37 protein-coding genes and 1 pseudogene (1 of these 38 running past the window's edge) are annotated in these 57,671 nt (G+C 43.6%); 7 read left to right on the top strand and 31 right to left on the bottom strand.

Annotated elements, in window-relative coordinates; all coding sequences use genetic code 11:
* From AC4II3_RS01570 to AC4II3_RS01550, 5 genes are all read right to left on the bottom strand, one after another.
* A protein-coding gene (locus AC4II3_RS01570; RefSeq protein ID WP_488006564.1) for a methyl-accepting chemotaxis protein crosses the window boundary here: on the bottom strand, positions 1 to 1,594 show its 5' portion. The gene continues 1,469 nt to the left of window position 1, outside the view; only the first 1,594 of its 3,063 coding nucleotides appear in the window; its start codon is at positions 1,592 to 1,594; its stop codon lies beyond the left edge, outside the window.
* Between the two features lie 130 nt (positions 1,595 to 1,724).
* The gene (locus tag AC4II3_RS01565; protein ID WP_488006566.1) at positions 1,725 to 2,255 is read right to left on the bottom strand and encodes a chemotaxis protein CheW; all 531 of its coding nucleotides are present in this window, start codon (positions 2,253 to 2,255) and stop codon (positions 1,725 to 1,727) included.
* Between the two features lie 21 nt (positions 2,256 to 2,276).
* Positions 2,277 to 2,642, bottom strand: a complete 366-nt coding sequence (locus AC4II3_RS01560) for a response regulator transcription factor (RefSeq protein ID WP_488006568.1) — start codon at positions 2,640 to 2,642, stop codon at positions 2,277 to 2,279.
* Between the two features lie 168 nt (positions 2,643 to 2,810).
* Positions 2,811 to 2,945: a hypothetical protein gene (locus AC4II3_RS01555; protein WP_488006570.1), complete on the bottom strand. Its 135-nt coding sequence runs from the start codon at positions 2,943 to 2,945 to the stop codon at positions 2,811 to 2,813.
* On the bottom strand, positions 2,942 to 4,150 hold the full coding sequence (locus AC4II3_RS01550) for a response regulator (protein WP_488006572.1): 1,209 nt from the start codon (positions 4,148 to 4,150) through the stop codon (positions 2,942 to 2,944). The genes AC4II3_RS01555 and AC4II3_RS01550 overlap by 4 nt, the downstream gene beginning before the upstream one ends.
* 776 nt (positions 4,151 to 4,926) lie before the next feature.
* On the opposite strand from AC4II3_RS01550, the gene hmpF reads away from it, so the two are divergent.
* Positions 4,927 to 6,690 carry a pilus motility taxis protein HmpF gene (gene hmpF / locus AC4II3_RS01545; RefSeq protein ID WP_488006574.1) on the top strand — a complete coding sequence of 588 codons (1,764 nt, stop codon included), beginning with the start codon at positions 4,927 to 4,929 and terminating at the stop codon, positions 6,688 to 6,690.
* 17 nt (positions 6,691 to 6,707) lie between these two features.
* Here the strand turns inward: hmpF and tilS are convergent, their stop codons facing one another.
* From tilS to AC4II3_RS01520, 5 genes are all read right to left on the bottom strand, one after another.
* Positions 6,708 to 7,721, bottom strand: coding sequence for a tRNA lysidine(34) synthetase TilS (gene tilS / locus AC4II3_RS01540; RefSeq protein WP_488006576.1), 1,014 nt, complete (start codon positions 7,719 to 7,721; stop codon positions 6,708 to 6,710).
* 183 nt (positions 7,722 to 7,904) lie between these two features.
* The gene (locus AC4II3_RS01535) at positions 7,905 to 9,050 is read right to left on the bottom strand and encodes a KGK domain-containing protein (RefSeq protein ID WP_488006578.1); all 1,146 of its coding nucleotides are present in this window, start codon (positions 9,048 to 9,050) and stop codon (positions 7,905 to 7,907) included.
* 394 nt (positions 9,051 to 9,444) lie between these two features.
* Positions 9,445 to 10,527: a c-type cytochrome biogenesis protein CcsB gene (gene ccsB / locus AC4II3_RS01530; protein ID WP_488006580.1), complete on the bottom strand. Its 1,083-nt coding sequence runs from the start codon at positions 10,525 to 10,527 to the stop codon at positions 9,445 to 9,447.
* A 140-nt stretch (positions 10,528 to 10,667) separates the two neighbouring features.
* Positions 10,668 to 12,206 (bottom strand): MBOAT family O-acyltransferase, encoded by a 1,539-nt coding sequence (locus tag AC4II3_RS01525; RefSeq protein WP_488006582.1) that lies wholly within the window; start codon positions 12,204 to 12,206, stop codon positions 10,668 to 10,670.
* Positions 12,207 to 12,547: 341 nt separating this feature from the next.
* Entirely contained in the window at positions 12,548 to 15,652 is a 3,105-nt protein-coding gene (locus tag AC4II3_RS01520; protein ID WP_488006584.1) for a DUF1574 family protein, read from the bottom strand.
* 281 nt (positions 15,653 to 15,933) lie between these two features.
* On the opposite strand from AC4II3_RS01520, the gene AC4II3_RS01515 reads away from it, so the two are divergent.
* Positions 15,934 to 16,176: a hypothetical protein gene (locus AC4II3_RS01515; protein ID WP_488006586.1), complete on the top strand. Its 243-nt coding sequence runs from the start codon at positions 15,934 to 15,936 to the stop codon at positions 16,174 to 16,176.
* Between the two features lie 24 nt (positions 16,177 to 16,200).
* Here the strand turns inward: AC4II3_RS01515 and AC4II3_RS01510 are convergent, their stop codons facing one another.
* From AC4II3_RS01510 to AC4II3_RS01500, 3 genes are all read right to left on the bottom strand, one after another.
* The gene (locus AC4II3_RS01510) at positions 16,201 to 17,253 is read right to left on the bottom strand and encodes a pentapeptide repeat-containing protein (protein ID WP_490722759.1); all 1,053 of its coding nucleotides are present in this window, start codon (positions 17,251 to 17,253) and stop codon (positions 16,201 to 16,203) included.
* 324 nt (positions 17,254 to 17,577) lie between these two features.
* Entirely contained in the window at positions 17,578 to 18,600 is a 1,023-nt protein-coding gene (gene hemB / locus AC4II3_RS01505) for a porphobilinogen synthase (protein WP_287266181.1), read from the bottom strand.
* Positions 18,601 to 18,912: 312 nt separating this feature from the next.
* Entirely contained in the window at positions 18,913 to 20,076 is a 1,164-nt protein-coding gene (locus AC4II3_RS01500) for an RRXRR domain-containing protein (RefSeq protein WP_488006592.1), read from the bottom strand.
* On the opposite strand from AC4II3_RS01500, the gene AC4II3_RS01495 reads away from it, so the two are divergent.
* A complete protein-coding gene (locus tag AC4II3_RS01495; RefSeq protein ID WP_490722758.1) occupies positions 20,075 to 20,386 on the top strand; it encodes a hypothetical protein in 312 nt (103 codons plus the stop codon). The two genes, AC4II3_RS01500 and AC4II3_RS01495, sit on opposite strands and share 2 nt — an antisense overlap.
* A 39-nt stretch (positions 20,387 to 20,425) precedes the next feature.
* Here the strand turns inward: AC4II3_RS01495 and AC4II3_RS01490 are convergent, their stop codons facing one another.
* Together AC4II3_RS01490 and AC4II3_RS01485 are read right to left on the bottom strand one after the other, a co-directional pair.
* On the bottom strand, positions 20,426 to 21,052 hold the full coding sequence (locus AC4II3_RS01490; protein WP_488006594.1) for a class I SAM-dependent DNA methyltransferase: 627 nt from the start codon (positions 21,050 to 21,052) through the stop codon (positions 20,426 to 20,428).
* A 185-nt stretch (positions 21,053 to 21,237) separates the two neighbouring features.
* On the bottom strand, positions 21,238 to 30,702 hold the full coding sequence (locus AC4II3_RS01485) for an amino acid adenylation domain-containing protein (protein ID WP_488006595.1): 9,465 nt from the start codon (positions 30,700 to 30,702) through the stop codon (positions 21,238 to 21,240).
* A gap of 981 nt (positions 30,703 to 31,683) precedes the next feature.
* Here AC4II3_RS01485 and AC4II3_RS01480 point away from each other — a divergent pair.
* Both AC4II3_RS01480 and AC4II3_RS01475 read left to right on the top strand, forming a co-directional pair.
* A complete protein-coding gene (locus AC4II3_RS01480) occupies positions 31,684 to 32,022 on the top strand; it encodes a CU044_2847 family protein (RefSeq protein ID WP_075896425.1) in 339 nt (112 codons plus the stop codon).
* 19 nt (positions 32,023 to 32,041) lie between these two features.
* Positions 32,042 to 32,935 (top strand): S1 family peptidase, encoded by an 894-nt coding sequence (locus tag AC4II3_RS01475; protein WP_488009280.1) that lies wholly within the window; start codon positions 32,042 to 32,044, stop codon positions 32,933 to 32,935.
* A 21-nt stretch (positions 32,936 to 32,956) separates the two neighbouring features.
* Here AC4II3_RS01475 and AC4II3_RS01470 read toward each other — a convergent pair whose 3' ends face one another.
* The 12 genes from AC4II3_RS01470 to AC4II3_RS01415 form a co-directional block, all read right to left on the bottom strand.
* Complete coding sequence (locus AC4II3_RS01470; protein WP_488009282.1) at positions 32,957 to 33,694, bottom strand: hypothetical protein; 738 nt, start codon at positions 33,692 to 33,694, stop codon at positions 32,957 to 32,959.
* Positions 33,695 to 33,766: 72 nt separating this feature from the next.
* Positions 33,767 to 35,407 (bottom strand): formylglycine-generating enzyme family protein, encoded by a 1,641-nt coding sequence (locus AC4II3_RS01465; RefSeq protein WP_488009284.1) that lies wholly within the window; start codon positions 35,405 to 35,407, stop codon positions 33,767 to 33,769.
* Complete coding sequence (locus AC4II3_RS01460; RefSeq protein WP_488009286.1) at positions 35,379 to 37,166, bottom strand: Calx-beta domain-containing protein; 1,788 nt, start codon at positions 37,164 to 37,166, stop codon at positions 35,379 to 35,381. The genes AC4II3_RS01465 and AC4II3_RS01460 overlap by 29 nt, the downstream gene beginning before the upstream one ends.
* Positions 37,163 to 38,116 carry an AAA family ATPase gene (locus AC4II3_RS01455; RefSeq protein WP_488009288.1) on the bottom strand — a complete coding sequence of 318 codons (954 nt, stop codon included), beginning with the start codon at positions 38,114 to 38,116 and terminating at the stop codon, positions 37,163 to 37,165. The genes AC4II3_RS01460 and AC4II3_RS01455 overlap by 4 nt, the downstream gene beginning before the upstream one ends.
* A complete protein-coding gene (locus tag AC4II3_RS01450) occupies positions 38,101 to 39,129 on the bottom strand; it encodes a hypothetical protein (RefSeq protein WP_488009290.1) in 1,029 nt (342 codons plus the stop codon). Before AC4II3_RS01450 ends, AC4II3_RS01455 begins: the two co-directional genes overlap by 16 nt.
* A gap of 275 nt (positions 39,130 to 39,404) precedes the next feature.
* A complete protein-coding gene (locus AC4II3_RS01445; protein ID WP_488009292.1) occupies positions 39,405 to 39,812 on the bottom strand; it encodes a type II toxin-antitoxin system VapC family toxin in 408 nt (135 codons plus the stop codon).
* Positions 39,809 to 40,060: a hypothetical protein gene (locus AC4II3_RS01440; RefSeq protein ID WP_488009294.1), complete on the bottom strand. Its 252-nt coding sequence runs from the start codon at positions 40,058 to 40,060 to the stop codon at positions 39,809 to 39,811. Before AC4II3_RS01440 ends, AC4II3_RS01445 begins: the two co-directional genes overlap by 4 nt.
* A 52-nt stretch (positions 40,061 to 40,112) precedes the next feature.
* A complete protein-coding gene (locus tag AC4II3_RS01435; RefSeq protein ID WP_488009296.1) occupies positions 40,113 to 43,121 on the bottom strand; it encodes a tetratricopeptide repeat protein in 3,009 nt (1,002 codons plus the stop codon).
* A 96-nt stretch (positions 43,122 to 43,217) separates the two neighbouring features.
* Positions 43,218 to 43,988, bottom strand: a complete 771-nt coding sequence (locus tag AC4II3_RS01430; RefSeq protein ID WP_488009298.1) for a hypothetical protein — start codon at positions 43,986 to 43,988, stop codon at positions 43,218 to 43,220.
* 158 nt (positions 43,989 to 44,146) lie between these two features.
* On the bottom strand, positions 44,147 to 45,949 hold the full coding sequence (locus tag AC4II3_RS01425) for a putative bifunctional diguanylate cyclase/phosphodiesterase (protein ID WP_488009300.1): 1,803 nt from the start codon (positions 45,947 to 45,949) through the stop codon (positions 44,147 to 44,149).
* Positions 45,950 to 47,070: 1,121 nt separating this feature from the next.
* Positions 47,071 to 48,273 (bottom strand): sensor histidine kinase, encoded by a 1,203-nt coding sequence (locus AC4II3_RS01420; RefSeq protein WP_488029394.1) that lies wholly within the window; start codon positions 48,271 to 48,273, stop codon positions 47,071 to 47,073.
* Between the two features lie 895 nt (positions 48,274 to 49,168).
* A complete protein-coding gene (locus AC4II3_RS01415; protein WP_488009312.1) occupies positions 49,169 to 51,049 on the bottom strand; it encodes an NAD+ synthase in 1,881 nt (626 codons plus the stop codon).
* A 458-nt stretch (positions 51,050 to 51,507) separates the two neighbouring features.
* Here AC4II3_RS01415 and AC4II3_RS01410 point away from each other — a divergent pair, with 458 nt between their 5' ends.
* Positions 51,508 to 51,690 (top strand): hypothetical protein, encoded by a 183-nt coding sequence (locus tag AC4II3_RS01410; protein ID WP_488009304.1) that lies wholly within the window; start codon positions 51,508 to 51,510, stop codon positions 51,688 to 51,690.
* Positions 51,691 to 51,944: 254 nt separating this feature from the next.
* On the opposite strand, the gene AC4II3_RS01405 is transcribed toward AC4II3_RS01410, so the two are convergent.
* From AC4II3_RS01405 to AC4II3_RS01395, 3 genes and pseudogenes are all read right to left on the bottom strand, one after another.
* A complete protein-coding gene (locus tag AC4II3_RS01405) occupies positions 51,945 to 52,310 on the bottom strand; it encodes a response regulator (RefSeq protein WP_488009306.1) in 366 nt (121 codons plus the stop codon).
* Positions 52,311 to 52,332: 22 nt separating this feature from the next.
* Positions 52,333 to 52,908: pseudogene (locus AC4II3_RS01400) on the bottom strand (NUDIX hydrolase).
* A gap of 269 nt (positions 52,909 to 53,177) precedes the next feature.
* Positions 53,178 to 53,744 (bottom strand): nicotinate-nucleotide adenylyltransferase, encoded by a 567-nt coding sequence (locus tag AC4II3_RS01395; RefSeq protein ID WP_488009314.1) that lies wholly within the window; start codon positions 53,742 to 53,744, stop codon positions 53,178 to 53,180.
* Positions 53,745 to 54,092: 348 nt separating this feature from the next.
* Between AC4II3_RS01395 and AC4II3_RS01390 the strand changes: the two genes are divergently transcribed.
* A complete protein-coding gene (locus AC4II3_RS01390) occupies positions 54,093 to 55,304 on the top strand; it encodes an RNA-guided endonuclease InsQ/TnpB family protein (RefSeq protein WP_488009308.1) in 1,212 nt (403 codons plus the stop codon).
* 194 nt (positions 55,305 to 55,498) lie between these two features.
* Here AC4II3_RS01390 and AC4II3_RS01385 read toward each other — a convergent pair whose 3' ends face one another.
* Positions 55,499 to 57,076: a mechanosensitive ion channel family protein gene (locus AC4II3_RS01385; protein WP_488009310.1), complete on the bottom strand. Its 1,578-nt coding sequence runs from the start codon at positions 57,074 to 57,076 to the stop codon at positions 55,499 to 55,501.
* Between the last annotated feature and the right edge of the window lie 595 nt (positions 57,077 to 57,671).

Genomic DNA, 57,671 nt, shown 5'->3' with positions numbered 1-57,671 from the left:
CAATGTCTTTAGTAGGATTATAAATAGGGATTGGCTCGGTGGCACTACTAAGGCTAAATAGCTCCTCATTCCCAGTGGCTGACGGATAATCATGATTGGCTACAGCACTAACACCACTGGTATTCATATCCATTGATCCAGTACTTCCCAGTGTTGAGCCAGTACTACTTAAGACATCAAAATCACTATTGTCATCACTCTCATTGGACAGTGGTTGCTGATCATCAACAGAGAAATCAGGGATTGAATCTAAATCATCATCAAATAGGTCAAACTCATCTAAAAAGCCCTCTTTTACCCCTTGATGTGCTTCAATGCCTGACAAGATTTCTTCTTCTGATTCCGTTACATCATCCATTGTCCAAGAATCATCATCAAAGGATTCCAAATTAATTTGGTCTGGGCTTGTAGAGTTGAACCCATTTTTTTCGTAAGCTGAGTCCAAAAGTTGCTCATCCGAGTCATAGTTTTCCGATAAATAGGGTTCAGTAGAGTCAGCCGCCTCATCATTGAGATATTCTAAGTCCTCTTGATTGTCAGCATAGGCTTGAGTATCCCCAGAAGTTGGTTGCTCAGTTTCCAAAGACTGCTCGGTGCTCGAAGAATTTTCATGGGGTTTCGGGGTAAGCTCAGAACTTGGACTCGGGTAAAAATTCCCCTCAAGCTCTGCTGAATTCATTAACAGGGTTGCGGCTTCAACAAAGGAATTCTTTGAGTGCTCCTCGAGATCGCTAAACTCGTAATCTGCCAGAGACTCTAATTCTTCTTCAGCCAGGACGTTAAACTCAACTGTGCTAGATTCACTAGTTAACTGTTCTGAACCATAAGAGAGATCTTCGTCTAAATTCACCTCAGGAGACACCATAAATGTTTGTAGACCCTCCTCTTGAGAGAGTTCAGGAAAGTGTCCTTCTGTGCCATTGTAAGAAGTCTGACTACTGACAGCGTTAACATCGAGTTCTAAATCCTCAGAGGCAATTTCCCAACTCTCTAAATCATCACTGTCTTCTTCTAGGTCACTGACCATACTAAAGGGGTCTAGATTAGAAGCCGACTGTAACTCTATGCTTGCTTCATCACTCGTGGAATCTTGAAAAGAATCGTTAAAGGGTGAGGTGGATTCTGAAGCAAAATCATCAACCCCTGTGTTTTCAAAACTTAAGCTTTCCGGGTCAAATTCACTGATATCATTAAAATCAGCGAAGTCTTGCCAATTTCCTTCTGTGGGTTCTGCACTCAACTCCTCAGTCTCATCTAGTTTTAGCTGTGATGTATTGACATCATCATCAGGTGATAACCCAGCAGCATCATGACCATTTGTGGATCGCTGGGCATACTCTAGACCGTTGTTGGCATAATTAACAAAATCCGGTTCAGAGGTCAGATTGAGTACTGATTCATACTGTTGGCGAGCCACATCGTACTGCTGTAGACCATAGCAGTAAATATGACCCCGCAGTAGCAGCGCACTGGGTTCATTAGGGAAATCCTCAATCAAACGATCAACAATTGTTGCCGCTTCTTGGTATTTTCCCTGCATATAGGCTTTTTCGGCTTCCCCATACTGCTGGGGGTAATTTATACTGGATGCCATTTACCTCCTCCCGAAGCATTAAAAATTAATATTTAATAATAATTAATCCAACTAATTTTTAATGTTCAATTTTTAATAATTAGTTTTAGGCTGCCCACCTTGCTGAATGTTCAATTTTTAATAATTAGTTTTAGGCTGCCCACCTTGCTGAACGTATAATCGCCACATGATCAAGTAGTCGCAGAACCTGATTAGACTCAATATCTAGCAACCACTCACCGCGTAAGAAAGGAGCCATACTATCGGCAACATTGGTAGGCATATGTAACTTTTCCACATCCAGCCAGTCTGTACAGACAATTTTTTGAACTGCCAACCCCAGCATAGTGTCTTGATCTTCAATAGCAATAACGGGGATTTCCATACGGTCTGTATTTAAAACCGTTTTATCCCCCAGAAACTGACCCAGATCTGAGACCCAAATTACCCGTCCACGTCGATTGAACGTCCCCAACAATAAAGAGGAAGCATTAGGAATAGGAGTAATTTGTTCAGGGGAGGGGTCAATTACCTCTTTGATACCAGTAGCGGGCAGAGCAAATTCATCACCAGATGGCAGATAAAACCGCAGGTATAGTTCGCCTTCAGGACTTTCCAATTCCTGCAATTCTGGGGCTTGTTCAAGAGCCGAGTCAGTTACAAAGTCCGGATTAGCAACCATTACCGTCAAATACCAATATATTTATCTTCTGAGTAGCTGTCTAACTGTTCCTATCAACTCCGTTGGCTGAAAAGGCTTCGCAATGTATGCATCTGCACCTTGCCTCATGCCCCAATAGCGGTCAAATTCTTCACCTTTTGAAGAACACATCACCACTGGCACATTCTGAGTTTTGGGGTCAGCCTTAAGACGCCGACAGACCTCATAGCCATTCATGCGTGGCATCACTATATCCAAGACAACTACATCTGGACAAGACTTTAAAATATGTTCTAAAGCCTCAACACCATCACTGGCAACATCCACCTTCAAACCACTACCTTTGAGGAGGTCTGAGATCATCTGCCGTTGAGCAAGGCTGTCTTCTACAACTAAAACTTTACTCATAACTCCTAGCTCGACCCTCGGGAAAGGTCGTGAAATTAAACCATAGCCCGATTTGGGTCTATAAACTGAATCATGATTACAGTATCGCTCATCTATTGGTGGTGATACCAAGAAAGACTAGATTTTTCTTGAATTTTTGGACGCTCCTAGCTTGACCAGTGGGTTTAATTAGGATAGAGTCGGTTTATTAACTGATGGGTTAGACGCCTGTATTAATAACTCAAAGGCTGACACAGCAATAGTCTCCCCTTGATCTAATTCTTTGGTCAGGGCATTACTATCTTGGCATTGTTCGTTGGTCACCTCGACCAAATGTATTTCTCCAAAAGCATCAATAACTCATGATCTCCGAAGGGCTTGGTTAAGTAGTCAGTTGCGCCTACCATCCGGGCTCTGACGCGATCGATAAAGCCATCTTTGCCTGTGAGCATGATGATGGGGGTTTGCCGAAATGCTCTGGATTGGCGTAACATGCCACAAAGCTCATAACCATCTAGGTCAGGCATTACTAGGTCACAGAGGATGAGATCCGGTTGGAGTTGAAAAACCTGACTCAGAGCCTTTAGGGGCTTCTGAATTGCTGTAACTTTATAACCTTTGGCTTCTAGGGTATATTCCACAGCTTTTCCAACTGCGAGATCATCATCAACACAGACAACAGATCGTGTAAGTTTCTTCAACTCCCATTGATCGTCAATAGCTGGCGTATCTGCTTCTTTGGGGGTCACCATTTGGATTGACCCCTGTTGTACATAGGGATAAATAGCCCGGGCTACGGTGATCAGGTCGCGATGGAGATAACGGGACAACTGGCGTAGAGAAGTTTTGCCATCTACCCAACTGCTTATGAGTCTAAAAGATTTTTCGGGCAGTGTAGCTTGTAACTGGTCATGGGCAGTAATCATTGGACACTGATGGGGAGATTGAATATGAGGGCACAATTGCTTCCACTCCTGCACCTGCTTCATAATCTCTCTGAGCAATGGTCCTATTTCTAAGGTAGTAAGTTGCGGTGCTAATGCCGGACCAATTTCAAATACAAAATAGCCATGGTGAAGGCTCAGCAAATCAAAAAGGGTTTCATGAACCATGCTTTGAATAATGCTTCGCCCTTGGTTTGGCGTGATAACATGATTTTCTAACAAAGCCCAAAGGTAACCATACTCTAGAGCATTGGTAGCCGCAATGGATAGACTTTCCAATTCCTCGAGAGCATCATTGGCTTTATAGCGGCGCAGATAATCATGCAGGCGCGACAAGCTCCCATCGCTGTCGGCAGCATAGGCAATCTGCCCATTGAAGAAGAAGACAAACCAATAAGGACGCGGACTTGGTAGTTTTGGCTGCTGGTAAAGTCTACCTGAGGTAAAACGATTGCTGCCACTATTGCTAGCCTTGCTACTAGGGTGAGGGCTATATGCCTCGACTAAGAGTTCCCCGGTTCGCTGACCTAGCTCGATCAGTTGCAGGATGCTACGGATATCAATTTCACTCAAAGTTCCCTGCATTTAAAGACAATGTGCTCCTAACAACCTGTTGATGTATCTGAGATTATGACCTGTCATTGAGTTAAAGGATGCCCATAAACTGGTACTGATCTATCTTTGCTCAAGAAATGGCTTAACTGTACAATGAAAATATCCCCAAAAATTGGGTGAGGCTAGGAGAGTTGGTAAGGAATCACTTCTGTAAGCCAACTGGTGGAAGCTTAGCATGACTGCAGACAGCTAACCAAAGCGCGAAGTAACTGATTAGCGGTAAGACTGGGATTTTGACGGTTAGTGGAAAATTAAGCTAAGATGTCCAAGGTTCTAGGTTAGGACTTTAAACACCATTGGATAACATATAAGCATATAAATTCAGTATATTTATTTGAATAGGGATTAGGCACAAGGGACGAAAGTGATGGGGTAAGATGTTATGTTAAATCTAGAAAATTCGACCCTCTGGGTGGATAAAATCTATGGTTGGGGAAACTAGACGGGTTGGGGAAACTAGACCCCCTCTGTGGGAAGATTCCTAAGACTATCCTCATCAATCTATTTCTATTCTGCTCACTTTTATCGACTGGCAGATCAAGTCGGGGAAATACCTTAAAATATCTTAAATGTCTAAATATACTGACTGCCGTCATCCTTTAAAGGACTTATAGCCAAAAGGATTAAACCTAGGTCGGTTGACCAATAATCTCCGAAAATTACCACCCTGCAACCCCAAAGGGGTTAAGCGTTCAAATGTGTTAATCAAGAATTGGGCACAATATAATTAAAAGAGGACGATCAGTGTGCTGTATCTCGCAGAGGTAAGAAAGCAGAAAACTGGGTTTATGGGTAGAGCTCAGGCCGAACTGAAACTGCTGGCTTTTCAGCGGACTGACCAGAGTTGGAATAAGGTGTCTGGGGAGGAAGTGCTTCCGACAGAACAAGCCAATAACTTTGGTGATGGTGCGTTGGTGATTGTTAACCTGAGTGGGAATCGACAAATACAGGGGACAATCGAGGCAGCGGGGGGAAGGTTAGTCAATCTATTGCAAAATTTTTCTCGCTTGCTAGAAAAGTCAAAAAACCAGGAAGAAGAAATTGAGCAGTGGAAGCAATCTTTGACCTATCAAAGTCAAGAACTCAACCGTCGCGAGATGGAAATGGAAGCACGGCTTGAGCAGATGCAAACGATGGAGGAGGATTTTTCTAGAATAGAGCAACAACGCCAAGAACTGGAAAGTACTCAGGCAGAAACTGCTAAACTCAGCCAAGAATTGGAGCGTAAAAGTAAGGAACTTGAAGGTGCTTGGGAACAACTCCGGGGACAGCAGTTACGCTTAGAAGAGCAAGTTTCAGAGGGTCAATACTCTGCTGGTTTAGATGCTCAGCAGGCTGGTGTGATTCAGCAATTACTCAATCGCTTATCAGGAGGAGCAGAATCAACACAATCTGTCTGGGAACCACTGAATCAAGCCTTGGAAGTAGTGAAGGATCAGCATTCGGTGTTGGATACTCACTGGCAACAGTTAAATGAACAGCGTCTATTAGCTCAAAAATTGGACGCAGATGTTAAGGGTCAAGGGCAGGAAGTCCAACATCAAACCCAACAGTTACAACAATTACAAGCATCCTGTGAACAGGCAAACCGGGAAAGGCAACTGCAGCAAACTAATCTAGAGATCAAGCTCGAATCAGCTAGGATGGTGAGTCTGCAACTCCAAACTCAGGAAGAATTATACCAACAACTGGCTCGAATGGCAGCAACATCAGGGGATGTCAAGCTTAGCCAAATGCTGGATATTGCAGCACTAGAAAAAATGCCCTTGGGTGAGTTACAGGATATAGTTCAGAATTTGCAGCAGGATTTGGAAAAAGTTGTACGCTTCGTCAATGACCAAGAAGAAGAACTAACACTCCAACACCAAGGGATTGAAGAACTACAAGAACAGATTAGGGTCGCTAGTGAGTACGATCGTATTAGTCTAGAAACCCAGTTAGCAGATGAGCAAGACCGTTACCAGATGCTGGATAGAACCTTGGTGGGTCAACGCCGGACTCTATGGGAACGAGAAGAAATTCTAAATCAGCATCTACGAGTGTTGCGACTGCGGCAAGGAATTGTGGATAGTAATGGTCAACAAAACCAGAAAATTGACTTAGGACCAATTTTGATCGAACTAGAAGCACAGTGCAAACAACAGTCAGATCAAGTGCAACAACTAGAACGAGAAATTGAACAGATGCGCCTTAGGGTTAGCCAAGCTGAAGAATTGATGAATCAACAAACCGAAGAAAAGGATGCTAAGCTGGCTCAGGTAAAAAATTTGGAGGAAAGTTGGCTCTCCAATCAGGTTAAGGTAGCTCAACTTTGGGGCAAAGTTCATCTCTATGAAGAAACCCTACAGCCATTGCAAGATGGTCTCAATAAAATTCGACAGAACCTCGAAGCGATCGCAAATGCTCTCAATCACATCCAGAAAACAGGTGATTCTCAACAACAAGCGATCGCTCAAATATCCCAAATCATCAGTAGCTTAAGCCAATCTCCAGAGTTGGCAGCTTCTTAGGTTTAAGGTTTAATGTTTCATACTTGATACTTCAGTATAATCCATTCCTCTTCTACCAAGGCTGTTACTCCACCAGGAAAGGATGACGTTCGAGAACGGTTGGGAGCAGCAATTAAACCAGTCACCGCTTCGATTTGTTCAAAGTTGAGACCTTTGATTTGGTTTTCCTGAAGGAACTTCCGAATCACACGACGTTGCAGAGCTAGGGGAGCTTGCTGTAATACCAGACGATTCAATCGTGGAGGGCTATTGCTACCAGGATCTTCCTCGACCGTAGGTGCTGCCATGGCTTGCTTTTGGATTTGCTCAGCAGTGTTTTCGAGATATTCCACGTCTGCTCGCAAGATTTCAGCAATTTGGGACAAGGCTGTCTCAACTTGTGGGTTGAAATGGGTTTTTATATAGGGTATAAGCTCTTGGCGGATGCGGTTACGGGCATAGTTAAGGTCTTGATTGTAAGCATCTACCCAAATGGACAGTTGCTGCTGCTCGCAAAACTGGAGAGTTTCGCTACGGGATGTGTCAAGTAGGGGACGCACCAGACTTACTCCAGGAGCGAGATGTCGTTCCCAGGTCAGAGCTTGCAAGCCATCAGTCCCTGAACCTCTGATCAGGTTATAGAGGACTGTTTCAGCGCGATCACTTTTTGTGTGACCTGTGACAACAGTGGGATAACCTTGAGTTTGGGCAATGTCAATCAGCGCTTGATAACGCCACTGCCGCGCTGCTGATTCGCTCTTTTTCACTTCAGGGGCGCTTCGTAGATGAAATGGAAGCCCCCAACTCTGAGCAATTTGCTGTACATGAAGGGAAATTCCCTCATCATAGGGCCAACGGTGGTCACAGTGGGCGATTCCTAGCTGCCATTTCCACTTGGGCTGTAAATCTAGCAGTAGTTTGCTTAGGCAAAGGGAATCTTGCCCACCGGATACGGCTACTAAAACCTGCTGATTCTTTGGTAGTAGCTTCTTTTGCCGCAGGGTTCTATGTAGCCGTGCATGAAGAGGTGTCCAACTCGGTATCTCAGACATTAGAGTTGCTATGAATAGTTATCCAAAACTTTGACATTTTGAATTTTGTAGGTCATGGATACCCTAGAATCCTATAAATTCTAAACGCTCAAGGTTCTTAAAAGCCTTGAAATCGGCCTGTTCACTACGATGCTCCCATGTCAACATTTACCACAACATTTACCAATAGACTATTATTTACCCTTATTTAAGTTCATTCATTTCCTGCCAGACATCATCCATTAGGGAATTATCATCACCGTTTTCTGATTCCTCATCAAAGGAAATATCGTCCAGTTTAAACATGTCTTCATCACTATCATCAGACATATCACCCAGATCAAAATCATTACTACTGTCTGTTGATACTGCTGACAAATCCAGCAAATCTTCTTCCTCTGCTGTCGGTGATTCTACGAACTCTATATCTTCCTCACTATTGGAAAAGTCTCCTAAATCAAACTCATCTTCAGTACTGGTTGGGGTTTGTTCAAAACCAATATCTTCCTCAGTATCGGAAAAGTCTCCTAAATCAAACTCATCTTCAGTATTGGTTGTGGTTTGTTCAAAACCAATATCTTCCTCACTTTCCGACTCAGTATCGGAAAAGTCTCCTAAATCAAACTCATCTTCAGTACTGGTTGGGGTTTGTTCAAAACCAATATCTTCCTCACTTTCCGAATCACTATCGGAAAAGTCTCCTAAATCAAACTCATCTTCACTACTAGTTGGGGTTTCTTCGATAGAAATATCTTCCTCGCTATCGGAAAAGTCTCCTAAATCAAACTCATCTTCACTACTAGTTGGGGTTTGTTCGATAGCAATGTCTTCATCTGCATCAAGTGTTGGTTGAAGTGTCATCTCATCAGAGATAGCAGTTGAGGCATCTTCCTCCAGTTCTTCAGCTAGTGATATTTCAGGATCACTTACAGCAACTGCGGCTGCTCCAACTCCAAGCTCCAATCCAGAATCATTACTAGTTTCTGGCTCTGTGAAGTCTAGCTTTTCTGCTACCTGGGTTGATGTGCTTTGTAATGTTTCACCACCAATAGCTGATATACTATCAACTTTATTCTCAGCCTCGACAAGGCAAAATTCTAGATTAAGTCTTACCTTGCCTTGCTGCCAGTTATTTGCAGAAAATTGCAACACTTCACAGGGAATACCCGATTCGCTAAACCAACTTTCCTGTTCTGCACTCCATTCATCCCCTAAAACTTCTACCAATTTCTTTTTGATAGCAACTAAGAATTCACCGACCCTAAAGGTACGGTTTCCAATAAAGATTTGAGCAGATTCATCTACTGATAGTACTTCACCAACCGCGAGTGGCTTGAACTGATTATCCACAACTATTTTCCCCGATCAAACTTTTCGATAAGCTTCCATGCCTAGAGGGCAGGAGTTTCATTATCTTGATGCAAAGCGCGAGTGGGGGTTTCCAAGGGGCTTACAGCGATGCAGCGCGGTCTTGGGGGTTTCCCCCATGAGCGACTGCATCAAGACAGGTGCGGAAGCAAGTTCCGCACACAGCCCCTCCCCAAGACCGTAATGGTGCGTTTGACCCGTAATTAAATTCGCCACAGGTCGCACCTCTGCATCGCTTCCCAACCATAGACCCAACTATTCCCTTGAGTCAAAGGTAGTTTTCCTAGGGTTAATTCTCCGATGCCTCTAGGCATTAAAGCAGGTTTTCAGTAGAAGCAATTTAGGGCATGCACTCAATCACGGAAATATAGAGTTCTTAGAAGAACCAGCCGTAGGAATGTAAGCCTTTACCCAATAGATTGACTCCTAGATAGCAAACCCAGACAACTAGAAGTCCTGTCCCTGCCAAAATTGCTGGTCGGCGTCCTTGCCAGCCACGGGTAATGCGGGCATGGAGATAGGCAGCAAACACTAGCCAGGTAATTAATGCCCAGGTTTCTTTTGGGTCCCAACTCCAGTATGAACCCCAAGCCTCATTTGCCCAAACGGCACCGGCAATAATCCCAATGGTGAGCAGAGGAAACCCCAGCCCAATAATACGATAGCTGATATTATCGAGAGTGTCGGCAATATTAAGCCTCTGGGGTGAGAGGGTGGGTGCTGTGGATACTGATGCTACGGGTGAGTCGGGGGTAGTTACTAAATCCAGCACTGCTGTAGTACTAGCTGCATTACTCTGTCCCAGTTCAGCTAAAGGAGATGAGGTATCAGAGGTAACTAGAGGCTGAGAAATTGGTTCATTACCGTTGCGCTGTATTTTAAAATTGGAATTTCCTGGTAAGTTAGTCTTGCTGCGATAGCCACCAGTGCCGACAGAACTTCCTCGCAGTTCCACGTTCTGACCACGGGTAATTACTAAAAATGCGATCGCTACCACGGAACCGACCATCAGGGTGGCGTAACTGAGCATCATGATGCTAACATGCATCATTAACCAATTGGATTTCAGAGCAGGTACCAATGGAGCACTTTCCTGCATATCTGGTGGTAGGGATAGAGCCGCAAACGCGGTAATTCCCATGGCAACTGGTGCAGTAGCCACCCCTACCAATCGGCTGCGACTCATGTTTTCAGCAATTAGGTGAACTGTGGTAATTCCCCAGGTCAGGAAAAACAGGGATTCATAAAGATTACTGATCGGGAAGTAGCCCGCCTCTAGCCATCTTGCTCCGAGTAGGGTAGCAGTGCAAAGGTTGGCGGTTGCCATCCCTGATGTTCCTAAGGGTGACAAATAAGGAATTTTAGGAAAAGCGGCTCCTACCCAGTAAATTAACATCGTCACAAACAGGACGAAAAAGGCAATATTATCTAATTTGTTCTGGAGTGTAACCAGATCCATAAAGCGTTCTCTCTTAAGTCTTGTATAAAGCTTATATTATTGCAGCATTACTACTATCCTATCCGTTCGATGTGCCCCTTTTGATAGAGTGCTAGTGGGTTAGTGTGTGAGTTCGTCCTTAGGGGAAAAATAGTTTAAGTTCAAAAATCGAAATAAATGTAAGGCAGACCACTCTGAGGAGCAAACAACCAAACTACGTAGAGACCTACTGGCACCAACAACAACTTCACCGGCCAGTTGAGTTGTAATTTCAGACCCCTTCGGATACTGTAAACCCCAGCCATTGAGGCTGCTAAGCTAACTAACAGGATAAGCACCCAGAAGCGTTCCATACCAATAGCGGTTAAGTAGACTTTTTGACCAAATTGGATGTCAGCTGGGTGACCCCAGAGATTCTGGATGACTAAACTGGCTTCTTTGAGATTGGGGATGCGGAAAAAAATCCAGGCAGTAAACACCATAAATTGGGTCAAAAACCAGCTTACCAAGACCCCTGGCCAACTTTGCCACCAACGTTTTATCCCATTTCTATTTTCACAGAAAGCTTCGGTCAAGCGATGAAGGACTAACGCTAGACCATGCAAGCCACCCCAAGCTACAAATCCCCAAGCTGCTCCATGCCAGATACCAATAATGACCATTACAATGAATAGATTAACGCAGGTACGAGCAACCCCTTTACGGGAACCGCCCAAGGGAAAGTAGAGATAGTTACGGATCCAATCCCCTAGAGTGATGTGCCAGCGACGCCAGAAATCGGCAATGCTGATACTGAAATAGGGAAAATCAAAGTTTTCTGGAAGATTAATGCCCAGTAACACTGCACTACCACGGGCAATGTCTACATAGCCGCTGAAATCGAAATAGAGTTGTAAACCGTAGGCAAAGATAGCTAACCATAAATCTCCACTACCAGCCCGTTCTATATTGCCAAAACACAAATCAACAAAAATCCCAATGTGGTCCGCTAACAGTGCCTTTTTAATCCCACCAGATGTAATCAACCAAAGTCCTTCTGTTGCTTGGTCAAGATTTGGAAATTGTAGGGTTTTAAGTTCAATGGCAAACGGATGATAACGAGTAATTGGGCCAGAAATAAGTTTAGGAAAAAACAACTTATAAGCAGCAAACTGGAGTAGATTACGAGTGGCAGGAGCCCCACGATAGACATCAATGAGATAAGCAATACCCTCAAAGATAAAAAACGATATTCCTAGAGGCACAATTAAGTTATCCCTAATCCAATTAGCCCCATCTTGGGCAATGGTAAAGTTAGGAATTACTGCTAAGTTGGACAAGAGGAAAGGAAGATACTTGAAGCCTAGCAAAAATATAATATTTAGGAAAATACCTAGGCACAGTAGTCTTGACCGTCGGTTATTCCAAAAACTATCAGCCAATAGCCATTCTTCATTGGAGAGATGATAATTAGTAGCATGGGAACCAGCAACTGTATTCGTCCCAAGTGCTTGTCCAAAGTAAAAATTAATTAGGGTAATCAATACCAACAGGGGAATGTATTGGATTTGTAATGAAGCATAAAAGATTAGACTGCTAATTACTAAAACCAAAAGTTTTAGTTTGGGAGAACCTGTGGCAGCTGTAGAACGTTGCACCAACCAGTAGATTCCCAAAACTGCTAGCAAGAAACAGCTGTAGGTAATCGAAATAAATGACATAAAGATAAAAGATGAAGGATGTTCCTCTGATACCGTTACCGTAGGGTAGGCTGAAGGGTTAATATCGTTTTCGTTTGAATACTTATAGCGGTTTGCGTAATGGTTGCGTATAATTACAAATCTTGACGATTGACGACTGACTACTTGTGGTTAGGGCATCGAACCCTCATAACTTGTCTGGGGGAGTCCATGTATCCCGCCACTAAAGCTTTGCCTATAGTGGGGGACTTATAGCTCCCCCAGACCCCCTCACTAGTTAATAAAGTTGGCAAACCGCTATATACTTATTGGGTTTTCGTCAATTTAAAACTGATTAATCATTAATTATTAATCACTAATCACTAATCACTAATCACTAATGACCAAGGCATCATTGGATCTTTAGCCAACTGGTTAGAAACTTGGTAAGCACCATAGCGGTTGAGATGGCTGGGGTCGGAAAAGTAGTCATGTTTAGTTAGCAACATTTTATTGAAATCTCGGAAAATCAATCCCCCTTCTAAATCAAAATTGTACATGTATAGCTGAAATTGTTTCTCATATTTTGTCCGAACTGGATCTAAATATTCTTTAGTCAAGGGTAGGTTGACCATAACGATACTAAGGTCATGCTTTTGGGCAAATACCATCAAATTTCTTAGGGCTTTGTCTTGCTGACCTCCTAGCTGAAAATACCGGTAATCACCATCATAAATACCGGGAACTTTAGGATGTTTTTGGTAGTAGGTAGCGGTGTTAAAACGAGTTGACAGGGGCAGGAAGCCATCAAAGTCAATTTTCCAGGTTGGGGATAATGTATTTTGAGGCTTTTTGGCAGTCTCGGTTGTGTCTGGTTGCAGGAACTTTTCTAGGTCAACCAACTTTTCCTGTAACAAAGATTTGAGCTGGCTTCGGTGAGGATAAGTTAACGAAATTTTGGCTATTGATTGATTTAGCCAGCCACTAATGAACTGATAACTATCATTCAAAACCTCTAGAGGTTGGTCTGTGGCATCTGTCGGTAATGGCGGTTCTTTAGTGCGGTTCGGAAAAACTCCTGCCATTAGAGCTTGGTAGCCTGGTGATGCGATAATCGAGTTGTAGGTAGCATCAACTCGACCATTGTTAAAGGCTCTGACCCCATCAGCCCAAATTATCAATTTAGGCAGTTGCTCCGGAGTTAAGACGCGCCGAACCATGAAGTCTACTACCTGAGCTGTGGCACCATTAACCCCAAAGTTAAAGACGTCAATGTCAGGATAGCCCTGTTCTTCTAAGGCATCTTGGAGGGCAATGGGATCGATTCCCCGCATGGCCCTGGAACTCCCCATAATCAGTACATCAGGGATACCACTCTGAAGCAGGCGTTGTTGGTACAGAGCTAGCTTTTCATCTAACATCTGGTTATTGAATGAAGGATTGGGCGATCGCGCTGCGGCCAGCATGGCTGCCATGGTGGCATTGCCGTTTTCATTCATAATCACCATGGTATCTCCAGGAGCAGTAAACCCAGAGGTGTTGAAGTTTTCAGTCCCGAGACCCGCCCCTTTTTGCAAAGATAGTTGGGGCAAAGCAATGGGTTTGGGTGATGAGTTAGTGACTGCCTTTACTTCTGCTGATGGTGAGGCTTGAGACTGTAGGAGCTCACTAAAACGCCAATCTGTGATCAGTGTTAGTAGTAATCCTGCTACGCCCCATACCATGGCTACTGCTACGCCTTGGATAGATAATTTCCCCTTTGCCTGTCTCTTGTCTGAGAAGGCTGCCATGTCTTGGTTTTCTACAGTGGGTACAAATAGCTGAGAGTAGCATAGTAAACGCTGGAGTATGTAAGCTACACCATCAACTGCTCCTTTTAAACCCTGGTTGAGATCGTCGTGGGTTAAATCACGACGCAGTACTGGTTCCCCAGTGGGAGTTACCAAATCACTCAGGTAGGCATCTGAGGCAGCAAACTCTGGGGTAGCTTCTGGGACTAGACGCTGTCGATGAACAAAATCAACTCCATAGTTCCAGGAGGGGGAGGTAGCACCAGCCCGACGTCCATAGAGCCGCAACCCAGTAATTTCCGACATAGCCAGCTGCTCTAGGAAGCGGGTAATTTTTCGAGTGACCTGAGATTTTCGAGGACAGACCGTTGCCTCGCTCATGATGTGCAACAAGTCTTGTTTACGGCGAATTTTAACCCTTACTCCACCTGTTACCAATCGTTGGTCAATGTCGGGATTAAGTAAGCGCTCCAACAAAAAGGTCAAGGCATGGTGATGGCATGTTTGGGCTAAGGAATAGGTGGATTCTCCTAAACTCTGGTGGTCTGCTGCTGGTAAGTTTAGCCAGTGAATCCAGGCTGGGGATTCGGTTTCTGGCAGTAAGGAATTGTTGGCAGGTTGACCCTTGTTTCCAAAGGGGGGTTGGAGAGAGTCAGCTTCCTGAGACAGTAATGTTTGACTAGGAAACTGACTTGACTCTACACCATAAATAGTTGCACCATGGATTCCTTGAGGAGCGATTAAATCCAGTACTGAGGCAATGGCACTGACTACAGTTTCTTTTTCTGGGGCAATAGTTTTCCGGCGGTGAATGAAGCTACAAAATACATGTAGGGTGCTTTCTTTAAGAATGGCTCGAACGGTTATTCCCACCGCTGCCAACCCCTGATTTAATAACCGCTGGATTGCTTCCACATCTCCCCAACGAGCCCATTCCTTCAGGACTTGTTCTGGAGGGGTCAAATCCACTCGCTGCTTCCAATCAGGAGTGGCTTCACCACTTACCTGAAAGCAAATGACGGCATCTCGAAACCCTTGGAGTTGCAAGGAATGTAACCGGTCGATGATGGGCTCAGATAGTAAGGACGGATCTGGGCTGTAGTTAGAATTACAAATTATCCAGAGCCGTCGGTTAGGGGGTGAAGGGTGAAGGTTAGAAGTTGCCCCGGAAAATCTTCTAGCTTTGGAATCTTGATTTTGGATCCGGACTTTAACACTGACACCTAGGTAACTGAGGGATTCACTGAGATAACGAGCGATCGCATCTGGAGAACCAGAACGGGCAAGACTTTCGTTTGAGACAGTTAGGTCCGCATCAGTGGTTATGGCATCGAAAGACGTCTGGGAAGATTGGTTAGAAGCATGAGTGGTATCATCGGTCGGTAGTTTGATAGCAATTTGCTTAATCCAGTCTGGACGCTTCTGGCCCACTCGACGTCCATAAACAATTATTTGATAGATCGGGTTTGCTAGGTCTAGGGGAAACTGAACTTCTCCCTGTTGCAGTTTCAGGGCTTTGATAAGGCGGTTGACCACCTTATTTGCTTCTACTCCCTGAGGGTGTTCACACAGAATGTGCAAATTATTCCCTCGCAAACGGATTCGTATGGATAACCCGGGTTGCCTAATGGCACAATAAGCCCACTTGGCAAGGGAGGACGGAGGAGCTTTTGGGAGACGCTGATCGACATCCAACATCACAAATTGATTAACTGGACTGGTAACGGACGAATGATTTCTTCATATCTTAGATGCTCGCCTCGATTTAAGCACAATTTTCTCAAGACTACTGATTTGTTGGGCAAATAAAATTAATGTAGCTGACAATATAGGTTGGAATCCTCACTGACAGGACTACATAGCAATTGGTTCTCAAGTCAATACTACTCCGGTAGCAGCCCATTGCTGTGTAACTGCTCAAGGGAACTGATGTTAAATTTTCGGCTTTGTTTAGTTCATTTGTACTAAAAATAACCCAGATGTCTTCTTCTAAACCCGAAATACCAGAAATCAGGTCTGCTGACTTCTTTAATTTAGAAATGCCCACAAAATTCTTTGTAAGTCTAGGGACTGCTCCAATGCTCTTAGGTATACTCTCAATACAAGCTATGGGTTCATGGTTAGAAACCACAGGTATTAGTAGTGAAGAAGTGTTTCGAGGGCAGAGATTGCCTGTTCTCCCGTTCCCAGATTTGGAAAAGGATGATCAAGATGATCAATAGTTGAAATTTAATTCAAATTTGCTCCTAGTCGTGGATACTGCCATCGGGCAAAACTGCCCCCCTTAGGTTTGCCCCTGTCAGTTTCACCAAGAGCTTACCATTAGAACCCACTTTAGCTCCACTCATGTCAGCTCCACTCAAATCAGCTCCACTCAAATCAGCTCCAATTAGATTAGCCTCTCGTAAGTTAGCCTTACTGAGGTTAGCTTGAAATAAATTGGCTCTAAATAGATTAGCACCTTCGAGGTTAGCCTCGGCAAGATTGACCCGATGGAGAAAGCAGTCTTTTAGGTTAGCCTGACTTAAGTTAGCGGATTGCAGATTCCGATTTGAGAAGTCTCTTTCTTTGAGGTCTGCTCCTCTAAAATCAGCACCACTCAAGTCAGGAGGAGGTGTGGGAGTCCGAGTTTGGGCGGGAGTGGATGGCTGGGTTCTAGAGTCAGCAGGGGTCTTAGGAGTCCGAGGTTGGGCGGGAGTGTATGGTTGGGCTCTTGATTCAGCAGGGGTCTTAGGAGTCCGAGGTTGGGCGGGAGTGTATGGTTGGGCTCTTGATTCAGCAGGGGTCTTGGGGGTCCGAGGTTGGGCGGGAGTGTATGGTTGGGCTCTTGATTCAGCAGGGGTCTTGGGGGTCCGAGGTTGGGCGGGAGTGTATGGTTGGGCTCTAGCGTTAGTAGGGGTCTTGGGAGTCCGAGGTTGAGCGGTCGTCGATGCTTGGGCTCTAGATCGTTCTGGTTGTTTGTATTTGTAATAGTTTGGTGGGTTTGGCTGGGCTGATGGTGGTGGTTTTGGTCTTGGATTTGAATTACGATAATTCCGATACTGTGTTCTGCCCCTAGCTTGTTTTTGTGAAGCAGTGGGTGATTTATGATGCGATCGCAATTTTTCTCGTGCCTGATTGAGTAACTTAAGTTTTTCTTCAGCTTTTTGCTTGAGGCGAGGATTATCCTCAGGAACACGATCGGGATGCCAAATAAATGCTAAATCCTTGTAAGCCTGGTTCACTTCTTCCGGTGATGCTCCAGGCTCCAGTTCAAGAACTCTATAGCATTGCTCTAGCTCATTTTGCTTCACCACCATATTATGTGTAACCTAGCGACTTTTGCTTTCTCGACTCTAGACTATCAACTATAGGCTTGCTTGTGTTTTTCGTGGGTAGCCTACAGACTACCGGTTACAGCCGAGACTTTATCAATATTAAGCCTAATGATATCTTCTTTATTTATCACCTATCAGTTATCAGTTATCAGTTATCAGTTATCAGTTACCAGCTAATGCGCTACTTGAGGTGCTATCAACTATCAACCAAAGACCACGCTACTTGAGGTGCTATCAAGTATGAGCTAAAGGCCAAAGGCTGACGGCTGATAACTGACCGCTGAGCGCTAACTACGGTTCAATGCCTTACTGCAGGATTGTAGCTACTTCTTTGGCAAAATAGGTCAAAATTAAGTCAGCACCAGCCCGCTTCATGCTAGTCAGGGTTTCCATCATGACTTTTTTCTCATCAATCCAACCATTCTGACCGGCTGCTTTAATCATGGCGTACTCACCACTAACGTTGTACGCAGCAACGGGTAAATTAGTATGCTGTCTAACCCGGTGGATAACATCCATATAGGCTAAGGCTGGCTTAACCATCACCATGTCTGCCCCTTCTGAGATATCTAAGTCAATTTCTTTGAGGGCTTCAAGGGCGTTAGCGGGATCCATTTGGTAAGTCTTCTTGTCACCAAATTTAGGAGCTGAATCTAGGGCATCCCGGAATGGACCATAATAAGCGGAGGCGTATTTAGCGGAATAGGCCAGAATTCCGACATCAGTGTAGCCTTCACCATCTAGAGCTTTACGAATTGCACCAATGCGTCCATCCATCATGTCGGAAGGCGCAACCATATCTGCCCCTGCTGCAGCTTGAGATAGGGCCATTTTTATCAATACTTCGACGGTGGCGTCATTTAGGATAGTGCCATCTTCGGTGACAATGCCATCATGACCATCACTGGAAAAGGGATCAAGGGCAACATCGGTAATTACCATCAGCTCTGGAACTTCTTGCTTAATTGCTCTGATGGTGCGTTGGATTAATCCATCAGGGTTGTAGCTTTCAGTACCGGTAGCATCTTTCAAGTCCTGGGGAATGAGGGGGAAAAGTGCGATCGCATTAATCCCCAGCTCAAATGCCTCGGTTACTTCTTTGAGCAATAAGTCCAGAGAATAGCGGTAACACCCTGGCATGGACTTAACTTCTGGTTTTAGACCCTGACCTTCCATCACAAATACTGGATAAATCAGGTCATTAACCGTCAGTTGAGTCTCTTGGACCATCCGACGAAAGGCTGCTGTACGGCGCAGACGTCGAGGCCGATGGGTTAATTGGAGTTGGTCGGAAGCTATTGACTTGTCAATCAAGTTGGGTAAGGACATAGTGAATCCGGTAGTAGATGTGAACTTGAGTTAAGTCTGTTAAATTCGTGAAGTTCATTATCAAGCATTTTGGTTTCAAAAATTATTCTGCGCAATAAAACTTTGATTTTACCCGTTGACTTGACGGGTGACGCTAGGTTATCAGCGATTAAGGTAGTTGTTACTTAAGGGGAGTAAGGGATAATGGTGTTATCGGTCTGGGGGGAGATCAGCTGCACGGATTTGGGTTTTGGCAGTTCGAGGCAATCGCTGAGATCGTTAATTTTCTGAAACGAACTGGGATGATAACACCGAGGACACAAACAATTTTCATCAATTCTTCGCGGCTGGATACCCCACTCCTGCGACGGATGGGGAGGAAAGCCGCGCCTCCAATTTGTGGTTTACAATTAAGCCCGTTGAACGTTTTAGAAGTCGGACTTTCCGGGCTGTGAACTGTCCGATTCGTTTCCAATTGGCATCACTAACAGAAACTTGTCTAGCTGTTTCACCGCTTACCCAACCTCGGTAGGTTTTTCCGGCTTTAACTGCCTCAACATAGTCTCCTTTGCGAAAACCATGAGTAGTGGTTGTCCCACCGTATTTACGTCGTTTTCCACCTTTGGAAAATTGCAATAGATGTAATTGACGGCGACTTGTAGGGGCACGTCTAATTACGGAAAACACGGCATTAGTCAAATCGCAGTTTTCTGGGATACTCAATTTCCCGTTACGGTAATAGTAATTTTTGCGTCGGAAAAAATGAGTAGCAGCCAGAGCTATTCCATCTACTGCGTGAGTATTGACTGTTTGTCGGCTTTTGTCAGTTTTGTCCTTGATCAGCCCTAGTGCTTCTCTTTTTAAAGCAGTTTCCCAGCCTTCTCTGTGAGTCACTGGAGCTATTTTTTCTAATTGAGATATTGCCCAATATTGGCCTACCATCACAGGAGAGAACCCTTGATTGCCATTAGCTTTAACTACTTCGTAGACAATGGCATTTACTGGATACAAAAGACAAAGTTCTCTTGCCACTCGGTTTTCTAATTGACGGTTTGCCCGAATTGAAGGGGGCACTTTTTTGCCTATCCTGTTCGAGAATCTCTTTTGCCTATGAGACCTTTGCGAAAAAATTATCTTGCGGTTTATTCGACGGCTTCTACGAGTTCTTTCGGCGAAGCCGACGCTACGCGAACGCATCATTCGCCGAGTGTCCATGCGTTCTCGCACTTTTTTGTACGGGAGAATCAAATGCCCTGTCCAAAGAGTGACCTTATTTGATTGAACAGCAATGCCAGAAAAAAGTTTTCCAGGGTCAATGCCAACAGCAATGTCCTGGGTTTTTTCTCCAGACGGTTGGTTAACTAACTGAACAGCAAAAACATTTAGATCATTTGGGTAAATGACAGCTAAACCTTGATTGAGCCAACGACGAGCGCGAGAAGCTTTTGTAGGCATTAATGGCTTGCCATCAGGTGAAATAACTGGGACTCGTAACATGGTGATAAACCTCACGAGAAAAGTATTTGAGTCAATGACTCGTCCCCTCGACCACCGAATCCAAGATGTCCTGTCTTTAACAGCAACTGACAACACAGTTTTAAAGAGGTTCAGACTGGGGAAGAATCTGGACGTTTGTTCCAGAATTCGGCTCAATGGTCTAGTCAATCACGGCAGTTGCTTGTCTACCAAGCCCCAACCTCAACGAAGTAGGTTGGGGTTATTTGACATAACCAGATGTAATGAAAACCTTTGCCAGAAAGAGTTAGAAAGCGATCGCTTTCAATTAACTCTTTATACTGTAATTTAATCCTTTGTTTTTCTGTTTCTTAGAGTTTGATTTCAAGAACTAACAAACTTTATAGGCCCAGACTTGTAAATAAATATCTGGTTCGGCTTCAGGTAGGTTTAGAAATGGCTCTCCTTTTTCAACTAACGTCCACTTACCAGCAGCTTCTAGGGCTGGTTGCTTATCTTTAAAATCACTATTCTGGTAATAATCGGGACGAATAGTAAAAATAATATATCCCCCTGGCTTGGTTATACGAATTAGTTCATCAAAACCACTGCTGGGAGCATGGCCTAAGGTGAAAGTTCCGACGCTAATAATCCCATCAAAGGTGTCCGTTCCAAACGCTAAAGATTCGCCCAATATTCCTTGGTTAAGTGCGGTGTAAACGTTCTTTTTTCTCGCTTCTTCCAGCATCCCTGCTGAAATATCCATTGCCTCTAGATTGCCATATCCGCGCTGATGCAAAAGTTGCCCGACTAGCCCAGTTCCCGCCCCAGCATCTAAAATTTTGGCTTCTTTAGAGACATACTTGACCAAAACCTCGATAGCTGGTTCTGGTCCGGTATAGTTCTCGGGCAGCAAATCTTGCTCATACTCCTTAGCCCATACATCATACCTTTCGGCTAATTCTTGATTGTTTTGAGAACTGTAGACCAAATGTACGTTATCTGTTTTTTTACTCATTTGTTTGGCATTCCTTAGGGTGATCATGCATTATTTTGATCAGGCTACTAGTTATGTTAACTAGCTTTTTCATATTTATGAGGTACAAATAATTCTAGGAGGGGGGTTAGGCCAACATCTTGCCCAGATTGAGATATGACACTAAAACCCGCTCTCCAAGATAGACCTCACTCAAACGATAATTGCTATGATTGCTTAACTTTTCTAATCTGATCCAAATCACGTTGCAGTTGCTGAGCTACAACTAGAACTTGGGGTTCCATCATCATCATGAAATGGTTACCTGGAACAACATGCAATTTAACGGGTTGGGTAGAAAGCTGACTCCAGCCCCAAGTTGGATCTTCTAGAGTCATTGCTTCATTAGGTAAATAATCCCCTAAAGCACCAACTTCACTGGCTCGGAAGAAGTTAATCGGAGTTGAATCAATCTTCTGGGGTAGATAGCTCACACTGGCTTCAGTATTAGCCTTGTAAACTGCCAGAATTCGCTTCAACTCAGTTTCGCTCAACATCTGTCCAGCCTTTTGCAATTGTTCCAGGAGATAGCTCAGCTGTTGATTTGCATCTAGAGACTCGAGTATTTTTGGCGAAATCTTGAGGTTTTGACCCAAAATGCTTTCATAAATACTGGCTAGGTTGGTTATGCACTTGGTATTATCCCATTGAGCTGCATCTTTTTCTGGAGCCGGAACCTCTACCTGAATATCCATCATGGCCAGCAAAGATACTTCCTGTCCTTGATTCCGTAATTGTTGAGCCATCTCGAAAGCCACTTTGCCTCCAAAAGAATGACCACCTAATAAATAGGGTCCGTTGGGTTGAACTGCTTGTATAGCTTTAATATGGTGGGCAGCAATATCTGCCATACGAGTATAAGGTTGCAAGTCTTCTTCAAGACCGAGGGTACGCAAACCATATAACGGTTGTTCCGAACCTAGATGACGTGCCAACTGCTGGAAGTCAAAGACATTGCCAAGAATTCCGGAAACCAAGAATAAAGGAGGCTTGGAACCCTCGGGCTGAATGGGCACTAAGGTAGAAAGGAAGGAGTCGCTTCCAGTGGAGTTATTTTGGGTTGGTAGGCTTGGCGAATCGAGATCAGCAAGAAGTTCTTGGGATAAATAATCAACCATTGCCTCTATGGTTGGATAGTCAAATAGTAGAGTTGAACGTAGAGAGCAGCCCATGCTGGATTGGAGATGATTCCTCAACTGAACTGCCATTAGAGAATCCAGACCCAAATCAATTAACCTTTGCCCCAGTTCTATTTGATCTGGAGAACTTAATCCTAAGGTTTTAGCAACTTGGGTACGAACGCGCTCTACTAACAAATCCCGACGTTGGTTAGCAGGAACTGCCTGTAATTCTGTCTTAAAATCAAGATTTGTTTCCCTGACAGTAGTATTTACAGTAGTATTTGGTGCAACATCTTCATAGAAAGGTGGCAGACTGTGGAATTGCCGTAGCCACTTGTCCCAATCCACTGACATTACACCTACTTGTGCTAGATCTTGTTGAAGCAGTTGTTCAAGTGCAAACAATCCCTGCTTTGGAGCTACGTTTGCCAGCCCCCAAGCAGCTATTCGCCCCTGATGGTCAGTATTCAGTTTTGCCCCCATTCCTAGCTCATCCCAAGGTCCCCAATTAACGGTTAAAGCAGGTAATCCCAAGGCTTGACGATGAGCTGCTATGGAATCGAGAAAGGCATTAGCTGCCCCATAGCTCCCTAGACCGTGAGAACCTAATAAGGAGGCAATGGAGGAAAAACAGACAAAGAAATCCAAAGGCTGGTTTTGGGTAAGAGCATGTAGATTCCACGTTCCCTGCACTTTGGCAACCAGAACTTGGGAAAAGCCCTGCCAATCTTGCTGCGACAGTCCGCTGAACTCAACAACTCCAGCGGCGTGAACTATACCCCCTAGAGGAAGCGAGGATTGCTCTATCTTAGTTAGTAACTCGCTAACTTGCCCTGCATTAGACACATCTGCTTGGGCTACTACCACCCGAGCACCTGAGTTTTCTAGCTTTTTTAACTTATGCTCGATCGCTGGTTTAGGGCTACTTCGTCCTACTAGCACCAGGTTTTTTGCCCCTTGTTCTACCATCCACTGGGCTACCAGTAAACCTAAATCTCCTAAGCCACCAGTAATTAGATAGCTGCGATCGTTGTGGAACACCAGAGGCTTGTTTGTTTCAACAACAGGGGAGCGAGATACTAGCCTAGCTACATAACGAGCTTGGTTGCGAAATGCTACTTGGTCTTCTTTATCCTCTGACTGGATTTCTTCCCATAGGGTTTGGATCTCATCTACTGCTGGGTTGGGGTCTAAATCCATCAGGACGGAATTGAATTCTGGGTATTCTAAACCAATAACTTTTCCCATGCCCCATAAGGGAGATTGAGCCACTCCAGGTACAGCAGGATTTGCGCCCACTGGTTGCGCTCCTCGGGTAGCAAACCATAAGCGAGGAGGTAACCCATCTTGCTTCAGGAGAGTTTGGATTAGATATAAAGTACTGCCACAGCTAATGCTTGAGGCTAACTCTAGGTCAAGGGAGGAATCTAAGCTCCATAAATGTAGCACCCCATCAATGTTCGAGATTTTCTCCCAGAGCTGCTGATAGTGTTGAGGATTAGCAGGGTCTATCCTGAACGTTTGCTGAGCTATCTGTTCGTACTCCTTACCAGGGAAGACAACTGTACATCCCTGGTCTTGGGACTGGAGTAGGGCAACTAACTGCTGGCCAACTCCTTGACTATCAGTAAATATCAGCCAGTTTTTCGGCTTGAGTAGTGCAGAACCCTGACGCTCTTTGATACGCCACTCTACCTGATAAAGCCAATTGTCCAGAGACTTCTCGGAGGTTTTGGTCAGTGCTTCATGGTGGCTCGTTTTACCGTTACCATTACCGTTACCATTACCGTTACCATTACCGTTACCATTACCATTTGGGTGAGGAAGTAGTCCCTGCCGATACCAATCAGGAGCCTCTACCCAATAGCGCTGTCGCTGGAAGGGATAAGTAGGAAGTTGTTCCCGAGAGCGCCCATAGTCTTGATCAAAACCAAACCAATCTACCGATATTCCCTGGACATAGAGTTGACCCAAACTAGTCAGCAGCTGTTGCCAATCATCTTGTTGAGGACGCAAACTAGGAAGCCACAATCCCTGATGTTCCGGTAAACAGTCGCGACCCATTCCCAAGAGGATTGGTTTGGGACCAATCTCTAGAAATACTTCCACACCCTGCTGTTCCAAAGTATTCATACTAGCAGCAAATTGGACTGGCTGGAGAATATGACGACACCAATAACCTGGGGTTGCTATCTCTGCCGTTGCTACTTTCCCAGTAACATTACTTACAAGCTTAATTTGTGGTAAAGAAAAGCTGATTTGTCGAGCCACATGCTCAAACTCTTGCAGCATTGGCTCCATCAAGGGTGAGTGGAAAGCATGGGAAACCGTTAATTTCTTGGTCTTGATGCCATCAGCTTCCAGAGTGGTAATAACGGCATTAATCGCTTCGCGTTTTCCAGAAATTACGATACTTTCAGGCCCATTAATCGCAGCAATAGCAACATCTTTTTCATAGGGTTTAATGGCTGCGATCGCTTGTTCTAATGAAGCCATTAAAGAGACCATCTCCCCATCTTGAGGTAAAGCCTGCATCAGCCTTCCCCGTTCGGCAATCAGTTTCAAGCCATCTTCTAGACTAAACACTCCAGCCACACAAGCAGCGACATATTCCCCTACGCTATGACCCATCACTAAATCGGGTTCTATGCCCCAAGATTTCCACAATTGGAACAGGGAATATGCGATCGCAAATAAAGCCGGTTGGGTATAAGCCGTCTGATTCAGTAAGCAGTTATCAGTGCCTAGTGACTGGTCAGAGTCGGGATAAAGTACTTCTAGTAAAGATTGGTCTAGATAAGAGCGCAGGATTTGGTCGCAGTGATCTAGGGCTTCTCGGAAAGTAGGTTGGGTTTCGTAAAGTTGACGACCCATGCCCACATACTGGGAACCTTGCCCAGTAAACAGAAAAGCGATCGCGTTTGGTTTTTGCTGAGTATTTACTACACCAACCATCGATGGTGGGAAAGCTGCCAATTGTTCCTGTAGCTGCTGTAATGATTCAGCCACAACCGCTAAACGATGGTTAAAGTGTTTGCGTCCTGTATTAGCCGTAAAACAAATATTTGCCAACTCTGCATCTTGAGCACCATCAAGATAACTAACATAACGCTCTGTTAATTCCTGCAAAGCTTTCTGAGTCTTTGCCGATAAAGTCAAAATATGCCTTGGACGTTCCCTGTTCCCTGTTCCGAAGTCCCTGTTCCCTTCTTCCGGCGCTTCTTCCAAAACCACATGGGCATTGGTTCCTCCCATACCAAAAGAACTTACCCCAGCACGGCGGGGAGTTCCATTTCTTTCCCATTCAGAAAGTTTTGTATTAACGTAGAAGGGGCTATTTTCAAAATCAATGTTGGGATTAGCTTGTTTAAAGTGGAGCGTTGGCGGTATTTGCTTGTGTTTTAAGGCCAAGACTGTCTTAATCAGTCCAGCAATTCCTGCTGCTTCAATTAAATGTCCAATGTTAGTTTTTATTGAGCCAATGGCACAAAAGCCTTTTTTATCACTACTCTTGGCAAATGCTTGGGTTAGGGCTCCTATTTCAATCGGGTCTCCGAGAGCTGTTCCTGTGCCGTGGGTTTCTACATAAGTAACCGTACTAGCATCCACCTCAGCTTCTGCCATAGCGGATGAAATTACCTCTAGTTGACCTTCCACGCTGGGAGCTGTATAGCCCACCTTCAAGGCTCCATCATTATTAACAGCAGAACCTTTAATCACAGCTTGGATATTATCCCCATCTTCAATGGCTTTGCTGAGTAATTTGAGGATAACAATACCAACTCCATTCCCAAACACAGTTCCCTTTGCTTCAGCATCAAAAGCTCGGCAGTGACCATCGTCAGAAAAAATCATATCCTCTTGATAGAGATAGCCCGTCTTCTGGGGAACTGTAACCGCAACACCTCCTGCCAGAGCTATGTCACATTCGCCGCTTTGCAGACTTTGGCAAGCCATATGTACTGCCACTAGGGAAGTAGAACAAGCCGTTTGTACGTTAACGCTCGGCCCAGTTAAATTCAACTTGTAAGAAACCCTTGTGGGCATAAAATCCTTACCATTTGCTAACCTTACCTGAAGATCGAAGGCTGAACCTAAAAAGGTGCGTTGGGGGGAAAAACTGCGGCTAGGATGAACATTGTTGATTAAGTAAGTATTCATGCCCGAACCAGCATAAACCCCTACTGATCCGGAATAGGTTTGAGGATTGTAGCCAGCAGTTTCGAGAGCTTCCCAAGCACATTCTAAGAAAATCCGCTGTTGGGGATCCATAATTTCTGCTTCCTTGGCGCTGTAGCCAAAGAAAGAAGCATCAAACTCCTCAACACCAGGTAAAACGGCTCCTGCATTGATGTAGTTAGGCTGATTGAATACGGTGGTATCCTCTAATTCCAATTCCTGCTCACCAAAAAAGGAAATGGATTCAATACCATCTCGCAGATTTTGCCAAAATTCATCAATAGTCTTAGCACCTGGGAAACGACCAGACATGCCAATGATGGCTATTTCCGTTCCAGTAATGGTACGCCTTTTCTTTTGTTTACGGTCACTTAGAGTTAGTTCTTCTTTTTGTACCTTACTTAAATTTTGAGCCAAACGCTGTATGGTTGGGTATTGAAACAGCTTGACAATGGATAGTTGGGAGCCAAACGTTCCTGTTAATTTGTTATAAACCTGGGTCAGGAGTAAAGAATTTCCACCTAGCTCAAAGAAATTATCCTTAATCCCCACTACCTCTAACTGCAGAACTTCTTGCCATACCTTAGCTATAACTTGCTCTGTTTCTGACTGGGGCCTCACTAGAGCTGTCGCCAAATCGGGACGAGACCGGTCTGGGGCAGGAAGTGCGCGGCGATTTACCTTGCCATTTGGGGTCAGAGGCATTTCCTCTAGGGTCACAAAGCCAGCCGGAACCATGTAGTCCGGTAGATTTTTGTGCAAATAACGGCGTAATTCTGGTTCCAATTGGCTGGCTACTTGTCCTTGTAAGGGATTATTAGCATAGGCTGTCCAGGGTAGACCAGGAGATGAGGACATGGGGAACTTGGGTGCAGATGTGCCTTTTTGAAATAAAACATCATAGCAACCCTTAGTTTGGGAGTCAGACCAGTTAATGGCAATGGTATAAGGCAGTTTATCGCTTAATTCCCACCAATCTTCTGGTTCTATGGCATCAACCTTTAACTGTTGGAGATTTTTCCTTAGTTGACCTACTGTGGCAGTTTCTCCATTGTGCAGCAGTTCCAGAAGCTTAATTTCTTCAGACAATCGGCCATTAGGTACTCCCAATATACCTAAGACCTCTGGCTCTTGTGCCACCAGTATTTCCTGGATACAACTCAATTGGTTATCATTACCATTACCTTTCGCCTCTTCCCAGTTTAACCAGCTCGGCTCTGCTGTAGGAGAAATATCTTTACCGACATGAAGAATTGCATCATAGCGGAATTTGCTCATTTCATTCTGGTAACGCCCCCGCCTGAGCTGTATTTGGACGTCACTAATTTGGGGAAGATGTGCCCCCAAGGCCGTGAAAAAGCCCGGTTCGATGGCCATTTGCCCCTCTTGGACTATGGCTTTGCGCACTCGCTGCAGCAATTGCTTTTTGGTCAAGGAGCTGGGAGCTTGCTGCAATTGTATAGAGGCGTGGAACGCTTCTAACAAGGGCAAACTACGTACATCTCCAATGAAAATGCTTCCCCCAGGTTTTAGCAACTTCGCTGCGGTTTCAATCACGTCTACTAAGTAATCAATACCGGGGAAAAGTTGCACCACTGAGTTAATGATTAAGGTGTCAAATTCTCCGACCTCAATTTCCTTAATAGCTTTGTCAGCATAACCCTGGCGCAGCTCGACATGAGACCAATTGCCCTCCAATTTATCCATCTGTTCCTGGATATAGCGCAGGGCTTGGGGAGCAATATCTACACCGCAGTAAGAGGAACAGTGGGGAGCAACACGAAATAACAACATCCCAGTTCCGCAACCAATTTCTAGTACGCGGTTGGGTTTACAGGAGAGAATCCTCTCCACTGTCCCCTCTACCCATTCGCGCATGTGGGTAGCTGGGATAGGCGCACCAGTATAGCTGTCGTTCCAACCACTGATGTTGAAGGTGGGATCGGCTTCAGTTGCTTCTTGGCTATAAGCCAGGTTCCACAACTCTTGCCATTGCTCTTGGATAGCTTGGGCTTCGCTGTCGTCTTTCTCTTCACTACCTTGGTAGTTGGGATTGGGAACAATATAAGCTACCAGGCGTTTATCCCCTCCTGAAACACCATTGCCTTGGTTTTCCTGGGCAACAACGACACTTTGATTTACGCCAGCATGTCGGTTCAGCACTGATTCGATTTCTCCAAGTTCAATGCGGAAGCCGCGAACTTTTACTTGATGATCGATACGACCGAGAAACTCGATCTTGCCATCGGGCAAGTAACGGGCTAAATCTCCAGTTTTGTAGAGGCGTTCTGATTTTGATGGATCAAAGGGATTGGTAATAAATTTTTCTTTGGTTAAATCTGGACGATTACGATAACCTCTAGCCAGCCCTGCTCCACCAATGTGTAGTTCGCCAGCGACTCCAACAGGAGCTGGCATAAGATGGGCATCGAGGATATAGATTTGCGTATTGGCAATGGGTTGGCCGATTGATTCTGGAGCATCTAATCCTGCTTGGGATTCCCTGCCTTTAGCTACTTCATGGACAGTTGACCAGATAGTGGCTTCTGTAGGACCGTACATATTCCACAGGGAAGCTTTCCTATCTAAGAGCTGATCCGCCAGTTCTGAGGGTAACGCTTCGCCACCACAAAGGATTTTTAACCCTGGGATACCTTCCCAACCGGATGCTAAAAGCAAATACCAGGTGGCTGGAGTAGCTTGCATCACCGTAGCGTCACAATCTTTGATCAGTTTCCCCAACAACTGCCCGGAAGAAGCTACTTCACGGCTGACCAAAACGATCTTGGCTCCAACACTAAGGGGCAGGTAAAGTTCTAGTCCGGCAATATCAAAGGATATGGTGGTAACTGCTACCAGAGTATCCTGTGACCTTAATCCAGGCCGTTGGGCCATGGACGTTAAAAAGTTGACTACGGATTGATGAGGAATTTGCACTCCCTTAGGTTTGCCTGTGGAACCAGAGGTGTAGATCGTATAGGCTAAGTTTTCCGGCTTTACGCCACTATCGGTGTTTCCCTGGCTTTTTTCAGAGATGAGTTCCCAATCAGTATCTAAGCAAACTATTGTTAATTGTTCTTTGTCGGCAACTAATGACTCTTGATGGGTAACTAAGGACGAATGAGTCAATAATACTGGTGCTTGGGCATCTTCTAACATATAGGCCAAGCGCTCTTGGGGATAGGCTGGATCTAAGGGCACATAAGCCCCACCTGCTTTGAGGATTGCCAATAGTCCCACCAGCATTAAGTGCGTACGCTCTACACAAATACCCACTAATACTTCTGGCCCTACACCCAGTTCTTGCAAATAGTGGGCCAGTTGATTGGCTCGTTGGTTCAGTTCTCGGTAAGTTAGTTGTTCCTCTTCAAATACTACAGCTACTGCATCTGGGGTGCGTTCAGCTTGCTCTTCAAACAACTGATGGATACATTTATCTTGGGGATACTCTGCTGAGGTATCGTTCCATTCCACCAGCAGTTGCTGCCGTTCGGCTTCAGTTAATAGGGGCATCCTCGCAATGGATTGCTCTGGATTGGCGATCATTGCTTGTAACAAGGAAAGGAAATGCCCCAATATTCGCCTAATTGAGTCGGATTTAAATAACTCTGTGTTGTATTCCCAGCTTAATGTTAATTTTCCTTCTTTTTCTTTAGCTACCACCAGTAGATCGCACTGGCTGGTGTAGGCTGAGATTTCTTTGAGTTGTGCTTCACTAATTCCTGTCTGTGACAGAGGGAATGGTTGATCGCACCACACCAACATCACTTGGAAAATCGAGGCTTTTGCTAATTCTTCTGCTAATTCTTCATTGCTGTTCATCCCCTTGAGGACTTCCTCAAATGGGTAATCTCCATATAAGGCCGCTTCTTCAACGGTTTGGCTAACCCGCTTTAAAACTTCTTTCCCACTGATATCACTGCTTTCATCACTGCTTAGATCTGTCCGCAAGGCAATCGGATTAATCCTAACTCCACCCTTGTCTTCCCATTGCTGGGAGGTCTTCAAACCCCTGGTTTCTTTTAGGCTAGTTGCCACAGACCCGATAATGAGATCTTCGATGCCCGTATAACGTTGCCACAAAATTTTCAACGCGGTCAGGAGGACGCTAAATGGGCTGATATTGAAGCGATCGCTTAGGGTTTTTAGATCTTGGTAAAACTCTCTATCCAGCTTGGTAACTTCTGTTGCTACCTTTAATGATGACACCGATAAACGTGGATAATCTATTGGGATTTCTAACACTGGTAAACCCCCTGAGAGCCTTTGCTGCCAGTAGGTTCTTTGTTCGGTTATATGGATTTTTGGTTCAATCGTTGTACCTGTAACCATTACACAATCCCAAGTTTTTCAAACACTAGATACCTTAAACGATAATCAGAGATAAATCAAGGGTGAGCTCCTGAAAACTGCTCTCAAGCACTCAACTGATAGCAGGGCTGTTTGCTTCTCGTAAAAGGGAGATGGGGAGATTGTTATTAAGGGGAATTATCGGGACATGATATTACTCATTGGGTTGAAGCCAAACCGGGCATAGTTTCTGGTTGGGCTGCCTATTTTGAACAGCAGCTTGCTTGATAATTAGTTATGATAGAATAATTTTAACCTTTTATTTTTGACCCTGTTATCAACGGTAAGCATGAATTTGGCAATACTCTGTAGGAGCCGCTACGGGAAAAATTTCTGGTCAATAAATCTGTCCTAATCCTTGTCATCTTTTTCCCAGGTCAAATAACTCAAATGTGTTAACAGATGGAGTAATCCCATTAGGGATGTTTCTTGGGCCAGATTCAAACAAGTAGGTTTCCGAGATCGGAAGATCGGCAGTAGTGGGGGAGAAGTTAACTGTTGACCGGTGACGGTTCTTTGTCAGGGGTGAAGAGAGTGGTCACTTAAGGGGAGTATAGCGCTAAGCGCAAGGCAAGAGGCAAAAGGAAGAAGTCGGGTGCGTTAATGGTACGTTATTAACACACCCTACAATTAGACAAGACTTACGCGGTTAAGTTGATTTCGCCCCCCAATTCTGGCTCACAGGGGTAGGTTTTTAACAAAGACCTCAGGTGTGGGGTGTGGGTTGTGGGGTGTGGGGTGTGGGGGATAAGAAAATATACTTAATTGTCAGCCATGCAAAGCGCGAGTGGGGGAAACCCCCGCAGGTCGGCGCTGCATCGCTTTCTTATCCCCCACACCCTACACCCCACCCCCTAAACCCCACACCTGAGGTCAAAATCCCCCGAGCGAGGGATTGCTCGGGGGATTTAGGGGGCAAATGCGTAAGTCCTATTAAAATTCTTTATAGCCTCAATCATACTAATGAAAGAAAAACAGCTGGCTGAATTTTCTTTGTCCGATGGCACTACGTTCCTGGTAGAGGTGGAAGAACCAGAAAGCAACGCCATTGAACGGGTAGCTTTACCCTCTGGGAAGTATGTGCTTAAAGCTCAACAGTCCTTTGAAGAAGCACTGGAAAAGGTTAAACCTGTGGCGTCTACGATTATTTCTAAATTGCGTGACCTCGATACTCCTGCTGATCAAGTAGAGGTGAAAATTGGGTTGAAGCTCACTGCTGATGCTGGGGCAATCTTTACCTCTGTCGGTGGTGAGGTTAGCTACGAAATTACTCTGAAATGGTCCCAAGATAAATCTAAATAAGATAAATCTAAATAAGTCAATGGCGAACCAGACCACTAATTCCTTTGAAGGGTTTAAAACCTCTATTGTTAGAATCTATCATAGCAATGGCGCAGTTGTGGGAGCAGGGTTTTTAGTATCCAACGGCTATTTGCTAACCTGTGCTCATGTCATTACTGAAGCCTTGGGAATTTTACAAACTACTCAAGACGCTCCTACTGAAGCAATTAACTTGGATTTTCCTTTGATTGCTCCCGGTCAGAAACTAACCGCTAGTGTGGTGTTTTGGAAACCTGTTTCCGAGACTGAACTAATTGAAGATATTGCTGGCTTAAGGCTCAATCGTAAATTACCTGACTCTGCTCAACCGGTGCAGTTAGTGACAGCACAGAATTTGTGGAACCATTTGATTAGAGTTTTTGGTTTTCCCAAAGGGCATGATCATGGGGTATGGGCATCGGCAGTATTGCGAGACAAAAATGCCAAAGGCTGGCTACAAATAGAAGATATTAAAGTGCCTGGGTATCAAGTTGAGCCAGGATTTAGTGGTTCTCCTGTGTGGGATGAGGAGTTAGCAGGAGTGGTGGGGATGGCAGTAGCAGCAGAGAAGCGTAGAGAGAATGTTAAAGCCGGATTTTTAGTTCCTACTCAGGTTTTGAATCAATCTTGGTCTGAATTAGGGCAATTGGGGGAAATTTTGACTAATTCTAAACCGTTAACACCTGGAAAGCGTCGTCGCCTTCAGCAAAAATTGGAAGATTTACAACAGTCTTATGATAGAGCGAGAGAGAAACTCCGTAGATTGCGTAATGAACGTGCTATTGCCAACGACCCTAGCACTGAATTTCAGTTAGATATGGATATAGAAAAAGCACAAAGAGAACTTGATAAACTTGAGTTGCAGATTGAGGAAATTGAAGAAAAGCTTGGTTAAATTATGTAGATTATGATGTAATTAGCTTTCTAAATTTTTCTGAAAATTTATCTGAAAATCCAAGTTAAGAAATAGAAGTATACTACCAATAGTAATTCCAATTACGATAAATTGAGGTAAGGTCTGTGAAAGTAAGGAAACCCAAAAATCGTTTATGAAAGGAATAATATTCAATAATTTACTAAATATTGTTTGTAATCCAAAGACAATAAATAAAACTAAAAAACCGAAGAAAAATACTCTCCACCAATTTCCTTTAACTATAGAGCGACTATAAGCGAAAGCTGCTTTTCCTCTTTGGTCTCGGAGAATAAAAGCAAGCCCATAGTATTGATTATTGATGAGATAAATTATTCCTGGTATGATAAGTAGCAGACCTCGTAGCAAATAGTTAATACCAAATCGAAAACCTAGGAATAATAGCGGAACTAGGCTCGCCAATATTTTTTTGACTACACTCTGATAGCTAGTATTTCTTCCGTGAACATAATTTTCGGTAATAACCGATATGGCGATAAAATAGATACTTTGAACTATCCAAAAAACAAATAACCCAAGATACAATAATACCAATGATAATCCTTCAGGATTATTTTGAATCGGAAATGACACAGCTAACATAATTATCAGGAAAGGTAAATATATTGTAGAAAAGACCAGTAGGATAGGTTTCAAGTTTTTCAGATAAACCTCAAACCCCATTGACATTAATTCTATTAATCCGATTTTCCTACTTTGAAGTTCAGATAGAATACTCATATTGACTGTTCACTCAAAAGTTATTTAGAATCAAAACGCGAAATTGCGTGTGATTTAAGCGGAATTTTCGACTTAACTAGACAAAGCGACTCGCAAACCAATTGTGAGAATCCTGTTTTCAGGAGGAACACCATTGCGATAGCCAGAACGACAAACGTTGGGAGGGTCCATCCAAGACCCTCCCCGTATTACCCGATGGGATTCTCTAGAGTTAGTTGTCCTAGCAGTTCCGTCTACGGTCCCATTGATATAGTTATCATACCAGTGGTCAGCACACCACTCCCAGACATTACCATGGAGGTCCTCTAGTCCAAAGACATTGGCTGCTTGATGAGAGCCAACTTCCGTTGTCTGTTGACTAAAATAATAATAACGCTTTGGTCCAGAACGGTATTCTTGAGTGCCATCATAAGTTGCTACTTTGGGAGAAATGGTTTCACCAAAGTGAAAAGGAGTAGCTGTGCCAGCACGACAGGCATATTCCCATTCTGCTTCACTGGGTAAGCGATAGGGTCTACCTGTTTGTAGTTGCAAGCGTTCACAAAACTCAATTGCCTCGAACCAAGTAACCGCTTCTACTGGCAGGTTTTCACCTGGGAAGCGTGAGGGAGCAGATGGTAAGTCAATCCTAACTTTATCTTTGCTGGCAATAGCTTCCCACTGGGCTTGAGTCACAGGAAACCTACTCAGAAAGAAGGGAGCAACGTTAACTAAATGTTGGGGTTTTTCTCGATAGTCCCCCTCTTTCTTTGGTGAACCCATTTGAAATTCCCCTCCTGGGATCTGTACCATTTCCAATACAGTATTCTCTCCCAGTTGTTCATAAAAAACCTCTGCCTGACCCCGGCCACGATTGATCACCCATTTTGAACCCAATCTCATAAATCTAGGTCGTTTAATCAGTTCAGCCCTTTCAAACTCCAATGGATGTAACGAAGGAGGAGGGACTTTAACAGTATTAATAGTCCAAACTGACTCCTCAAATTCTGGAATAGGTAAAGTAACTCCTGCTACGACTAGGCGATTATTTTGGGTTGGCAACTGGTCAAACTTAGAGGCTGCTCCTTGTTCATGGCCACGAGCCAAATCCCGCATCCCTTCAAGGTAGGTCAACAAAGGCTGAAATTGCCCTTCCCTGAGGGGACTAGCCAGTGTTTCTGCTAACTTAGACATCCGCACCCACTCTGTTTTTTGATCTAGACTTAATTGGGTCAGTTGTAATGCTAAGTCACGAGCTGCTGCTTCGGGGTAGATATATGCTAGGGCAGTCCACCGTTGAGCTTGAGCAATGGTCCGAACAGAATTCTTGGGACTATTGAGTTGTGGTTTTATATAAGCCAGCAGAAAATGAGCTAAGGTTTCAATGCGCTGATGATTATGTTGGTTAAATCGAGGATTACTGTTGAGTTCCTCTAGCAATACATTTCGTGTTTCTAACTCCATCTCGTATAGCTCATGTCCCACTTCATGACACAGAGGGGATAGTAGTAAGTCTGCCACCGCTATCCAAGGGATGTTTAAATTGTCACCCTGTATATCTTGCTGAAAGTTAGCCCATAGACAGTAGAGCAAATCAGGTGTCAGAGCAATGGGAAATGCCGCATGATATGCCAAATACAGATGTGGGTCACCAAATTTATCTCTAAAGGATTGAATTCTATGGATAATGTCTGGTGAAGTAGTTTTAGTTGTAGAATTTTCGATCCCGTCCACGTAATGTCTCGATGACTTGATAAAGTCCTTGACGATTAACTTCAAACATAGGAACTAGCTTGGCAATTGCCTCAGCAGTGGTGGATTCCCAACGGTCACGGGGGAAAGGATTAAGCCAAGCAATGGGAGGTACATAGTGTTTTAACTCCTTCAGAAAAAATTTGGTGCGACGACGACGCCTAGAACTAAACTGTCCACGAGCAGCCCCGGCATCACTAAATATTAAGCAAACTACTCGTGTTTTTGGCAGTTGTGACAGACAATCTTCAATGGGTACTGCTTCTAGGTGGTATGGATCTTGGTAAAGATAGTCACTGGGACAGTTATGGAAATAATAAACCCTAACCTGATTAAAACGCCCACCTCTTGAGGCTGTATCCACCAGTGCTTGTGAAAGGTGATGAAAAGGCACCATAGAGCCATCTTGATCGATCAGCAATAAAAGCTCTATCTTATTGATGCGACGAGGCTTTAGTACCGGATTGAGTAGAAAACCCTGTTGTCCAATTTGATCTATGGTTGCTTCCAGGTCCAGTTCCGTTGGTACCCCCTCTCCCATCAAATGTCGCAGATAGCGCCACCCCTGCTTCATTTGCCGATAGGTAACCGGAAGATCGTTATTGATAATCAGGAAAGTCTCTCCCAGCTGACTGTCAGGCTGTTTGATTGCCTTGGCAATTTGTATTTCGTCTAGTAGGGTTTGAATAACTTTAGGAGAGAGCTTAGCTATGGGGAGATTTGTCAGATCTTCAGTATCTTCATAATCAGAAGCACTAATTCTTTGGCGCGGACTTCTCATGTTCACAACAATCAGTAGGGTCAACAAGCCTGCAATTATAATCAAACCAAGTTCTAGCCAAACACCAAACCGTTCTACTAAAGAATTAAACCAAGCAAATAAGTCTAAATCTTCTGAATCATTAATACTCAACGTAGCCGTGTCTTGTGGACTGATTTTAACTTGCCCTTGAGGGTTAGTTAATTGCAAATTCATTGGCTCATTACCCTCGTAAATTTTGTCATCTAAGATAGGAATATCAACTTTTTGCACTCCAGATTTACCATCATTAAAGATCACAGTGATAGAAGTTTTTTTAAAGTCCTTAAATGATGCTTTGATTTTTATCCACTCATCCTCTGTTTTATCTATCTTATTTTTCCAATAATTAAATGATTGCCCGCGATAATAATCCTTGGTTTCATCAATAATAATTGATGCACTGACCTCACCTCTACTGCCACCAGTACGAGCAATTAGAATTTTGGGATTTTTGTCATTCTCTTGTATAATGCCAAGGGAGTTAGAGAAGGGAATAGTCTTAAAGCTTAAAGTACCAGGATTATCTGGCAGTGGTTTTGGCCATAGCCAAGGAATACTGATACCTGTTACTAGGGCAGAAATAACTCCAAAAATAATGTATCGAATCCGTCGAATAGGTTTACGCTGTTTGGTATTGGCATCATCGGCTTTTGAGCTATCTACAATCCTTCCTTGATACCGACTTGCTTCCGTAGTACTTGGTAAAACTTGCTGTCTAGTATCTTCGGGAATTAACTGGTCAAAATACTCTTGAAAGATAAGTTGCTCCTGATCAGATTTAACCCAAAGGGTGGAACAAAGTTGAGCTAAGGTATTGCGGTCATCCTTACCGAAGCCACCATCCAGCCCTTGGAGTAACAGGTGATATTCCTCTAACCCTAAGGGTAGTCCTGCTTCTCGGAGACGATGGAATAACTCTAGCAGTGCTGGCTCATTCATTCCGTATCCTCACTTAGCCTGAGATAACTAATATGTGCTTCCCAACTCTTGAGCAATACTTCTAAATAGGGAAGCGGTTTTTGGGATAATTTTCGTAATGCTTCTTCTAGAGTATCTTGCTTTAGGGCTTGAATCCAATCTAATAACTCACTGGTACTTACTTTTTTACTAGATCGTCCGGTTTCCTCTGCCATCAATTCACGCAATTCTAAAAATCGGGAAACGGATTTTTTGGTCAGTTCATCGGCAATATCGGGAAATCTAGCTTTGACAATATCCACAATCTGCTGGGATTTAGGAAATTTAACATAGTGGAATAAACACCGTCGTAGGAAAGCATCCGGTAAATCTTTCTCATCATTACTGGTTATAAAGACAATCGGTGCAGCTTTGGCACTGATTTCCATTTCTTGATCATCGACTCTAACTTCTTCAACTTTAATAATTTTTTCCTCAAGTTCTAGAAGCAAGTCATTTGGGAAATCAATATCAGCTTTATCAATTTCATCAATCAAGACCACCGTACGTTTGTCATTATTAAAGGCTCGTCCCAATGGTCCCAGACGCACATAGGAGGTTGGGTCATCAAATCGTTGTTTTTCTGCCTGTGTCAAGGAACCAGATGCCGCCAATTGAGCATCCCGCAACCTGCCCACGGTATCATAGGTATAGAGTCCATCTTTGGCTCGGCTAGTGGATTTGATATACCAAGCCTCGAAAGGCAGTCCTAACTCATAGGCTACTGCGATCGCTAATTTAGTCTTACCACATCCAGGCTCACCCCTTAGCAGTAGTGGACGCTTTAAGTAAATCGCTAAATTCACTGCGTCTATTAATTCTTTGCTAGGAAGATAGGGATAAATGAGTTTCCCCTGATAGGTTTCTCCAGACTTTTTGGGTTGAACTCGACCCGTGTATTTAGGATAATCTTTATTTACAGGCGAAACCATTTTTCCTCCTGGTCATACCAATTACAGCCGCAGAGCTCACAAATTTTACGAAACGTAGGCTCTGGAATACCTTTCTTTGCCAACAGTATTTTAACAGTTTCCTCTTTATCAAGGGAAAGAGTCTCTGGTAAATAGTCTTCTTGGTAATCGAGCCAAGTTCTAATAGTTTCGCGACCAAAGGGAATAATCTCTGGTAATTCAAAGGGAAGTCTACTTTTAAAATCAGGTTGGTAATCAGTGACAAAAGCAATATTCCATGACCTGACCAATCCTTGATAATCTAGAAAAAAGATTAACAACTTAAATTGACTTGGTTGATGTTGGGATATATTTTGAACTAGCCCAGTCCATAAATTATCAATTAAATCTCTCAAATTCTCTTCAATAGATTCATCGACATTGTTAAAACAGATCAAAACATGCTGGGATTGCCATAACTTTAACAGTCCAGTCACAATCTCACCAGGAGAGCTTTCTTCTGCTAAACTAATTCTACCTGCAAATTCTTCCCAAATACTGGACATATCAGTCCTTAAGGTTCTTCGGTTTAGATCAATAAGGATAGTTTTACCTGCCAAGTTTCGGGCAGCATTAAATGCTAATCGATTCGCTAACCATCGTTGACCATAGTCACGAGACTTACCATGAATGAGAAATGCACCGTGAGATTCTTGATGGGTTCTGACAATTTTTTCAAATAGCTGTTGTTGCTGCCAATACCCCAACTTGAGCAAAACTTTATGTAAGGTATCAACGTTTTGAGGTTTCTTTATAGCCTGAGAATGATTGCCTCTCTGATAGTTCTCGATTTTTTCTTCTATATCATCAAGTTCTTCTTCTATTTCTTCAAGCTTTTCTTCATATTCTTCAATGTCTTCCTCTAGCTTAAACTTCTCTGCTGTATCAGTTTCAATAGCATAGCTGTTCCTGAGCCTCTTCAACCTTTTGCGTAACTTTTCATAGGTTTCTTCCAAATCTTCTTGTTTTTTCTCCAAGCGTCTAAGTGAGGGCATTGGTCACTCTCAAGATTTAGTCTAAGATAGTTTTGGGTCTTCAGTACCTTTTATGCTAAAGTTCCAGTTAAAAAACTCAGAAAGCTTATTGTAGAAGCGATGCAGCTCGGTCTTGGGAGCTTCCTCGATGAACAACTTCATCAAGACAGGAAAATTCGGCTATTCAACTAACAAAATTATCTAATACGGCCTCTTTGCATTATTCCCTGCTTCCTGCTCGCTCTGCCAGACTGTGTATTTAGCATAACAAGTACAGAAGAACCATTTTTTATCTTTTAGGGTACAACCTCAAACGATTGATTTTCCGATAATCGATAAATGTAAAAATCGTGATCGAGGGTAAATATTTGTCTTTGATTAAGCACTTCAGCAATCGCTACCAGAGAAGCATCTGCTAAATCCATTGGAACATCTCGATATTGAGCCATTAAGGTTTCCATTCTGGTTAGTTCATCTGAATTATAATGGTATACTACTAATATTTGATCAGATACATAACCCCATAATTCTTGTTGTGCGAACCAACCCCCATATCGACCCAATAAATACATAGCTTCAGTAAAACAAGCACAAGTAGTGATCAGGGGGGCTGACAGTGATGGTAAGATGTCAACGCAGCGTTGATGATTGTCATCACCTTGGTTAATTAGGGCAATTAGGGGAGAAGCATCGCAAAGGGTCATTGATTTAATGTTGATGAGTCTTTGGTCTCTAAAAGCTCTGTAAAGGCTTCTCCTACCCGCTCAGATAAGTCTGATGGCTGAAAGTTGACTCGTCCAACTCTTCCTTTTAATCTTTGGTCTAGGGTTTGTGTCGTCGGGTGTTTTGAAGATTGAGCGGGCAAAATGGTCAATCTCACTCGCTGACCTGCTAAGTCAGCACTATGTTGGAGAATTTCTTCCCAAGTTCCTTCTAGCGTTTGCTGTTTCATTTATCGTCTTCTGAACTGGTCTTGTCTTAGTGTAGCAACACAGATGCACCCTTTACTTAACCCATGTCAGGCTCAATACTGCTGATCCAATCCTAATCTGATGGCTTACTTTTTGGTTAGAGTTTTCCAATACCTGCTTAGCCTGAGCTTGTTTTAGTTTTGTCATTAACTGCTCTAACTTCAGTGCTCGTTGTCGTAGATAATCAACCAGATAATCATGCACAAATTGATAGCGTTCAGCAACACTATCCGGTACCTTAACTACCAATCCTGACTCTACTAAAATCCTTAACAGCAACTCTATTTTTTCAGCTTCTGTTCCTAAATGATTAGCTAACTCAGCTTTAGTCTTCAGGGGACGATTCCCTGTTTCATCTGTTAGTAAATATAGCACCAGTTCCGCTACCTGCTGATTCTCTGGTCCACAATCTTCCACTACTCCAGTCAAATACCGCGCCATCAATCCTGGCTTTGAACCCCGTTCCCAATACTGTTCCAAGGTAGTAATACTTTCCGCCTGCAATTGGGCTCCTACTATCTGCAATTCCATCGGACGTACTTCCGAGAACTCCCCAGCTAAATCCTGTACCAATTCTTCAATCAAAGCTGGTTCTAGGTAACAAGACGATTGTTTAGTTATTTGCTCAATCACGGACTTGGCATCATCCCGGGAAAAATTCCCTAAAGGATAGCGCACATGCTTACTCAATATGTCATTGCCAATAATGTCCATACTGGCCATGGGATTAGCCCTACCCGACCATGGTGCGCGTTCGCATTCCAGTAAATAATGGAGATAATCCTCCCGCATCGACAGAATCACTTTCACTGACGGACTAGTAAGACACTCTCCTAGGAATTCAAAAAATTGCCGTCGCTCAGCTTTATCCAGGTAAACAACGAAAAAGTCTTCAAACTGGTCAAAAATCAGTACTGTCCGCAAATTGTGCTGTTCATTTTGCCGCAATTGCTGTATAATAGTATCTGGACTTTGTAGAGATGTCCCATGCAATGTCTCTATATTTATTCCGGTTAATCCTTCTGCCAATAACCGTCCCAATTCTTCTACCCAATTGGTATAGACTGCCATCACTACAGGCAACACCTCTTCTGTACCAATCACAGTCTGTTTCAACCCTGGTACTAATCCCCCATTCACCAGAGAACTCTTGCCCACCCCGGATTCCCCATGAATCACAATTAGCCTGTAATCATTGCTTCCAATCCGTTCAATCAATCGATTGACATCCTGCTGTCGCCCAGACTGCGCAATTTCTATCGCTATAGTTTCTCGATTTTCCTGCTCTAGGGGTGCAAGGCGTTGCGCACCGATTAAATTTGTTGGCAACCCCACCAACTTTCTCTGTTGTCGTGGCTGTAATCCACCAGCACCAATAAACCCTCCCCAACCATACTGTTGCCCTAACGATTGTTGATATTGCTTAAGTTGGAACGCTGTGAGATACTGCCCCTGCTGGAAATAAAGCGATCGCAAAGCCTGCAAAATCCGACTGTAAAACCGAGGATTATCCTCAGGTGCAATAACCCTTGCCTGTTCTAGGTGTTGGAGTGCCGCTTCAGGGTGACCCAGCCGTTGCTCAGATTGAGCTAACAGTAGTAGATAGAGACTCGTTTGAAGTGAGTGCATGGTCTGGAGTGCATTGTCCTGAATGCTGACTCCTGAGTTAAGAGATGGTTTTGTGCCCTGTTGGGCAACACCATAGGAAACTGTCGCTATCGTATCTAATGCTTTCTGAGCATTTTGCTTAGCCTCTTGCCAACGAGATTGGTTAAGAGCGACTTCTGCTAAAAATCCGTAAGCTTGGGCTTTTAGTGGTGCCATACCTTGCGCCCCTAATAGGATTTGGCGTTGCTGTAACCCTAGGGCATTGTGAGCCAAGTGATACAAATCATCCCAATCCTCTAGGCGTTCCATCACCTCACCTAGTTGATTGATAAACTTAGTGACTAAATCATGACGATTCAACTGCTCAAACCGATCAAGACACTGCTGGAATAATCCTCTAGCATCGTTCCAATAGAGACAGTTTTCTGGTTGCCGAGACTTTTCCCCTTGCTGGAAATAACACAACCCAATGTAAAACAGGACGATTCCCTGACGCTCCAAGAATTGCTGATCAGAAACGGTAATCTCATTGACCGTAGTATCACTGCCGTTTTCTAAATTATCTAGATCCTCTAAATAATTTAGATCTGCTAAGTTATCTAGATCGTCTAAGTTCTCTAAATTAGATGAAGAAACATTGTTGCCACTCTCGCCATCTCCCCATCTCGTGATCTCGTGATCTCGTGATCTCTCAGTCTCTGTTTGAGCTGGTTGCCAAAATGCCAAACTTTGCTCATAGTGAGTTACTGCACTACCCCACTGAGAGTTAGCATAAGCCTCTTGACCACGAAGGAATTCTATACTAGCTTTGAGAGCAGGTTCAAGGGTTTCACCCCGATGCTGTAAATCCTTCAGAGCAGCATCAATTTCCTGGTGACGTAGAACACCTATATCAGTAGGGACAAAGTATGCTATACTGTTCGAGTTTAAAATATAGTCAAAGATAGCATCGGTAGTCTCTTGGAGTTCAGTAATTAAGGTTTCTGTTGCGTTCGCAAATTCTATCGGTGTCCCCAAACTCTCGAAATCTGGAGCAAACTGGGTTAGTTGCTGCTGAACGTCATCTGTAATCCATAACACTAAGGGGAAAGGAAGATTTTTCTGAAACTCTTCGAGCACTTGATTAGTAACACTCAGCATCTGTGCTAGATTCTGGACCGATTCTAAGCCCAACACCATCACAGCACTAGGGCGTTCTTCTGCCACTATTGACCGAATGGTGTCATAGAGCACGTTGTCCGATGGTTTAAGGGTTACGGTATGAATGTCAAGGTCCGAGAGTGTTGGTAATTGCGCTACCAAACGGAAACGCACCCTAATATAATTACAGCGGGCTAAAATCAGCTTGAACTGTCCCTGAGACCCTTCTACTGCCGACGCCAGTTTTTTCAGGGCATGCTGATTTTCAGTTGCGATCGCATTAGAGTTGTCCATCGACCAATGTAGGGTCTTCCCGCCATTCAAGTAGCCATCTCAAGTGTCAACTCTAACATCCAAACTCCAAAAAGGGATGCCAAGGGCGAACCACCGTCAACCACCGATTGCTAGGATAACTGTTGCAAAGCCAGTCACATTCAGACGGTCTTCGTTATAGAAGGCGGTACGCACTACTAAATCGAGATAAACTCTAGGGCGTAATTGCCCTTGCCAACTAATCGAGTCACCCCCTTGACGGTACGGAGACTCTCCGGTCGGTAATCCACCCAACTGCGCACCTTGTTCAGTTTTGCCGGTATAACTTAAAGTCGTACCAGGAATTCTTTCTCCCTGCTTGACTTGGTATAACACTGGAACCTTGTAAACGACTATACTGGGGTTTGTTTGATCCGGTACCTGTGGTACCCAACCAGGTTTAGACGATACCCCATCTACCGTTAGACGAACAGTACCACCAGCTCGTAGGCGTTCCTCACTATAAACTAATACCCGTTGGTTGAGGCGCATTTCCACTCCCCTCAGGGGGCTTCCAGTCCAGTCTAGAGAGTCACCACTGCGCTTGAATGCCCGCTGTCCATTAATCAACACTTCAGCAGTTTTATCCCCCGTCCTACTGATATACCGAATATCAGTGCCTGGTATCAATGAACCAGCTTTCACCTCTTGGGTAACTGGTCCTTTGTAGACCAAGGTAGAGTTTGACCCAGGCTGCCGTTCCAATAGACTGCAACTAGTCGTCGTAGGTACAACAGCCAACAGCACCGTTGTGGCAATTAGTAAACGTTTAAGCAAACTCAGTGCTGAGTTTTGAGTGCTCAGTCCATTGTCTTGAGTGCATTGTCTTGAGTGGTAGGAAGTGCTCAAGACTGAATCACCTAGTTTATGCTCAGTTCTTGCAGTGTAGGATCTGTTTTCCAAGTCAGGTTTCATATTTGGCCTCTTTTACATGCAAGCTTGCCCCCTAATCTTCCCAGAGATAAGGGGGGATACCCTTTTGCTTGTCTTAATTCCTACTATAGCGATCACCAAAACCTATCTGGCTTGGTTAACATCAAATTGGTCACCGTTTCCGCAGTCAGGGCTTTATCAAATAAGAATCCTTGTCCATAGTCACATCCTAAATTTTGCAAAATATCCTTTTGTTCTTGGGTTTCTATGCCCTCAGCAATTACCTGAATATTTTGCTTTTTAGCTAAATTGATAATCGCTTCTACCATATGCAAATTTTTGCTACTTTTAAATCCTTTTTTAATAAAAGAACGATCAATCTTAAGGATATCGACCGGCAAATCAAGATAGGAAAACGATGAGTATCCGGTGCCAAAATCATCGATACACAACTGTATATTTCTGTCTTTAAGTTTCTGCAAGATAGTGGTAGCAACTGAGGCATTATCCACCAACACACTCTCAGTAATTTCCAGCTTCAAGTTCGCCCCATTCAATTCTAACGTGGTGCAGATTTGGTCAATCTGGTCAATCAGCTGGGGTTGGTTGAGTTGAATACCAGACAGATTCACACTGATACTCAAAGAAGAATTATCAGGAAACTGGTCTTGCCAAAGGCTTAACTGTTTGCAAGCTTCCCGTAAAATCCATTCACCAAGGGGGATAATTAGTCCTGTTTCTTCTGCTACCGGAATAAACTCACTAGGACTAATCTTGATGCGAGTGCGGTGCTGCCACCTCGCCAAGGCTTCAAAACCAATAGTTTTACCGGTTTTCAGGGACACAATGGGTTGATAATTAAGATGCAATGTTTCGTATTTAATTGCCTGTTGTAAGTCAGTTTCTAACTCTAGTCGCTCAATAGCTCTCTCTTGCATACTAGGATGAAAAACTTCTGAGGAGCCAATACCTTCTAATTTGGCATAATACATCGCCGTATCTGCCGCTCGCAGCAAATCTTTCGGTTGCTCATACCCCATGGTACTCAGGACCATACCAATGTAGCAATTAGAAGACACGACTCGCCCATTGAGTTGGAATGGGATGGAAATTTCCTGATGGATACGCTCAGCTGTCTCTTTCACCTGATTTAAGTCTTGGATAGTCGAGAGCAAAATCCCAAATTTATTCTCTCCCATCCGTGCCACTATATCCTGATCACCGATGCATTCCTGTAAGCGTTGAGCAGTAGCAACTAGGAGTTGTTCACTGAGTAGATCGCCTAGACTGTATTGGATAATTCCGTAGCGACTGAGAGTCAGAGATAGGACAGCAAATACATTATCCTTCTGAGTGTATCCAACAATGGGTTCATCCCAGCAAAGAGTTGGTAGAATCGGGTATGCCATCGGTAGACATTTCCGATTGTGAGTTGGTTGTACTGGCTTAAACCACTGGCGCAGGTAGTATAAAAATAATGTCCGATTAGGCAAACCGGTCAATTCATCATAAAACGTCAGGTCTTGTAACCTCTTGATTGCCTTCCGGTAATTTGTGCGCACCTTTGCTTCTCTTAACTCCCGCTCCACCGCCGGAACTAATCGTGCTAACTGGTGTTTAAGTAAATAGTCATGGGCTCCCGCTTTCATAGCAGCGATTGCCATATTTTCCTTAATCGAGCCGGAGACGATAATAAACGGTAAGTCTAACCCTTTTTTTTGTAAGAGGACTAAGGCAGCAATGGCGCTAAACTTAGGCATGAAGTAATCAGCAATCACAAGATCCCACCCTTTATTATCTAGGGCTTCGTTCATTGCTCCTGGTGCTTCCACTCTTTCATAAATTGCTTCGTAGCCACCATTTTTTAGTTCAACTACCAGCAACTCAGCATCATCTTCGGAGTCTTCGACAATCAAAACTCTCAGTGGTTTATTCATAGATTTATCCTATCTATTTATCAATAAATTCCTAGTTGATTAGAAAGATTGTGTATTAGGAGATTAATCATCTCCTAATGTATACATTACTGGATATAATTACTCAAATTTCTGTCATAACTTTACTGATTGTGATGAGCATACAGGATACATAATTCAGAAATCAGGACAAGAATTTAGCAAGGTTAGTGAGAGGAGCAATAACGAGTAGTGAATTCCCAAGCAAATTTATCTTAAAAATTCCTGGAAAATCAATTATTATGGCTCGAATATCCTGACTATGAAGATAGATAGTTGGTTATGTTGAACTCAGTTAAGTTTAGGTTTAATCCCAACGGATAAATGGCTTCTCCTAAAGTCTCCAAAGACCACGAATTTAGACTAGAACTTAGTCTAGAACTAGTTAAAACAATTGAACTATCCTGCCCGTGAAGCACAGGGTATTCTAATTGGTTATAAGAAAAGCAGGCTTTAACTACCGACTTTAGTACCTGTCTGTTGACCTTCCTAAACACAAGCGTGCTTTGTAGTGGGGATGATCCTTGAAATCTTTGCAACCTTGACCATAGGTAACCTTAATACTCTTGTGTTTTCGACAAACTCGGTACATGTCATAAGCATCAAAGTAAGTGTAATACTGACAATTTTCGTTTAGAAGTCTGTGTTACTGCCTACCAAGCCTGCTTCTACAGGTTATTGGCTTGTTCACACCAGAAAACAAGTAGGTCATTAGTTTCATCTGGTATGTTCCCAGACAATAATCCAGATAATACTATTTTCTTTGTCTCGTATTGCACTAGTTATACCACCTCCTAATCACAAACAAAGTAGACCAGGGGTGTGCATCCCCTAACTTGTTTTCATGCCCCGCACCAAGCATGGGGGTAAACAAGCTGCGATTTATTTAAATTTAATTCCTAACAGCTTAAATTGCCTAAGCGCCGTAATTACCTTAGCCATCTTAAAGCCTGTATTATCATAAAAATGAAACACATGGCTGCCATTTTGCCATTTTTATGTTTGCACAGATATCATCAATTGTAATTTAACTATTGCTAATCATTATATCAGTAGTGATTGCAATAGTTTTCAGGTGTGGAGGAGACGAAGCAATGGTGTTATTATAGCGAATAATTTGTGAAGGGTGGAAGGGTAAAATAAAACGTTGCTCCTTGTTCAATTGCACTTTGAGCCCAGACTTTGCCACCATGTAGGTGAATAATACGCTTTACAGTAGCCAGTCCAATGCCATTGCCAGGAAACTCGGCTTCGGTGTGCAAGCGTACAAAAGGGATAAATAATCTGTCAGCGTTAGCCATATCAAAGCCAGCTCCATCATCCCGGACAAAATAGGCGATCGCTTGATCACTGCTTTGCTCTTGCCCCTCTGTCTGAGGAGCGGACAATGGGCAAACTCCAAATTCAATCCTGGCTTGGGGATGATGGGATGTGTATTTCCAGGCGTTGTGGAGTAGATTCTGTAAAACAATCCGGAGCAACCTACGATCTCCATAGGCCTGAATTCCTTTGGCAATGACCCATTCCAAGCTCCGTTCAGGTTGGGTTTGTGTAAGTTCTAACCTAATTTCGGCAACCATCTTGCTCAAATCAACCTGCTGGTAGTGCATCGGGTCACCGCTAACTCTCGAAAGCTCTAGCAAATCGTCAATGAGTTTCCACATATGCTGACTGTTAGCAGATATACGTTGGAGATAGTGTTGTGCTTTGAGATCCAACTGGTGATGATAGTCCTTTGATAGAACCTTAATAAAACTCTTAATCCTTCGTAGTGGAGCGCTTAACTCGTGGGATACTGAATAGGCAAATGCTTCTAGTTCGTGATTTGTGGCTTCTAGTTGAGCAGTGGGCTGATTAACTGGGTCTACCAGCTGTTCATTAGTAGGCAAGATTGTTGCTGGTTCTAGCACTTGCAGCAAACTATTTTGTGTAATGATACCTGTCGGTCGTCCACATTCTTCTACAACTGGTAGATGGCGAATCCGATGTTGCCGCAATCGAGACAGTAGCTTGACTATATTCTCCACATTCTCGACTTCAGTGGCTGGTAGTGTAATTAACTCTGTGGTCATCACGTTAGCGATCGCTAGTCCAGAAAGCCCAATCCCTTCGACTATGACTTTCAGCAAATCTCGCTCAGTAAAAATGCCTACTAATGACCGTTGGGACTGGACCAGTACGTAACTAGAGTCCAACTTGATCATGCGGGCAATTGCCTCTGTTAATAGAGTTTCGGGACATACAATCAGAGGATCCCTATTAATTGCTGCGTCTAGGTTCAAATACATCGGGTAAGAGTGTAGCACAAATTTCAACAATCTAGCAGTAGGAAGTGGTGAAATTATAGCGATTGTGATCAAACAAATTCATTCCAAAATGGCGCAAAATTTAAATTTAACTAGTCAAGATAGAGGGGAATTTTGAGTTTTCCCCCTCCCTCTTACCCTTTCACCATAATTTTAACCAACTGCACCAGTAAATTAATAAGCAAATTAATACGATGTCAGCATTCAGCATATGCGCATTCGCGCACGCTACGCGAACAGAATTCAGCCATTCCTAATCAGCCCTTAGCTACAAGCAATCTTGAATCAACTAACCTTTAAGAAAGAACATTCTCGCCCGAATACTTATGTACTACCATCATGTACTCCCATCCAGACCCAAATACCTAAGTTTTCGTCGATGCTTTAGCTTACACCTTCGGAGCTGATCCCTGAAAGCATACCGTAATGGTCAAATTGACCAGGTTTTTTGTTGATTCTTGACTGTTCACTGCTTACAGTAAACGTCATCTCTTATCTCCAAATAAATCATGAAACCCAATGCTGATTTGTTATAATAGCAAAAAATACTTGGAGCTCTTTCCTACTCTTACCTACCCCCCTTATTAAGGTTAGGAGGGATTCCTGTACCCTTTTTCAATCAATCCTAGTTTCACATCTCAAATGAAAACCCTATAGACTGTGAACAGTCAACAACCAGACGATTACGTTGATTTTTACCGTCCCAGTTATTTGATGACGAAACTGCTATATTATTATGGATTTCTTGAACAAGAGATTCCTGGCTAGATAGTCATTAGTTATTAGTCCAGTTATTCCTCCATTGTCGTCAACAAGAAGTTTTCTGGTCTTTAGCAATAACTAATTCGCAAAGACTAATGACTAATGATTAATGACTAATGATTAATGACTAATTCTATAGCCAACGACTAGCAATTGGCATCCGCCAGCCAGTACCAAAGGCGCGGTCAGTAACCTTTAAGCCTGGCGGGGCTTGTCGGCGCTTAAATTCAACACGAGCGACTAGTCGGATGATTTTGTTAACCACTTCGGGCTGATGACCTGCATCAATAATTTGCTCCGGGGCTTGGTGCTGGTGGATCAGTCGCTCGAGAATATCATCTAGGATATCGTAGGATGGCAAGGAATCTTGGTCTACTTGACCAGGTTTTAATTCAGCGCTGGGGGGCTTGATTAGAATATTAGCAGGAATAATTTCTGTTTGGCTTAAAGGTTGTTCCCCTTTGGCGTTCGAGTCGGTTAGGTTACCAGGTTGAAGCTGATCAGCTTGAAGCTTAGAAGAGGAGTCTGAAGGTTCAACATTGAGCGTACTAACCTGCAACTTCTGATTAACCTGGGACTGCTCTGCCCTAGAATTTAGCCACCGACATAGGGAGTAGACGCGGGTTTTGGGAACATCGGCAATTACAGCTAATCCACCATTCATATCACCATAGAGGGTACAGTAACCCACTGCCATCTCTGACTTGTTGCCAGTAGAGAGCAGGAGATAGCCAAATTTATTAGCGATCGCCATCAGTAAGCTGCCCCGAATTCGGGATTGAATATTCTCTTCAGCCACACCGAACTCTGTCGCGGCAAATAGGGGGGCTAAGGTTTGGTCAAACCCCTCCATCAAGGAAGCAATGGCTAGGGTGTGAGTCTTAATACCTAGGTTTTGTGCTAAAGAGAGAGCATCTTTGACGGAGTGGTCAGAACTGTAGGGAGAAGGCATGAGAATCCCCAAGACATTCTCTGGTCCTAAGGCGGCGGTGGCAATAGCAGCCACAAGAGCAGAATCAATCCCACCACTCAAACCAATTACGACTTTTTGAAAACCACACTTACGGGTGTAATCCCGCACTCCTAGGACTAAGGCTGACCAAATTTCCTCGTCTAGGCTGGCTGGGGCTGGTGCTATTGCTGCCGATGGTGGAGACTGTATAGTTGTTTCTGGTGGGGTGACCAGATTCTGTGTTTCTCGGTCATATTCCACAATGACTAAGTCTGTTTCAAAGGCACGGGCGCGACATACCATCTCACCAGCCTGATTAAATGCTACACTACACCCATCAAATATCAGGTCATCATTGCCTCCTAGCTGATTGGCGTAGAGGATAGGTGTATGGTAACGGCTAGCGCTATGGCGCAACATTGCTTCCCGAGTTTTCTGTTTACCCGCGCTATAAGGTGAGGCGGACAGGTTGACCACGAGGTCTACACCCTGTTGAACTAAGTCTGTGATCGGATTGACTTGATAGCTGCGTTTTCCCCAAAACTCTTCATCGTTCCACAAGTCTTCGCAAATGGTAACACCGATTTTAATTGGAGAGTGGGCATTCTCAGTTGTGATTGCTGATGGCTGGTCATCAATGGTGAAGGAATTACTTTCCCGTCCTGGTTCAAAGTACCGGTTTTCATCGAAAACATCATAGGTGGGCAAGAGTCGCTTGTGAAAAATCTGCCGTACTTTTCCCCCCTCTAGTAGAGCAATGCTGTTATATAAAGGTTTGCCACCAGCAAGCTCTGCTTTGGTATTCGGTGTTACTGTCCCCACCAAAACAGCTAGAGACAATGGTAGCTGCTGAGCTAGTTGTTGCACTTGTGTAGTCATCGATTCTCGAAACTTGGGATTGAGCAGCAAATCTCGTGGTGGATAGCCACACAAGGATAATTCTGGTGTCAGCAACAGACGGACATCCTGACTCGCAGCAGTGTTGGCTACTTCAAGAATCTGTTGAGCGTTACCTGTAATATCACCAATGGTGGGGTTGAGTTGAGCGATCGCAATCTTCATCATTTTTGCTTGTTTTTTATAGTTTATGCCATCTACTTCACACAATCTTTAGTAATCTGGGTTTGGTTAGTAATTAAAGGCGAAAATATACAGTTGATCTCGTCTTTAAAACAAAGGCTTTTCTATAAAAATCAACGGTTTCATGATTAGCATTTTTTGTATTTATTGACTAGTGTTATTCTTCTTTTACTAAGTTAGTAAATAAACTCCAAAGCTTGCAGCTGATAGATTTGATAAATTTATGGGCACAAATAAATTTTAACAATTTCTAATTTTTAGAATCAGCTATGGGTCTCATTCCGAGAATTTAATTATTATTAATATATCGTTTTTTTTGAGAGGTAAGTATAAATTAGTTATAAAGTTTTAACGAAAGTAAACATAAACGCAAACTTGAACGTAAACCCTAACGCAAACCTAATCCTTGATAGTGTAGATTAAGTAATCAGAAATAAATCATGAACGTAGAAGAACTCGAAAACCGTTATCGAGAAGAGATTCAAAGTCTAGCCAACCAACTTCAAAATGCAGTTCTCGGACTGTCTCAGACAGAAGCAAAAATTGCTAAGATGGGACGGTCTATAGAGAATCTGAGCGAAATCATTGAGGAATTTATCCTACAGCAGAATCCAAAAAACTAATTCCATGACTGATGATCAAATTAATGTCAATGATTTCCCTAACAAAACTTACGGAACAACCCTATCTGTAGGGTGTGTTCTTAACGAACCCTACTACTTAAACGAGTTTGTCACCTAGTTTTGCGTAAGTCCTGCCTAAGACTTCAAACTCCTATGATATCTGGTAAAATCGGTATTGTATACCACAAGAGTGTTTGGCAGGCGGCTCAACCTTGTGGTTCTGAAGACAAATGACAAAAAAAGCTGACTGGATATCAATTGGTTATTTCTTCCTGTATGGCTTGTTCTATTTCTCTGAGAAGCGCTGGTTTGACTAGATAACGACGAGCTCCTAGTCTTAGAGCTCGCTTTTTGTCTGCTGGGAAGGAGTATGCAGAAAGGATAACTATAGGGATTGTTGCCCATTGGGATTTCTTGAGTTTTTCGATCAAGGTAAAGCCATCAACTTCTGGTAATTTGAGATCCAGCAGAATCAAGTCAGGTTGAAAGTCGGCGAGCTCTCGTTTAATAGTTAACCCATGGGGTAAAGCGCAAACGTCATACCCTTGCAACTGAAGGTATTCAGTGATAACTTCGCGATTGAAATCGTCATCCTCAATGAATAGGATTTTCTGAACCACAATTACAGATGTTTTTTCATTGCTACATAAATACCAACGGTTTATCCTTTAAACGAGCATATGCCTCTGCATCAAAGCGGTACAAACTTCATGGAAAACCTTCTCCATGAGACAATTATCAACTAGTGTCACCCAAGAATAATAGCTTTAAAAGACGACGGCTAAAATTATAATAATCCGAGATATTTTTCCAAAAAACTGTAGTGTACAGTTGATAAATACTATAGATAGTATTGAGGGGAAATACATCTCCGAACAGGTCAAAGGCGACAGGATTTTCTGCCAATTTGTTGCGCAAATGCCGATAACCATAGTCCAAAATTTGATTATGGTCAAAGGCGAGCTGCGGCACATGCTCGATGGAATACCAGGCAATACCACTGACATGATCTGTGTTGAATTTAGCTTCTTCTAGTCGCACTAGGGCAAAGTAACTGACGGATAGGTAACCCATGGCGTAGTGGTGGTTATAGGTAACCTCGACCCTAACCAATTCTGCTGGATAACGACCTAGTTTTCCGAAAGTGTACAGTTGCTCTAGGTACACGTTGTTAACTCGAATTTTCTCTGCCCAAATCCGTTCGCGTAGCGTGGCCATTCGCGTAGCGTGGCCGATTGGCCTTGGCCAATCGCATAGCGTGGCCATTCGCGTAGCGTGGCCGATTGGCCTTGGCCAATCGGCAGCATTGTCTAATGATTCTCCGTGCCACACAAAGGTTCCTGGTAAACTCCATTTACCAAGAAAGGCTTCCTCTTGGAGTACCAAAAGGCGGCTTTGTTGGGTATCGACGGAAAAAATCACATGACGGGCCCCGACCTGGACGTTGGCTAGAGCTGGTAGTTTGACCTTTATATTGCTGCTTTTGGTCATTGGTACAACTGCTCTTGATGGATATAGTCCTTAACCAGAGGAGTCAGTGCTGTTGTATCACCATTCTCACGATACGCTGTAGAGGAAACTGATGGTACCGTAATATTAGCGATCGCTAATTGTGCTCCTAGATGCTTCAACTTTTCTAAACTAGCCTGATCTACTCCATATCCTGAACGAGGTATTACCAGCAACTGTACTTGTTTTAACAATTGTTCAATTTGATACCAACGGGGCATCTGACGGACTAAATCAGTACCAATCACCAGAGTCAAGTTTGCCTGTAATCCCCAGTGCTGTTTAACTAGTGCTATGGTTTCCACGGTTCTCGGGCTACTTAAGTCGGGGCTGACACGGATCGGATTTTGATACGGGTCAATCTCCTCAATCAGTAACTTGAGCATGTGGGAACGTTGTTCGAGGGTGGTCTGATGAGACTTGAATGGATTATCTGAGGCCCAAACCACCACTTGGTCATAGTGATGGGATAACCACTGGAGAATAGCTTGATGAGCACAAGTTGGGGGATCTGCACTGGTACCAAACAGGGCAATATTGACCATAGTTAGTAAAAAGAAGGAAACAGAATGCGATGGACGTTCGCGTAGGGTCGGCTCTGCCGAGAGTCCCGCAATCGAGCGATGGACGTTCGCGTAGCGGAGGCCGTAGGCCACGCTTTCGCCGTAGGCGACGCTGCTTGAGGTGCGAACGGCTCTGCCGAGAGTCCCGCAATCGAGCGAACGCTTCAACTGCTACACGCTATATATAGTTTATTTGCTTCAGCCCTGATACCAATGGTGATAGCCCCCTAGTTGATTGACCAAAAAATTTGGGTCTCAAGCCCCGTCCTTCTAGGACGGCTTTATTTTTTTGTGCTATGATAATTTTACGTAGAGTTATTCCACGTCAAAATGATCGTCTTAGAGTTTAAGGTCAAAGGGAATAAAACTCAATATACCCGTATTGATGAGGCGATACGTACTGCTCAGTTCGTGCGCAATAAGTGCATTCGTTATTGGATGGACAATAAAGGTGTAGGACAAAAAGACCTGTATCGCCATAATACGTGGCTTAGGGCTGAGTATTCTTTTGTTAAAGACTTAAACTCTCATGCCTGTCAGGCTTCAGTGGAAAGAGCTTACAACTCCATTTCTAGGTTTTACTACAATTGCAAAAAACAAGTTCCTGGGAAGAAGGGTTATCCCAAGTTCAAGAAATTCTCGAGGTCAGTTGAGTACAAGACATCTGGCTGGAAACTTTCACCTGACACTAAGTCTATTAACTTTACTGATAAAAAAGGGATTGGAAAACTTAAGCTCAAGGGAACTTGGGAGTTGTGGCGTTATGACCAAGAACTGATCAAGCGAGTCAGGTTGGTTCGTCGTGCGGATGGTTACTATGTTCAGTTCTGTGTCAAGGTTGATGTGAAGGAATCTTTAGAACCCTCTCATACCAACATTGGTTTAGATGTAGGTCTAAAAGAATTCTATACCGACTCAAAGGGAAATACAGAACCAAATCCAAGGTTTTATCGAAAAGGAGAAAAGCGTCTAAAATTTTATCAGCGCAGAGTTTCTCGCAAGAATAAAGGCTCATCCAATCGGAAGCGCGCCATTAATAGACTAGGCAGAGAGCACCTTAAAATAAGTAGGCAGCGTGAAGAACATGCAAAGAGACTTGCACGTTGCGTAATCCACTCTAACGACGTGGTCGCCTACGAAGATTTAAGGGTCAGAAATTTAGTAAAAAATCATTGCCTCGCTAAATCTATTAATGATGCAGGTTGGTACCAATTTAGAAAATGGCTGGAGTATTTTGGCACCAAATTTGGCAAGCAAACTGTAGCAGTTAATCCTGCTTATACTAGTCAGAATTGCTCCAACTGTGGTGAAGTAGTCAAAAAGTCGTTATCAACTCGAACTCATGTCTGTGAATGTGGGTGCGAGCTGGATAGAGACCATAACGCTGCCATCAATATTTTGAAAAGAGCCTTGGGTACGGTGGGGCACACCGGAACCTGGATCATCGATCCCAACGCTTTAGGAGAGGACGCCTCTACTTCTTCTGATTCCGGTCTGAAGAAGCAAGTGACCTCGTTGATCAAAGAATCCCCGTTCTTCTAGGACGGGGAGTGTCAAAGCTTACTTTCTCTTCTTCCCGCTGTTGTATCTCTTCGATCCCACCACAAATCATCTCTGTCAAAGTGCAACGCCCCTGAAACTGCGGGAGTTTCAACGACCCGACAACTGCTGCGATCTCACCTCGTTCGCGCAGCGTGCGCGTAGCGCTATCGCCACGGGCTTTGCTTGTTTCAACCCTATTGTTTCAAAATAAACACCGGATCCTGAGCGTTTAATTCAATTCCCTCCTGGTCAAAGAAATCCTTGATCATTTTACGAAGCACTAGCTTGATCAGGCGGTGCTTTCCAGGTTTAACTTTGGTAACGGTTCTTATGGACAGATCAAAATCCCCAAAGTCCTCAATTCCATCCACCTTGGTCGGTTCAAGTACCTCGGAATACTTCTCTTTTAACTGGTGTCCTACCTTTTCGATCACCCTGTACACATGATCCAGGTCAGCATCATATTCTATGCCAACTTCCACCACAGCATAGATATAGTCCTTGGAGTAGTTGGTAATTGAGCCAATATCCCCGTTCCGAATAATATACATTTGACCATTGAAGTGTCGAATACGGGTGGTTCTCAGTTCAATCGCCTCCACAATCCCCTCCGCGTCCCCTGTCTGGATATAGTCACCTACTAGGTAGTAGTTTTCAAAAAGGATAAAGAATCCACTAACCATATCGTTAATGAGATTCTGTGCCCCAAGACCAACCGCTAACCCCACAATTCCAGCCCCCGCTAAGATTGGGGTGGCATCAATTTCTATGGTATTGAGGATCAATATACCTGAACCGAAGTAAATCAAGTACTTCAGTAAACTCTCTAGTACGGGAATAATCGTTAACCGCTTCTTTCGCTGCACATCAGTCAGCTTCGGGGACCTCAGGAGTGCTTCTTGGAGGAACAAATTGGCGATTACGATCAAGCCACGACTCAGGGATATGATACCGATAATTTTGACAACTTTCGATCCATAGGTGGCTAAGTTAGCAATTATCTCTATCTGCTCAACCACCAGGGTGGCCATACTAACATAGATTACATATTCTAGGCACCGCTTAAAAAAAGGAACCAGATGCCTAAGATTGTTATATAATCGCAGGCTATTTTCAGGGCTAGAGTATTCAAGAATCAGGTTGTCTATGCTATCGATAATGATGACGACCGATCTTAGAATCAGCAACCCGATTCCAATAATCAGATAGATGTTCAGAAGAACGTACAGATACTTAGCTGTGGATTCTGGCACTTTGAGAAACTGGGTACACCAGATGACAGACAGCAGCCAGAGTCCACTGGTAAGGATTTTGGTTAAGTAACTGAACAAATCCTCAATGCTTTCATCACTAGCAGTGATTTGTTCTAGTTTCTTTGCCCGAACACAGCCATAGTTGAGGAAACGCTGCAAGGGTTTGATGGCGAAGGCAACTAGCATCAGAAGGCAGATGCATTTACCTAACCCAGTGCCAAGGGTTATCCAGAATCCTTTGGGAATATTGCTGACTAACCCGAGTGTGTATTCCTTGAGGTCTTTCCCGCGATAGATCAGCCAACCGTTGCCACCAACAATTACAAGGCATAGCGCTATACAACAGATAACGATCAGCGCCTGGAGGTTCCGGCGGAGGTTTTTAGCATTGCTGTTCACCTTTTGGAACCAAGCAACTCTGATCAGTTGCTTGAATAGTATACCCACCAGCAAGTTGACTAGATAGAAAACTACGATGACCAGGCTGACTTCAGCCAAGATAATAATTATGTTGTTCACTTAACAAATCAGCTCAACCTTTCAGTATAATACAATACTTTACTTATTAAATATAAATTATATTCTTAACTACTATTAAATTGATACCACTACAGGAAGGTTAATCCACCCCTTTATAGCCATAAGTTCATGAAGGTTTCAAAACGTTTTTCTTGGCAGTGTTCCATGGACAGGAGACGCCTAGGTCGATCTGGGCCATTTGAGCGCAACTTGAGCTGAGATCATCCCTTGAGCTTAACTTCACATTTTTTTAAAATTTTATTCATTATTTATCCCTATTTTTACTGATGCTTTATAATCTTTGCTTATAAGGTTTAATGGTCTATTGTTTTATTTAATGAAAAGATTAGACAGGTATCTAAACCTGGAAAAGCGAAGATTCAGATGATATCAACAGAAGTTAACCCTTCCAAAGCTGACTGCTGAGGGGCTGAGCGCTGAATGCTTACGAGTTATTAGTTTATCCAATTTATAGCACGGAAGTCCCGGTCATCAACCTGAGGATCTTACCTAAAAGCAATTGCTATTGCCCTATTACAGAGAATCGGGAATCGGGAATCGGGAATCGGGAATCGGGAATCGGGAATCGGGAATC

Source organism: Moorena sp. (genome assembly GCF_982860115.1).
This window is presented reverse-complemented; position numbering and strand designations above follow the sequence as displayed.

Excerpts from the sequence above, each read along its gene's own strand:
- hemB (WP_287266181.1), bottom strand. The coding sequence starts at position 18,600 with ATGTCCTTACCCAACTTGATTGACAAGTCAATAGCTTCCGACCAACTC.
- AC4II3_RS01550 (WP_488006572.1), bottom strand. The coding sequence starts at position 4,150 with ATGCAGGGAACTTTGAGTGAAATTGATATCCGTAGCATCCTGCAACTG.
- AC4II3_RS01480 (WP_075896425.1), top strand. The coding sequence starts at position 31,684 with ATGAAAGAAAAACAGCTGGCTGAATTTTCTTTGTCCGATGGCACTACG.
- AC4II3_RS01485 (WP_488006595.1), bottom strand. The coding sequence starts at position 30,702 with ATGGTTACAGGTACAACGATTGAACCAAAAATCCATATAACCGAACAA.
- AC4II3_RS01425 (WP_488009300.1), bottom strand. The coding sequence starts at position 45,949 with ATGAATAAACCACTGAGAGTTTTGATTGTCGAAGACTCCGAAGATGAT.
- AC4II3_RS01500 (WP_488006592.1), bottom strand. The coding sequence starts at position 20,076 with ATGTTACGAGTCCCAGTTATTTCACCTGATGGCAAGCCATTAATGCCT.
- AC4II3_RS01410 (WP_488009304.1), top strand. The coding sequence starts at position 51,508 with ATGAACGTAGAAGAACTCGAAAACCGTTATCGAGAAGAGATTCAAAGT.
- AC4II3_RS01515 (WP_488006586.1), top strand. The coding sequence starts at position 15,934 with ATGTCTTCTTCTAAACCCGAAATACCAGAAATCAGGTCTGCTGACTTC.
- AC4II3_RS01490 (WP_488006594.1), bottom strand. The coding sequence starts at position 21,052 with ATGAGTAAAAAAACAGATAACGTACATTTGGTCTACAGTTCTCAAAAC.
- AC4II3_RS01520 (WP_488006584.1), bottom strand. The coding sequence starts at position 15,652 with ATGTTGGATGTCGATCAGCGTCTCCCAAAAGCTCCTCCGTCCTCCCTT.
- tilS (WP_488006576.1), bottom strand. The coding sequence starts at position 7,721 with ATGTCTGAGATACCGAGTTGGACACCTCTTCATGCACGGCTACATAGA.
- AC4II3_RS01560 (WP_488006568.1), bottom strand. The coding sequence starts at position 2,642 with ATGAGTAAAGTTTTAGTTGTAGAAGACAGCCTTGCTCAACGGCAGATG.
- AC4II3_RS01415 (WP_488009312.1), bottom strand. The coding sequence starts at position 51,049 with ATGAAGATTGCGATCGCTCAACTCAACCCCACCATTGGTGATATTACA.
- AC4II3_RS01470 (WP_488009282.1), bottom strand. The coding sequence starts at position 33,694 with ATGAGTATTCTATCTGAACTTCAAAGTAGGAAAATCGGATTAATAGAA.
- AC4II3_RS01565 (WP_488006566.1), bottom strand. The coding sequence starts at position 2,255 with ATGGTTGCTAATCCGGACTTTGTAACTGACTCGGCTCTTGAACAAGCC.
- AC4II3_RS01460 (WP_488009286.1), bottom strand. The coding sequence starts at position 37,166 with ATGAATGAGCCAGCACTGCTAGAGTTATTCCATCGTCTCCGAGAAGCA.
- AC4II3_RS01395 (WP_488009314.1), bottom strand. The coding sequence starts at position 53,744 with ATGGTCAATATTGCCCTGTTTGGTACCAGTGCAGATCCCCCAACTTGT.
- AC4II3_RS01440 (WP_488009294.1), bottom strand. The coding sequence starts at position 40,060 with ATGAAACAGCAAACGCTAGAAGGAACTTGGGAAGAAATTCTCCAACAT.
- AC4II3_RS01495 (WP_490722758.1), top strand. The coding sequence starts at position 20,075 with ATGGTGATAAACCTCACGAGAAAAGTATTTGAGTCAATGACTCGTCCC.
- AC4II3_RS01390 (WP_488009308.1), top strand. The coding sequence starts at position 54,093 with ATGATCGTCTTAGAGTTTAAGGTCAAAGGGAATAAAACTCAATATACC.
- AC4II3_RS01450 (WP_488009290.1), bottom strand. The coding sequence starts at position 39,129 with ATGCCCTCACTTAGACGCTTGGAGAAAAAACAAGAAGATTTGGAAGAA.
- AC4II3_RS01510 (WP_490722759.1), bottom strand. The coding sequence starts at position 17,253 with ATGGTGGTGAAGCAAAATGAGCTAGAGCAATGCTATAGAGTTCTTGAA.
- AC4II3_RS01525 (WP_488006582.1), bottom strand. The coding sequence starts at position 12,206 with ATGTCATTTATTTCGATTACCTACAGCTGTTTCTTGCTAGCAGTTTTG.
- AC4II3_RS01475 (WP_488009280.1), top strand. The coding sequence starts at position 32,042 with ATGGCGAACCAGACCACTAATTCCTTTGAAGGGTTTAAAACCTCTATT.
- AC4II3_RS01435 (WP_488009296.1), bottom strand. The coding sequence starts at position 43,121 with ATGGACAACTCTAATGCGATCGCAACTGAAAATCAGCATGCCCTGAAA.
- AC4II3_RS01455 (WP_488009288.1), bottom strand. The coding sequence starts at position 38,116 with ATGGTTTCGCCTGTAAATAAAGATTATCCTAAATACACGGGTCGAGTT.
- ccsB (WP_488006580.1), bottom strand. The coding sequence starts at position 10,527 with ATGGATCTGGTTACACTCCAGAACAAATTAGATAATATTGCCTTTTTC.
- AC4II3_RS01445 (WP_488009292.1), bottom strand. The coding sequence starts at position 39,812 with ATGACCCTTTGCGATGCTTCTCCCCTAATTGCCCTAATTAACCAAGGT.